55 protein-coding genes and 1 pseudogene (2 of these 56 only partly in view) are annotated in these 55933 nt (G+C 68.6%); 27 read left to right on the forward strand and 29 right to left on the reverse strand.

Annotated features, from left to right (window positions below; genetic code table 11):
* The 4 genes from AB0M14_RS10190 to AB0M14_RS10205 form a co-directional block, all read left to right on the forward strand.
* A protein-coding gene (locus AB0M14_RS10190; protein WP_364991800.1) for a peptidyl-tRNA hydrolase crosses the window boundary here: on the forward strand, positions 1 to 347 show its 3' end. It extends 433 nt beyond the left edge of the window; only the last 347 of its 780 coding nucleotides appear in the window; its start codon lies beyond the left edge, outside the window; it ends in the stop codon at positions 345 to 347.
* Positions 348 to 472: 125 nt separating this feature from the next.
* Positions 473 to 727: a hypothetical protein gene (locus tag AB0M14_RS10195; RefSeq protein WP_364995873.1), complete on the forward strand. Its 255-nt coding sequence runs from the start codon at positions 473 to 475 to the stop codon at positions 725 to 727.
* Positions 687 to 1520 carry an ABC transporter ATP-binding protein gene (locus AB0M14_RS10200; protein ID WP_364991801.1) on the forward strand — a complete coding sequence of 278 codons (834 nt, stop codon included), beginning with the start codon at positions 687 to 689 and terminating at the stop codon, positions 1518 to 1520. The genes AB0M14_RS10195 and AB0M14_RS10200 overlap by 41 nt, the downstream gene beginning before the upstream one ends.
* 110 nt (positions 1521 to 1630) lie before the next feature.
* Entirely contained in the window at positions 1631 to 2401 is a 771-nt protein-coding gene (locus tag AB0M14_RS10205) for an NUDIX hydrolase (RefSeq protein ID WP_364995626.1), read from the forward strand.
* A gap of 272 nt (positions 2402 to 2673) precedes the next feature.
* Here the strand turns inward: AB0M14_RS10205 and AB0M14_RS10210 are convergent, their stop codons facing one another.
* Positions 2674 to 3501, reverse strand: coding sequence for a GNAT family N-acetyltransferase (locus AB0M14_RS10210; RefSeq protein ID WP_364991804.1), 828 nt, complete (start codon positions 3499 to 3501; stop codon positions 2674 to 2676).
* Positions 3502 to 3610: 109 nt separating this feature from the next.
* Here AB0M14_RS10210 and AB0M14_RS10215 point away from each other — a divergent pair, with 109 nt between their 5' ends.
* From AB0M14_RS10215 to AB0M14_RS10225, 3 genes are all read left to right on the forward strand, one after another.
* Positions 3611 to 4402: an enoyl-CoA hydratase-related protein gene (locus tag AB0M14_RS10215; RefSeq protein WP_364991806.1), complete on the forward strand. Its 792-nt coding sequence runs from the start codon at positions 3611 to 3613 to the stop codon at positions 4400 to 4402.
* A 144-nt stretch (positions 4403 to 4546) separates the two neighbouring features.
* On the forward strand, positions 4547 to 5524 hold the full coding sequence (locus tag AB0M14_RS10220) for a class I SAM-dependent methyltransferase (protein WP_364991809.1): 978 nt from the start codon (positions 4547 to 4549) through the stop codon (positions 5522 to 5524).
* A complete protein-coding gene (locus tag AB0M14_RS10225; RefSeq protein WP_364991812.1) occupies positions 5524 to 6687 on the forward strand; it encodes a class I SAM-dependent methyltransferase in 1164 nt (387 codons plus the stop codon). The genes AB0M14_RS10220 and AB0M14_RS10225 overlap by 1 nt, the downstream gene beginning before the upstream one ends.
* A 27-nt stretch (positions 6688 to 6714) precedes the next feature.
* Here AB0M14_RS10225 and AB0M14_RS10230 read toward each other — a convergent pair whose 3' ends face one another.
* On the reverse strand, positions 6715 to 7992 hold the full coding sequence (locus AB0M14_RS10230) for a PQQ-binding-like beta-propeller repeat protein (RefSeq protein WP_364991815.1): 1278 nt from the start codon (positions 7990 to 7992) through the stop codon (positions 6715 to 6717).
* A gap of 166 nt (positions 7993 to 8158) precedes the next feature.
* Here AB0M14_RS10230 and AB0M14_RS10235 point away from each other — a divergent pair, with 166 nt between their 5' ends.
* Positions 8159 to 8914, forward strand: coding sequence for an acyltransferase (locus tag AB0M14_RS10235; protein ID WP_364991818.1), 756 nt, complete (start codon positions 8159 to 8161; stop codon positions 8912 to 8914).
* Positions 8911 to 9462 (forward strand): DUF1697 domain-containing protein, encoded by a 552-nt coding sequence (locus tag AB0M14_RS10240; RefSeq protein WP_364991822.1) that lies wholly within the window; start codon positions 8911 to 8913, stop codon positions 9460 to 9462. The genes AB0M14_RS10235 and AB0M14_RS10240 overlap by 4 nt, the downstream gene beginning before the upstream one ends.
* 13 nt (positions 9463 to 9475) lie before the next feature.
* Here the strand turns inward: AB0M14_RS10240 and AB0M14_RS10245 are convergent, their stop codons facing one another.
* From AB0M14_RS10245 to AB0M14_RS10255, 3 genes are read right to left on the reverse strand one after another with little or no spacing between them, the layout of a single operon-like run.
* Positions 9476 to 10738 (reverse strand): glycosyltransferase family 4 protein, encoded by a 1263-nt coding sequence (locus tag AB0M14_RS10245; protein ID WP_364991825.1) that lies wholly within the window; start codon positions 10736 to 10738, stop codon positions 9476 to 9478.
* Entirely contained in the window at positions 10735 to 12267 is a 1533-nt protein-coding gene (locus AB0M14_RS10250) for a glycoside hydrolase family 57 protein (protein WP_364991828.1), read from the reverse strand. The genes AB0M14_RS10245 and AB0M14_RS10250 overlap by 4 nt, the downstream gene beginning before the upstream one ends.
* On the reverse strand, positions 12264 to 13061 hold the full coding sequence (locus AB0M14_RS10255; protein ID WP_364991831.1) for a class I SAM-dependent methyltransferase: 798 nt from the start codon (positions 13059 to 13061) through the stop codon (positions 12264 to 12266). The genes AB0M14_RS10250 and AB0M14_RS10255 overlap by 4 nt, the downstream gene beginning before the upstream one ends.
* 180 nt (positions 13062 to 13241) lie before the next feature.
* On the opposite strand from AB0M14_RS10255, the gene AB0M14_RS10260 reads away from it, so the two are divergent.
* The 3 genes from AB0M14_RS10260 to AB0M14_RS10270 all read left to right on the forward strand — a co-directional run bounded on the left by AB0M14_RS10260 (position 13242) and on the right by AB0M14_RS10270 (position 16054).
* Positions 13242 to 14027: an electron transfer flavoprotein subunit beta/FixA family protein gene (locus tag AB0M14_RS10260; protein WP_364991834.1), complete on the forward strand. Its 786-nt coding sequence runs from the start codon at positions 13242 to 13244 to the stop codon at positions 14025 to 14027.
* Between the two features lie 35 nt (positions 14028 to 14062).
* The gene (locus tag AB0M14_RS10265; protein ID WP_364991837.1) at positions 14063 to 15019 is read left to right on the forward strand and encodes an electron transfer flavoprotein subunit alpha/FixB family protein; all 957 of its coding nucleotides are present in this window, start codon (positions 14063 to 14065) and stop codon (positions 15017 to 15019) included.
* An 84-nt stretch (positions 15020 to 15103) separates the two neighbouring features.
* A complete protein-coding gene (locus tag AB0M14_RS10270) occupies positions 15104 to 16054 on the forward strand; it encodes an aminoglycoside phosphotransferase family protein (protein ID WP_364991840.1) in 951 nt (316 codons plus the stop codon).
* Here AB0M14_RS10270 and AB0M14_RS10275 read toward each other — a convergent pair.
* On the reverse strand, positions 16035 to 16889 hold the full coding sequence (locus tag AB0M14_RS10275; RefSeq protein WP_364995628.1) for a LysR family transcriptional regulator: 855 nt from the start codon (positions 16887 to 16889) through the stop codon (positions 16035 to 16037). The genes AB0M14_RS10270 and AB0M14_RS10275 overlap by 20 nt on opposite strands.
* A 113-nt stretch (positions 16890 to 17002) precedes the next feature.
* On the opposite strand from AB0M14_RS10275, the gene AB0M14_RS10280 reads away from it, so the two are divergent.
* From AB0M14_RS10280 to AB0M14_RS10290, 3 genes are all read left to right on the forward strand, one after another.
* Entirely contained in the window at positions 17003 to 18277 is a 1275-nt protein-coding gene (locus AB0M14_RS10280; RefSeq protein ID WP_364991843.1) for an NAD(P)/FAD-dependent oxidoreductase, read from the forward strand.
* A gap of 190 nt (positions 18278 to 18467) precedes the next feature.
* Positions 18468 to 19289: a GNAT family N-acyltransferase gene (locus AB0M14_RS10285; RefSeq protein ID WP_364991846.1), complete on the forward strand. Its 822-nt coding sequence runs from the start codon at positions 18468 to 18470 to the stop codon at positions 19287 to 19289.
* A gap of 6 nt (positions 19290 to 19295) precedes the next feature.
* On the forward strand, positions 19296 to 20321 hold the full coding sequence (locus tag AB0M14_RS10290; protein WP_364991849.1) for a lysophospholipid acyltransferase family protein: 1026 nt from the start codon (positions 19296 to 19298) through the stop codon (positions 20319 to 20321).
* Here AB0M14_RS10290 and AB0M14_RS10295 read toward each other — a convergent pair.
* Positions 20305 to 21294 carry a putative sulfate exporter family transporter gene (locus tag AB0M14_RS10295; protein WP_364991852.1) on the reverse strand — a complete coding sequence of 330 codons (990 nt, stop codon included), beginning with the start codon at positions 21292 to 21294 and terminating at the stop codon, positions 20305 to 20307. The two genes, AB0M14_RS10290 and AB0M14_RS10295, sit on opposite strands and share 17 nt — an antisense overlap.
* Positions 21295 to 21532: 238 nt before the next feature.
* Between AB0M14_RS10295 and AB0M14_RS10300 the strand changes: the two genes are divergently transcribed.
* From AB0M14_RS10300 to AB0M14_RS10340, 9 genes and pseudogenes are all read left to right on the forward strand, one after another.
* Positions 21533 to 22324, forward strand: coding sequence for a GntR family transcriptional regulator (locus tag AB0M14_RS10300; protein ID WP_364991855.1), 792 nt, complete (start codon positions 21533 to 21535; stop codon positions 22322 to 22324).
* A 5-nt stretch (positions 22325 to 22329) separates the two neighbouring features.
* A pseudogene (locus AB0M14_RS10305) lies at positions 22330 to 24995 on the forward strand (fumarate reductase/succinate dehydrogenase flavoprotein subunit).
* Positions 24995 to 25222: a ferredoxin family protein gene (locus AB0M14_RS10310; protein WP_330230062.1), complete on the forward strand. Its 228-nt coding sequence runs from the start codon at positions 24995 to 24997 to the stop codon at positions 25220 to 25222. Before AB0M14_RS10305 ends, AB0M14_RS10310 begins: the two are co-directional and overlap by 1 nt.
* A 21-nt stretch (positions 25223 to 25243) precedes the next feature.
* Complete coding sequence (locus AB0M14_RS10315; protein ID WP_364991859.1) at positions 25244 to 26659, forward strand: ABC transporter substrate-binding protein; 1416 nt, start codon at positions 25244 to 25246, stop codon at positions 26657 to 26659.
* Positions 26660 to 26687: 28 nt separating this feature from the next.
* Positions 26688 to 27554 carry an ABC transporter permease gene (locus AB0M14_RS10320; RefSeq protein ID WP_364991861.1) on the forward strand — a complete coding sequence of 289 codons (867 nt, stop codon included), beginning with the start codon at positions 26688 to 26690 and terminating at the stop codon, positions 27552 to 27554.
* Positions 27551 to 28315: an ABC transporter ATP-binding protein gene (locus AB0M14_RS10325; RefSeq protein ID WP_364991864.1), complete on the forward strand. Its 765-nt coding sequence runs from the start codon at positions 27551 to 27553 to the stop codon at positions 28313 to 28315. The genes AB0M14_RS10320 and AB0M14_RS10325 overlap by 4 nt, the downstream gene beginning before the upstream one ends.
* Positions 28312 to 28647: a ferredoxin gene (gene fdxA / locus AB0M14_RS10330; RefSeq protein WP_364991868.1), complete on the forward strand. Its 336-nt coding sequence runs from the start codon at positions 28312 to 28314 to the stop codon at positions 28645 to 28647. The genes AB0M14_RS10325 and fdxA overlap by 4 nt, the downstream gene beginning before the upstream one ends.
* A complete protein-coding gene (locus AB0M14_RS10335; RefSeq protein ID WP_364991871.1) occupies positions 28644 to 30014 on the forward strand; it encodes an FAD-dependent oxidoreductase in 1371 nt (456 codons plus the stop codon). The genes fdxA and AB0M14_RS10335 overlap by 4 nt, the downstream gene beginning before the upstream one ends.
* A gap of 7 nt (positions 30015 to 30021) precedes the next feature.
* On the forward strand, positions 30022 to 31158 hold the full coding sequence (locus tag AB0M14_RS10340; protein WP_364991874.1) for an Mrp/NBP35 family ATP-binding protein: 1137 nt from the start codon (positions 30022 to 30024) through the stop codon (positions 31156 to 31158).
* Between the two features lie 6 nt (positions 31159 to 31164).
* Here the strand turns inward: AB0M14_RS10340 and AB0M14_RS10345 are convergent, their stop codons facing one another.
* The 17 genes from AB0M14_RS10345 to AB0M14_RS10425 are packed head-to-tail and all read right to left on the reverse strand — an operon-like array spanning position 31165 to position 48370.
* Positions 31165 to 31812 (reverse strand): response regulator transcription factor, encoded by a 648-nt coding sequence (locus AB0M14_RS10345; protein ID WP_364991877.1) that lies wholly within the window; start codon positions 31810 to 31812, stop codon positions 31165 to 31167.
* Positions 31809 to 32981, reverse strand: a complete 1173-nt coding sequence (locus AB0M14_RS10350; protein ID WP_364991879.1) for a histidine kinase — start codon at positions 32979 to 32981, stop codon at positions 31809 to 31811. Before AB0M14_RS10350 ends, AB0M14_RS10345 begins: the two co-directional genes overlap by 4 nt.
* A gap of 3 nt (positions 32982 to 32984) precedes the next feature.
* On the reverse strand, positions 32985 to 33824 hold the full coding sequence (locus AB0M14_RS10355; RefSeq protein ID WP_364991882.1) for an ABC transporter permease: 840 nt from the start codon (positions 33822 to 33824) through the stop codon (positions 32985 to 32987).
* Positions 33821 to 34711, reverse strand: coding sequence for an ABC transporter ATP-binding protein (locus AB0M14_RS10360; RefSeq protein WP_364991885.1), 891 nt, complete (start codon positions 34709 to 34711; stop codon positions 33821 to 33823). The genes AB0M14_RS10355 and AB0M14_RS10360 overlap by 4 nt, the downstream gene beginning before the upstream one ends.
* Positions 34711 to 35910: an FAD-dependent monooxygenase gene (locus AB0M14_RS10365; RefSeq protein ID WP_364991888.1), complete on the reverse strand. Its 1200-nt coding sequence runs from the start codon at positions 35908 to 35910 to the stop codon at positions 34711 to 34713. Before AB0M14_RS10365 ends, AB0M14_RS10360 begins: the two co-directional genes overlap by 1 nt.
* Before the next feature lie 26 nt (positions 35911 to 35936).
* Positions 35937 to 37289: an acetyl-CoA carboxylase biotin carboxylase subunit gene (accC, locus tag AB0M14_RS10370; RefSeq protein ID WP_364991891.1), complete on the reverse strand. Its 1353-nt coding sequence runs from the start codon at positions 37287 to 37289 to the stop codon at positions 35937 to 35939.
* Entirely contained in the window at positions 37286 to 37783 is a 498-nt protein-coding gene (locus tag AB0M14_RS10375; RefSeq protein WP_364991894.1) for a biotin/lipoyl-containing protein, read from the reverse strand. The genes accC and AB0M14_RS10375 overlap by 4 nt, the downstream gene beginning before the upstream one ends.
* Positions 37780 to 39447, reverse strand: coding sequence for an acetyl-CoA carboxylase carboxyltransferase subunit alpha (locus AB0M14_RS10380; protein WP_364991896.1), 1668 nt, complete (start codon positions 39445 to 39447; stop codon positions 37780 to 37782). The genes AB0M14_RS10375 and AB0M14_RS10380 overlap by 4 nt, the downstream gene beginning before the upstream one ends.
* Positions 39444 to 40217, reverse strand: a complete 774-nt coding sequence (locus AB0M14_RS10385; protein WP_364991899.1) for an alpha/beta hydrolase — start codon at positions 40215 to 40217, stop codon at positions 39444 to 39446. The genes AB0M14_RS10380 and AB0M14_RS10385 overlap by 4 nt, the downstream gene beginning before the upstream one ends.
* Entirely contained in the window at positions 40214 to 41311 is a 1098-nt protein-coding gene (locus tag AB0M14_RS10390; RefSeq protein WP_364991903.1) for a 3-oxoacyl-[acyl-carrier-protein] synthase III C-terminal domain-containing protein, read from the reverse strand. Before AB0M14_RS10390 ends, AB0M14_RS10385 begins: the two co-directional genes overlap by 4 nt.
* 33 nt (positions 41312 to 41344) lie before the next feature.
* Positions 41345 to 43678, reverse strand: a complete 2334-nt coding sequence (locus AB0M14_RS10395) for a beta-ketoacyl-[acyl-carrier-protein] synthase family protein (RefSeq protein WP_364991906.1) — start codon at positions 43676 to 43678, stop codon at positions 41345 to 41347.
* A 20-nt stretch (positions 43679 to 43698) separates the two neighbouring features.
* Positions 43699 to 44967, reverse strand: coding sequence for a beta-ketoacyl synthase N-terminal-like domain-containing protein (locus AB0M14_RS10400; protein ID WP_364991909.1), 1269 nt, complete (start codon positions 44965 to 44967; stop codon positions 43699 to 43701).
* The gene (locus AB0M14_RS10405; RefSeq protein ID WP_364991913.1) at positions 44964 to 45437 is read right to left on the reverse strand and encodes a hypothetical protein; all 474 of its coding nucleotides are present in this window, start codon (positions 45435 to 45437) and stop codon (positions 44964 to 44966) included. The genes AB0M14_RS10400 and AB0M14_RS10405 overlap by 4 nt, the downstream gene beginning before the upstream one ends.
* Positions 45434 to 46690 carry a beta-ketoacyl-[acyl-carrier-protein] synthase family protein gene (locus AB0M14_RS10410; RefSeq protein ID WP_364991915.1) on the reverse strand — a complete coding sequence of 419 codons (1257 nt, stop codon included), beginning with the start codon at positions 46688 to 46690 and terminating at the stop codon, positions 45434 to 45436. The genes AB0M14_RS10405 and AB0M14_RS10410 overlap by 4 nt, the downstream gene beginning before the upstream one ends.
* Entirely contained in the window at positions 46687 to 47133 is a 447-nt protein-coding gene (locus AB0M14_RS10415; RefSeq protein WP_364991918.1) for a hypothetical protein, read from the reverse strand. Before AB0M14_RS10415 ends, AB0M14_RS10410 begins: the two co-directional genes overlap by 4 nt.
* A 12-nt stretch (positions 47134 to 47145) precedes the next feature.
* A complete protein-coding gene (locus AB0M14_RS10420; RefSeq protein WP_364991921.1) occupies positions 47146 to 47544 on the reverse strand; it encodes an acyl carrier protein in 399 nt (132 codons plus the stop codon).
* Between the two features lie 31 nt (positions 47545 to 47575).
* On the reverse strand, positions 47576 to 48370 hold the full coding sequence (locus AB0M14_RS10425) for a 3-oxoacyl-ACP reductase family protein (protein WP_364991923.1): 795 nt from the start codon (positions 48368 to 48370) through the stop codon (positions 47576 to 47578).
* 541 nt (positions 48371 to 48911) lie between these two features.
* Between AB0M14_RS10425 and fabD the strand changes: the two genes are divergently transcribed.
* Positions 48912 to 49886, forward strand: coding sequence for an ACP S-malonyltransferase (gene fabD / locus AB0M14_RS10430; RefSeq protein ID WP_364991926.1), 975 nt, complete (start codon positions 48912 to 48914; stop codon positions 49884 to 49886).
* Positions 49887 to 49935: 49 nt separating this feature from the next.
* Here fabD and AB0M14_RS10435 read toward each other — a convergent pair whose 3' ends face one another.
* The 4 genes from AB0M14_RS10435 to AB0M14_RS10450 all read right to left on the reverse strand — a co-directional run bounded on the left by AB0M14_RS10435 (position 49936) and on the right by AB0M14_RS10450 (position 53449).
* Positions 49936 to 50475: a PadR family transcriptional regulator gene (locus AB0M14_RS10435; protein ID WP_364991929.1), complete on the reverse strand. Its 540-nt coding sequence runs from the start codon at positions 50473 to 50475 to the stop codon at positions 49936 to 49938.
* 244 nt (positions 50476 to 50719) lie between these two features.
* Complete coding sequence (locus tag AB0M14_RS10440) at positions 50720 to 51673, reverse strand: LLM class F420-dependent oxidoreductase (protein ID WP_364991931.1); 954 nt, start codon at positions 51671 to 51673, stop codon at positions 50720 to 50722.
* 76 nt (positions 51674 to 51749) lie between these two features.
* A complete protein-coding gene (locus AB0M14_RS10445; protein WP_364991933.1) occupies positions 51750 to 52541 on the reverse strand; it encodes an ABC transporter permease in 792 nt (263 codons plus the stop codon).
* On the reverse strand, positions 52538 to 53449 hold the full coding sequence (locus tag AB0M14_RS10450; protein ID WP_364991936.1) for an ATP-binding cassette domain-containing protein: 912 nt from the start codon (positions 53447 to 53449) through the stop codon (positions 52538 to 52540). The genes AB0M14_RS10445 and AB0M14_RS10450 overlap by 4 nt, the downstream gene beginning before the upstream one ends.
* 144 nt (positions 53450 to 53593) lie before the next feature.
* Here AB0M14_RS10450 and AB0M14_RS10455 point away from each other — a divergent pair, with 144 nt between their 5' ends.
* The gene (locus AB0M14_RS10455; protein ID WP_364991939.1) at positions 53594 to 54571 is read left to right on the forward strand and encodes a helix-turn-helix domain-containing protein; all 978 of its coding nucleotides are present in this window, start codon (positions 53594 to 53596) and stop codon (positions 54569 to 54571) included.
* 32 nt (positions 54572 to 54603) lie between these two features.
* On the forward strand, positions 54604 to 55215 hold the full coding sequence (locus AB0M14_RS10460; RefSeq protein ID WP_364991942.1) for a cysteine hydrolase family protein: 612 nt from the start codon (positions 54604 to 54606) through the stop codon (positions 55213 to 55215).
* A 6-nt stretch (positions 55216 to 55221) separates the two neighbouring features.
* Here the strand turns inward: AB0M14_RS10460 and AB0M14_RS10465 are convergent, their stop codons facing one another.
* Positions 55222 to 55933, reverse strand: the 3' portion of a protein-coding gene (locus AB0M14_RS10465) for a MerR family transcriptional regulator (RefSeq protein ID WP_364991944.1). The gene runs 227 nt beyond the window's last position; the window shows 712 of its 939 coding nt (coding positions 228–939); its start codon lies beyond the right edge, outside the window; the stop codon is at positions 55222 to 55224.

Below are 55933 nucleotides of genomic sequence, written 5' to 3' on the forward strand. Positions count from 1 at the left end.
GCTTGCAGATCGGCGGCACGGATCTCGAACACGACGAACCCGGTCCCGCCGATCCGGATCTGCCCGTGCTGTGGGTGAATTCGGAATTGGCGATGACCCTGGGCAAGGCCGCCGCCCAGGTGGGCCACGCCAGCATGTTGCTGGCCGGCGCTCTGCCGGAGGAGTTTGTCAGACGCTGGGCCGACGGCGAGTTCCACTGCACGGTGCGGGAAGCCGGCGCGGAGCAGTGGCGGGAGTTGTCGGCCAGGGTGGCCGCCGGGACGGCGGTAGCGGTGCGCGATGCGGGATTCACCGAAGTCGCTCCGGGTTCGCTGACGGTGATAGCGGTGCCCGCCGAGAGGTGGTGATTCGAGGTTGGTCCGATTTATCCCCGGAACGTCGAGTGTGGCTCGCGAAAATCTGGGTAAATGTGACGGAACAGGGTCGTGCCTATGCTAGTTGCGTCCCAAGCAGGTTCGGAGGATAAGTCATCATGACCATGCTGATGCTGATTCTTGCCGGGTGGGTGGTGTTGTCACTCCCGCTGGCCCTGCTCGTCGCCCGGATGTTCCGGACCACCCCGCCCGCCGATCGTCCACGGCAAGGTCGCCTCAGCCGTGCTCGCATCATCCAGTTGCGCAACCGAATGCCGCGCTCGGCCCGCCCGGTGTGGGTCGGTCAGACATCGCCAACGCATTTGGGCCAAGATGGAGCGCGTGCCGCAACCGGATCCCGATCTGCTCATTGATTTCACCGATGTGACCGTCCGACGCTCAGGCCATACCCTGGTCGGTCCGGTCACCTGGCAGGTCGAGCTCGACGAACGCTGGGTCGTCCTCGGACCCAACGGCGCGGGCAAGACCTCACTGCTCCGCATGGCCGCCGCCGAAGTCCACCCCACTTCGGGTCAGGCCAATCTGCTCGGCGAGATACTCGGCAAAACCGATGTCTCCGAACTTCGTCCACGTATCGGACTCTCCTCCGCGGCCATCGCCAGCCGGGTGCCGAAGGAGGAGAAGGTCAGCGACCTGGTGGTGTCGGCCGGATACGCCGTAGTCGGGCGCTGGCGTGAACGCTACGACGATGTCGACACCGACCGCGCCATCGACATGCTGGAAAGCCTGGGCGCCGAACATCTTTCCGACCGCACCTACGGGACGCTGTCCGAGGGCGAGCGCAAGCGGGTGCTCATCGCGCGGGCGCTGATGACCGACCCGGAACTGCTGCTGCTCGACGAACCGGCGGCGGGCCTGGACCTCGGCGGCCGCGAGGAACTGGTGGAGCGCCTCGGCGATCTCGCCGCCGACCCCGATGCCCCGGCCATGGTGCTGGTCACTCATCACGTGGAGGAGATCCCGCAGGGTTTCACACACGGTCTGCTGCTCAACGAAGGCGAAGTGGTCGCGCAAGGGTTGTTGAGCGATGTGCTCACCGCCGAGAACCTCAGCGACGCGTTCCGGCAGTCGATCGCGCTGGATCGCGTGGACGGCCGCTACTTCGCGCGCCGCGCCCGCCGGGCGGGCAAGCACCGCCACCGCTGAGAGGCGCGTCGGCGACCATGGTCCGCGCAGCCCTCCAACCAAGCGCGCGTTAGGGTGCAGAGGTGAGTGAGACGACTGAGGTTGTGCCGGTCAAGGACGCGTCGACGGTGATGCTGGTCCGCGACAGCGCCGCGGGCCCCGAGGTGTTCCTGCAGCGTCGCGTCGGGGCCATGGCCTTCGCCGCCGGTATGACGGTGTTCCCGGGCGGTGGCGTCGACGTGTCCGACGGTACCGCCGACATTGCCTGGGCCGGTCCCGAACCGGCCTGGTGGGCAGAGCGATTCGCGACCACCGAGGAGCGCGCCAAGGCGCTGGTGTGCGCGGCGGTGCGCGAGACCTTCGAGGAATGCGGTGTGCTGCTGGCCGGGCCGACCGCGGACACCGTGGTCTCCGAGACCGCCGACTACCGCGAAGCGCGGGGCAAGCTGGAACGCCGCGAGCTCTCGCTGGCCGCTTTTCTGGCCGAGTCGAACCTCGTGCTGCGTGCGGATCTGCTGCTCCCGTGGGCGAATTGGATCACCCCGGTCGTCGAACAGCGCCGCTACGACACGCGCTTCTTCGTCGCCGTGCTGCCCGAGGGACAACTCGCCGACGGCGCCACCTCGGAAGCCGACGACGTGCAATGGCGCACTCCGGCCCAGGCCCTGGACCGCTGGCGCGCGGGCGAGGACATCCTGTTGCCGCCCACCTGGTCCCAGCTCGACGCCCTGAGCCGCTTCGACTCCACCGCCGAGATCTTCGCGGCGGATGTGGTCATCGACCCGATCATGCCGGTCCTGACCCAAGTCGACGGCGCACACGTCCTGACCTTCCCGGACAACAAGCGCTATTTCGCCGACCTCCCGGACCAGAGCAAACTCCGCGGTTCCCTGCGCGGCTGAACGCACAGCGAGCGCGGAGTTCGCTTCCTCTCGCGGTGATAAGAGAGGTGCCGCCCACTGGACGTGAATTGCGTCCGGTGGCGGAGTTCGCCTCCGGTTTGCGGTGACTCGGTAGGTACCGCCGCCGGATGCGATTGCGCCAGGAGTGCGATAGCCCCTTCTCCAACTCTGAGCGACAACTCGGCGCAGCATCGCGAATTGTCGCTCAGAGTTGGAATGGTCCGCATATCCCTCCGGAAAGTGCTGGTTGCTGCTGGGGATTAGCCGAGCTCTCAGCTCAGCTGCTTGTACTGGCTGTATTGCGTGACCTGGTAACCCAGCGATTCGTACAGCCGCAGCGCCGGCGTGTTTCCGGCGAAAACGTGCAGACCGAGTGTGGACATGCCGCCGCTCAGCGCGACCCGCTCGGCGATGAGCATCAGGGTACGGCCGTGTCCATGTCCGCGATGTTCCTCGCCGACCTTGACGTCGTAGACGAACGCTCGATCCGCGTCCCGTCGTGCCACCCAGATGTGGCCGACGGCAGTCCCGACGTGTTCGAGGATCCGGAACCAGGTGTCCCGGGTGGCGAGGCCATCCGGGAGGTTGTCCCGGTCGTCGGTCTCCGCTTTGGCGCGAGCCTGCTCCGGGGTGAGACCTCGGTCGATCCAATCCTGGGTGTACTCCTGGATTTCCGCGCGCTGCCAGGGGCCGAACTCGGCGTCGGTCATCGGCCGGGCGTGCGCCCCGGCCGGTAGCGCGGGCGGCTCGGCCGGGAGTTGCTTGACCATGTTCCGGCTGCGCTCGCGGTAGCCCAGGGCCGAGCTCAGGCGCAGCCCGGCGGCGGCGTCGGCGGGCACGGTGACGGTCACCTGGGTGCAGCCCCAGCCTTGGAGCACCTCCTCGGCCGCGAGCACGGCGATCGCCCCGCGCCCCCTGCGTCGTTCGGCCTCATCGATGCGCAGGGCACGGATGGTGCCGACGCCGGGTCCGTAGCGCGGCATGGTGGCGATCCGGATCAGGCCGACGCGCCTGCGGTTCACGCATACGTCGTAGGCGCGGGAACGAGCGCCGTCGGCGTCGTGCTGGAGCGGCTGCGTGGGCCGAATCGTGGTGGTCATCAACGTCGTTGTACCCCGTGCAAGGGCTCTTGTCGCGGGATGTGCGGCTGGGTTGGATAAGTGCGCCGTGATGACAGGGTTGCGGGCGGCGAGCGGTAGCGTGCGTCCCATGGCCGAATTCGTGACCCTCGAGCTGCCCGCCGATGCTGAAGATATTCAGGATGGCGCGCGCGGCATCGCCGTACTACGGATGAACCGCCCGCCCATGAATCGGATCAGCGTGCAGTTGGTGCGCGAGGTGGCGGCCGCCGCGGCGACCGTGGCGGCGGATCCGCGGGTGTCGGCGCTGGTCGTCTACGGCGACGAGCGGGTGTTCTCGGCCGGTGACGAGCTCGCCGAACTGTCCGAGCTGACCCCGGAGCAGGCCACCGCGATGGCCGCCGACGTGCAGGCCGGGCTCGGCTGCCTGGCCAAGGTTCCGCAGCCGACGGTGGCCGCGATCAGCGGCTACTGCCTGGGCGGCGGGCTGGAACTGGCGCTGGGCGCGGATCGCCGCATCATCGGCGACAACGTGAAACTCGGCCTGCCGCAGATCGAGTCCGGCCTCATTCCGCTCGCCGGTATCCGCCGCCTGTCGCTGCTGATCGGTCCCGGACCGGCCAAGGATCTGGTCTACACCGGCCGTTTCGTGGAGCCGGACGAGGCGAAAGAGCTCGGGCTCGTCGACGAGGTGGTCGCCCCGGACGAGGTCTTCAACGCCGCGATGCGCTGGGCGCGGCAGTTCGCCGACGGCCCGACCCGGGCGCTCGCCGCGGCCAAGGCCGTCTTCGAAGCGGGCCCGCACGGGCTGGATCGCGCGCGCACCGAATGGGCCGCCCTGTTCGGCACCGAGGACGCTCGCGCCGGCACGCGCACCGTGCTCGCCGACGGTCCGGGCTCGGCCACTTTCACCGGTCGCTGAAACGGCGAGCGCGCTGGCCTGCGCGGAGTACGGCGGCAGATGCGCAGATAGGAACACGTTTCAATCCGGCCAGTTGACCAGATCGATCTCAATCGGTGGCCCGATTGCTGGCCTCATCTGGGGATTTGGGTAGGCTACCCGACCATGACGGTACGCCCCGACGACCCCGCGCCGAACCCGCACGCCACCGAGGCCGAGGTCGAAGCAGCGCTCAAGGATACGAAGCTCGCCCAGGTCCTCTACCACGACTGGGAAGCCGAGACCTACGACGACAAATGGTCCATTTCCTATGACGAGCGCTGTATCGAATACGCCCGCGGCCGGTTCGACGCCGCGGTCGGCCCGGCTCCGCTGCCCTACGACAAGGCGCTCGAGCTGGGTTGCGGTACCGGTTTCTTCCTGCTGAACCTGATGCAGGGCGGCGTCGCCAAGTCCGGCTCGGTCACCGACCTGTCCCCGGGCATGGTCAAGGTCGCGCTGCGCAACGCCGAGCACCTGGGCCTGGACGTGGACGGCCGGGTCGCCGACGCCGAGACCATCCCGTACGAGGACGACACCTTCGACCTGGTCTGTGGCCACGCCGTGCTGCACCACATCCCCGATGTCGAGCTAGCGCTCAAGGAGTGCCTGCGGGTGCTCAAGCCGGGCGGTCGTTTCGTGTTCGCGGGTGAGCCGACCACCATCGGCAACCTCTACGCGCGCCGCCTCGGCCAGGCCACCTGGAAGGTGACCACCGAGATCACCAAGCTGCCGTTCCTGTCCGGCTGGCGGCGCCCGCAGACCGAGCTCGACGAGTCCTCGCGCGCCGCGGCGCTGGAGGCGGTCGTCGACCTGCACACCTTCGACCCGCGTGAGCTCGAGGCGATGGCGAGTTCGGCCGGCGCCGTCGACGTGAAGGCCACCACCGAGGAGTTCGCCGCCGCGCTGTGGGGCTGGCCGGTGCGCACCTTCGAGGCCGCCGTGCCCGACGAGAAGCTGACCATGCGCTACCGCCTGGCCCAGTACAAGGCCTGGCTGGCGCTGAGCAAGCTGGACGACAAGGTGCTCAAGCACGTCGTGCCGCGCCAGTTCTTCTACAACGCGATGATCACCGGCGTGAAGCCGGGCGCCGCGGCCAAGTAGTGGGATACGGCTTCAGCCGCGACGACGTCGCCTTCCTGACCAGTGCGGCCGGTACCGCCGCGCTGGCGGAGGTGAACCGGCTGGAGCTCACCCCCGCGACGCACCTGCGCGATATCGAACGGGTGCGCCGCCACCACGGGGCCATGACGGCGGCGCTGATCGACACAGTTCGATTGCGCCGCAAGGCAACCGCCAAACTCCTCGGTGCGGGGGAATGGCTGTTCACCGATGACGCGCTGCAGCAGGCGACACCGTCGCTGGTAGCGCGGGCCAGGGCGCAGCGCTTGGCCGGACGCGCCGTGCACGATGTGACCTGTTCCATCGGCGCGGAGCTGGCCGAGCTGGCTCGCGTTTGCCCGTCGGTAATCGGCAGCGACCTCGACGACGTGCGCCTGTCGATGGCCGCCCACAATCTGAGCACACGAAACGTGTTGGTGGCCAAAGCGGATGCACTGGTCCCGGTCAGCCGCGACACCGTGATCATCGCCGATCCGGCCCGCCGTGCCGACGGCCGTCGTACCCATGACCCGGCCAAGCTGCAACCTCCGCTGCCTGATCTCCTCGCCGCCTATGCGGGTCGCGATATCGCCGTAAAATGCGCTCCGGGATTGGATTTCGACAGCCTGGACTGGGCGGGCGAGATCGAAGTTGTATCGCTGGACGGGGCGGTCCGCGAAGCCTGCCTGTGGTCGCCGGGCCTCACCGAATCAGGCGTGACCCGCCGCGCCACCGTTTTGTCCGCGACCGGCGAATCCGTCGTTCTCACCGACGGCGAGCCCGACGACATCCCGGAGCACGAGCCCGGCGAGTGGATCGTAGATCCCGACGGCGCGATCGTCCGCGCGGGCCTGGTCCGCCACTACGCCGCCAAACACGCTCTCTGGCAACTGGATCCGCAGATCGCCTACCTCACCGGCGACCGTGTCCCCGAGGGCTTGCGCGGCTTCCGCATCATCGATCGCCTGGAACTGCGTGAGAAGTCCCTGCGCCAAGAATTGGCCCGCCGCGACTGCGGTTCGCTGGAAATTCTCGTCCGCGGCGTCGACGTCGATCCGGACGCCTTGCGTAAGCGCCTGAAACTCCGTGGCACCCAGCCCTACACGCTGGTGCTCACCCGCATCGGCCGCACCGGCACCGCGTTCCTCTGCACCGCGCACCGCTGACCGCAGCGACGAGTCACCGCTACTCGGTCACTTCTCCGGTTCGAAGGTGAAGACCTCGCCGATGCGGGTGGCCACCACGACCTCGCCCTCGGCGCCGACCGACGTCCCGGTGGTGCTGCCCTTGGCTCCGGGCAGTGGATCCGAGTCTTCGGTGGCGCCGGTCTTGGTGTCGAAGGTGATGAGGTTGAGGCCCTCACCGATGGCCGCGGTGGTGTAGCCGACGCCGCCCGCGGTCTGCACCGGCGTGCCGCGCAGGGCGAGGTCTTTACGTTCCCAGACGATTTCGGCGACTTCGCCCTTGTCCCGCAGGGCCACCAAGTAGCCGTTGTCGCCGGCGGGGATGATCAGGCCGTCGTTGGAGACCGAAATGCCGTAGCGGGGCGCCCATTCCAGGTTCTGCACCCACTTGGTGCGGCCGTCCGCGGTGTCGATCGCGATCAGCCGCTTGCTGTTGTCGCCGACGTAGACGGTCTCGCCGTCCGCCGAGAGGGTGGGGCTGGTGGCGCTGCCCTCCGACAGCATCGCCGCGCTCCACTCCTGCTGAATCCGGTTGTCGTGGTAGCGCATCGCGACCAGGGCGGCGGTCGGCGCGCCCGGCTTCCACAGCGTCAGATAGAAGCGGCCGGTGGCCGCGTCGACGGCGGAGATGTTGGCGACCGGGCAGTACGGGCCGCCGGTGCCGCAGTCCTCGAGGCCCTGGCCGGAGGCCGGGCGGGTCAGGTCGGGGTGGGCGAGGAAATCGGGTTCGCCGAGCAGCTGCAGGGTGGAGACCACGCGCGCGCCGGTCTGGCGGCTGAGGACGTCGACCTGGCCGGACTGGGTCACCGTCAGCACGTTCCCGTCGCCGGTGAACTGCACCGAGACCGGCACACCGGCCACCGGTGTGCGCCAGCGCGGCTGGCCGAGGTAATTCAGCGAGTTCACCGCGCCGTCGTCGCCCGCGTAGACGTTGTCGGCGCCGTCGACCACCGAGGGCGAGCTGATCGCGTTGGGGCCCAGCTGGTTACAGAACCGCTTACGGCCGGTGGGCATCTGCAAGGAAAGCAGCGCGCAGTTGTTCGGGGTGCGGGTGGTCAGGAACATCTGGCCTTTGGGGCCGATGGTGACGGCCTCCTCGATCGGGCCGCCGACGGGGCGAGTCCAGCTCAGCGCCATCTTGCGGGAGCCGACCACGGTGGTGACGCCACCGTTGCGGCCGTCGTGATGCGCGGCGGGCCAGCCGGCTCCCGAGCCGACCTTGATGTCGTCGATGTCGGTGCCGCAACCGGCCATCGTCACCGCGCCGAGGGCCGCGAACACGGCCATCGCATGCATCCGGGATCGCGTACGCACCTGGTTTTCTCCCCTCGGGTCGATGGCCGCACGCAAGAGTAGTCGGTAGCCGACGGGCCCTGACCCGCACCCCATTAAGCTGTCAGCCGATGGACAACCCAGGGCCTGTTGCCCTGCGGAACACGACAGGAGACGGTTCGTGACGAGCATGTGGGGCGCACCGTTGCGCGCGCGGTGGGCGGGTTCGCGCCGCCGGGATCCGCAGCAGGCGAGATTTCTGACGAGGGACTCGCTGCGCTGGGTGCTCGCCAACCGCGCGTACACACCGTGGTACCTGGTGCGGTATTACCGCCTGTTCAAGTTCAAGCTGACCAACCCGCACATCGTGTTGCGCGGCATGGTGTTCCTGGGCAAGCGCGTGGAAATCCACGCCACCCCGGAATTGGGCCGGATGGAGATCGGCCGCTGGGTGCACATCGGTGACGGCAACGCCATCCGCTGCCACGAGGGTTCGCTGCGCATCGGCGACAAGGTGGTGTTCGGCAAGGACAATGTCGTCAACACCTACCTCGACATCGAGATCGGCGAATCCACCCTGGTCGCCGACTGGTGCTACATCTGCGATTTCGACCACCGGATGGACGACATCACCATGCCGATCAAGGATCAGGGCATCGTGAAGAGCCCGGTGCGCATCGGCCCCGACACCTGGATCGCCGCCAAGGTGACGGTGCTGCGCGAGACCCGCGTCGGCCGCGGCTGCGTGCTCGGCGCGCACGCGGTGGTCAAGGGGGATGTCCCGGACTACGGCATCGCTGTCGGCGCCCCCGCCAAGGTGGTGAAGAACCGCAAGGCCGCCTGGGAGGCGGGCGCGGAAGAGCGGGCCAAATACCTTGCCGCGCTGGAGGACATCGAGCGCAAGAAGAACGGGATCACGCAACAGGCGGGCGCGTGACCGGATACGCGGCACTGTTGCGGGGGATCGCCCCCAGCAACCCGAACATGACCAACGACAAGTTGCGGGGCGTCTTCGAGAAGCTCGGCTTCGAGCAGGTGGCGTCGGTCCTCGCCAGCGGCAATATCGTGTTCCACAGCGCCGAGACCGACGTGCCCGCGCTGGAACAGCAGATCCAGCAGGCGCTGATCGCCGAACTGGGGATCGGCGGCGGCACCATCATCCGTAGCCACCAGGAGCTGCGAACCCTGCTGGACAGCGACCCCTTCCCGGGTCTCACCCACGGCCGCGGCACCTACCTCACCGCCACCTTCCTCAAGGACAGCACCAAGGTCCCGGTGAAACTGCCGGACCAGCCCGACCCGCTGGTCCAGGTCGTCGGCTTCGACAAGCCCGCCCGCGTCTTCCTCTCGATCGTCGACAACAGCGATCCCGGGAAGACCCCGGACTTCATGGCCTGGCTGGACAAGACCTACGGCAAGGACATCACCACCCGCACCTGGCTCACCGTCCAGCGGATCGTCAAGAAGCTGGAGAGTCTGGGCTAGCCGCCGAGCCCGCTCAGATCGGGTTGTTCGGATCCCGTTCCGGCAAGGGGCGTTCCACGATGACCGGGCGGCCGAGCGGGTTGCGCACCCGGCGCTTGGCCGAGTGATAGACCTGCGCGGTTTCCGCGGCGACGACGTCCCAGGCGAAGTCCGCGGTGAGACGGTCGCGCGCGGCATAGGCGCGGGACTGCGCCGCGGCGGGGTCGTCCAGGGTGGCGCAGACGGCGTCGACGAGGCCGTTGACGTCGGCGGGTTCGAAGGAGGCGCCGGTGACGCCGTCGATCACCGCTTCACCCAGACCGCCCGCGTTGGAGGTGATCAGCGGGGTGCCGGCGGCGGCGGCCTCGAGCGCGACGATGCCGAAGGGCTCATAGCGGCTGGGCAGCACGATGGCGTCGGCGCCGTGCAGCCAGCCGAGGAGTTCGGAGTGGTCGAGCTGCCCGGCGAAGTTCACCGCGCGCGCGACCCGGTGCACGCGCGCGCGCTCGCGCAGCCACTCGAACTGGGTGCCGACACCGGCGATGGTCAGGGTGGCGCCGGGGTGCGCGCGCCGGATGCGGGGGAGCGCGGCGATCGCGTCCTGGACGCCCTTCTCGTATTCGAGGCGGCCGACATAGAGCAGCCGCGGCGGGCCGCCGCGGGGCGCGCGCGGCCGGAAAGCCCACGCGCCCACGTCGATTCCGTTGCGGATCACCGTCATCGGAATGCGTTCGGGCCCGTAGAGTCGCTGCACCTCGTCCTGCATGGACGTCGAACAGGTGATGAGCGCGTCGGATTCGTTGGTCAGCCACCATTCGACGGAGTGGACCTGCTTGTTGACCTTGCCCGCGACCCAGCCGCTGTGCCGCCCGGCCTCGGTGGCGTGGATGGTCGAGACCAGCGGCACGTCGTAGTACTCGGCCAGCGCGATACCGGGGTGCGCGACCAGCCAGTCGTGGGCGTGCACCACGTCCGGGGTCCAGCCCTCGCCGATGCCTGGCTTGCCGAGCGCGACGCCGGCGCGCACCATGGCGTGGCCCATGGCCAGGGTCCAGGCGAGCATGTCCTCGCCGAAGTCGAAGGACGGCGGGTCCTCCGCCACCGCCACCACCAGCACACCGTCGGCGACGAAGGAATGCGTGGGGTGGGTCGAGGAGTCGGTGCCGGAGGGCCGGCGGGAGAGCACGACCACCTCGTGGCCGGCGGCGGCCAATTCGGTGGCCAGGTGATGCACGTGGCGACCGAGCCCACCGACGACGACCGGCGGGTACTCCCACGACACCATCAAGATTTTCATGTAAGTCCTTCTGAGGGTCTCGCCCCTAGTCTTCTGGCATCGAGTCCCGGGAAGAGCCCGTCGGCCGCACCCCATCCTGCCGCCAACTGGTGTGCTTTGGCGAGTTGGCCCGCCCCGGCCGCGGCCGCGATTTCCCGCACGGCGTGCGCGTGCTGGTGCGCCCGTTCCCGGGCGTAACCGGCGGCGGAGTCCTTGGAAACCATGAACGCCCAGTCGCTCTGCACCGTGAGGATGGCTTCGCGCAGCAGCTGGTCGGCAACCGGGTCGCGCAGCGCCGGACCGGTCTCGGCGGCCCGCATCTTGTCGATGGTGTCCAGCGCCAGCCGGACGATGTCGTCGTTGAGTTCGACCAGGTCACGGACTTGATCTCCGGCCCAGACCCGCCAGTCTTTGCCGGAGCCCCAGGAGGAATCGCCGAGCTGCACCGGTGCGCCCACATAGCCGTTGGCCCGGGCATCGGCCAGCGTGCCGACCGTGACGCCCGCTTCGGGCAGTTTGCGCAGCACCTGGGCCAGCCACTGCGGCCCCTCGTGCCACCAGTGCCCGAACAGTTCGGTGTCGAAAGCGGCCACGACCAGCGCCGGACGCCCGATCCGCGCCGATTCGGCGAGGAGGCGTTCGCGCACGGTCTGCACGAAATCGTCGACGTCGCGGACCACGGCCGCCGCGGCCAGCTCGGGGTCGTACGGCGCCTTGTCCGGACCCGCCACCGTCTTGCCGGTGACCCGGGCCGGTTTGAGTCCGGTCGCGTGGTCATAGTGATGGAAATCACGGTAAGCACCGTGGCCCGGGTAGCCGGATTTCGGCGACCAGACGCGGTAGCTGACGTGCAGATCCCGGCCGAAGGCGACGACCTCCGACTCGCGTACCGGCCGCCCGAGGCTGCTGTCGCCACGCAGCGAGGGGCCGTCGACCATGAAATGCGTCACACCGGCGGCGTCGTATTCGGCCTCCATGCCCGGGGTGAATCCACACTCCGGCGCCCAGATGCCGCTGGGCGTGTGCCCCCACCGATGCCGCGCGTCCGCCAAGCCCTCGGCCAGCTCGAACTCGCGCATCCGGGAATCGAGCAGCGGCTGGAACGGATGCGCCAGCGGCCCGCCGAGCAACTCGATGGTCTCGGCGTCGGCCAGCTGCCGCCAGACCGGCGCCGCGCCGTGCCGCCAGTGCTGCTCGAACTCCGCCAAAGCCGTTGCGGCCAGCCGGTGTTCGTGCCGCCCGAGCGCGACGTTGCCCGCCATCGCGGCCTCGTCGGCGCGCAGCTGCCAGTTGCCCAGCCAGTGGTGCATGCCGGACAGGCAGTGCGGGTCGTCCAGCTGGGCCGCCAGCACCGGCGTGATGCCGAGGCTCAGCAGATGTGAACGACCCTCGGCGGCAAGGGTTCTGAGCACCTCGACGACGGGAAGATAAGTAGCCGCCCAGGATTGGTAGAGCCATTCCTCGCCGACCGGCCAGCGCCCGTGATGGGCCAGCCACGGTAGATGCGAGTGCAGGACCAGCGAGAACTGGCCCGGGACTTGCGCACTCACGCGGGTTTCACCGCGATCGCGAGCAGGTCGAGGCTGGCGTCGATGTCCGGTTCGGCGATCTCGAAGTCGTCGATGGTGACGCCCGCGACGTCGGCGGTCAGCTCGGCCGGCCACGGCTCACCGGCCAGCGCCCGCTCGATCTGCGCGTCGATGAACGACCCACCGTGCTTGGCGTCCAATGCCTTCAGGCTCGGCCCGTGGTGCACGCCGGTCATCACCGAGACCTCGAATCCGGCGTCGACCAGCAGCTCGGTGAGCTCGGCGGCGTTGAGTTCGCGGGTGTGGAACGGATTGAGCGGGGTGTCGCGTCCGGGCGAGAAGGTGATCCGGTTCGGCGTGCTGATCAGCAGCTCGCCGCCCGGCCGCAGCACCCGCAGGCACTCGCGCAGGAACTGGCTCTGATCCCAGAGGTGCTCGATCACTTGGAAATTCACCACGACATCGACCGAGGCGTCGGCCAGCGGCAGGTCGGCGAGGTTGCCCTGGATCATCTCCACGCGCGGGTAGCGCGCCCGCACGTGCTCGACCGCGCTGGTGTCGTAGTCCAGTCCGGTCACCTTGGCGGCGACCCCGGCGATCATGTCCGCGCCGTAGCCTTCGCCGGATCCGGCTTCCAGCACGGTCTTTCCGGCGCAGCGTTCCAGCAGGCGGGCGTAAACGATCTCGTGCCTGCGGAACCAGTAGTTCTCCTCGGCGATACCGGGGACGGTGCGCTCGCCGGTCAGCGGCAGCGGTTCTACAGCAGGGTCCGCAGCATCATCCGATAGTGCGGCAGGGATCACAGCCTCGCTCATTCAACTGACGTTAGCCGAGCCGAAAATGCCCGATACCTGCGGCCGGGCGTTGTGCTCCGGGACACGTGGAGGACAGTTGCGGGAGTGAGGCCGCTAAGTTACCCACGAGTAACTTAACGTAGGGTAATGTCACGCCCGAGCTAACCACACGCCCCCAGAACAGGAGGTCGACGAAGACCGATGCCGAACATCGTCGTACTCATCAAGCAGGTTCCTGACACCTGGTCCGAGCGCAAGCTGACCGATGGTGACTACACCCTCGACCGCGAAGCCGCTGACGCCGTCCTGGACGAGATCAACGAGCGCGCGGTCGAAGAGGCGCTGCTGATCAAGGAGGCGCAGGGCGGCGAGGTCACCGTGCTGGCCGCCGGTCCCGATCGCACCACCGAGGCCATCCGCAAGGCGCTGTCCATGGGCGCCGACAAGGCCATCCACATCAACGACCCGGCGATCCACGGCTCCGACGCCGTGCAGACCGCCTGGGTGCTGGCCAGCGCGCTGGGCCAGGTCGAGGGTGTCGAGCTGGTCATCGCCGGTAACGAGGCCACCGACGGCCGCGCCGGTGCGGTCCCCGCGATCATCGCCGAGTACCTCGGCCTGCCGCAGCTGACCCACCTGCGCAAGCTGACCGTCGACGGCGACAAGATCACCGGCGAGCGCGAGACCGACGAGGGCGTCTTCAAGCTGGAAGCCTCCCTCCCGGCCATCGTCTCGGTCACCGAGAAGATCAACGAGCCGCGCTTCCCCTCCTTCAAGGGCATCATGGCCGCGAAGAAGAAGGAAGTGCAGACCTTCACGCTGGCCGACCTGGGCGTCGACCCGTCGACCGTGGGTGTCGCGAACGCGGGCACCGCGGTGACCGCCGCCACCCCGAAGCCCGCCCGCACCGCCGGCGAGAAGATCGCCGACGAAGGCGACGGCGGCACCAAGATCGCCCAGTACCTCGTCGGCCAGAAGATCATCTGATCCGCCGCCCCGAGACTGCTTAGGAGAGAACACAAATGGCAGAAGTACTTGTGCTCGTCGAGCACGCCGACGGTGCGATCAAGAAGGTCAGCACCGAACTGATCACCGCCGCGGCGGCGCTGGGTGAACCGGCCGCCGTCGTGACCGGCCCCGCCGGTACCGGTGAGAAGCTGGCCGACGCGCTGACCGCCGCCGGCGCCGCCAAGATCTACATCGCCGAGTCCGACGATGTGGACAACTACCTGGTGACCCCGAAGGTCGACGTGCTCGCCGGTCTGGTGGAGTCGGTTTCCCCGGCCGCCGTGATCGTCGCCGCCTCGGCCGAGGGCAAGGAGGTGTCCGGTCGTCTGGCCGCGCGCCTCGGCTCCGGTCTGCTGGTCGACGTCATCGACGTCAAGGCCGACGGCTCCGCCGTGCACTCCATCTTCGGTGGCGCGTTCACCGTGGACGCCAAGGCCACCGGCGACGTGCCGGTGATCTCGGTGCGCCCGGGCGCCGTCGAGGCGAAGCCGGCCGCCGGCGCGGGCGAGAAGGTCACCGTCGAGGTGCCGGCTCAGGAAGACGGCGTCGTCAAGGTGACCGCCCGTGAGCCGATCGTGGGCGGCGACCGTCCCGAGCTCACCGAGGCGACCATCGTCGTCTCCGGTGGCCGCGGCGTCGGTTCCGCCGACAACTTCGCGGTCGTCGAGGCGCTGGCCGACTCGCTGGGTGCCGCCGTCGGCGCCTCGCGTGCCGCCGTCGACTCGGGCTACTACCCGGGCCAGTTCCAGGTCGGTCAGACCGGTAAGACGGTCTCCCCGCAGCTCTACATCGCCCTGGGCATCTCCGGCGCCATCCAGCACCGCGCCGGTATGCAGACCTCGAAGACCATCGTCGCGGTCAACAAGGACGAAGAGGCCCCGATCTTCGAGATCGCGGACTACGGCATCGTGGGCGACCTGTTCAACGTCGCGCCGCAGCTGACCGAAGCGGTCAAGGCCCACAAGGGCTGATCCACAGCGGTATCGAGTGGCCCCGGCTGGAAACAGCCGGGGCCACTTGCGTTTTCCGAATGCCGTGATGAGAAGCTGGGCGGTATGCAGCTGCCAGTGGAGGTCACCGAGAACATTCGCGAAATCTTCGAAGAGCGTGGCGAGCAATGGCTTGCCGACCTGCCGGACGTGATCGAAAGCCGGTGCAAGTCCTGGGATCTGGAGGTGATCGGCGAGACCTTCGGCGGCGGTACGCATTCCTGGGTGGCGCCGGTGCGGCGCGTCGACGGCAGCGTCGCGGTGCTGAAGATCCCGGTGGTCGACGAGGAGAACATCGGCGAGGCCGCCGGGATGTTCTGCTATCAGGGTGACGGCGCGGTCCGGCTCTACGAGTACGACCCGGAAACCGGTGCGCTGCTGCTGGAATGGGCGCGGCCGGGCACCCCGCTGCTGGAACAGCCGGGCTTCCCCAGCCTGGAAGGGCATCCGGAGCACGCGGACAAGATCGAGCTGGCCTGCCGCCTGTACCGCCGCCTGCGCCGCGAGCCGATCGGTATCCCGGCCGGGTATCCCGAGCTGCCCGCGGCCACCGGCATGGTGCGGGAGTGGGGCGAGATGTTCGCCGATCCGGAACCGGAAGTGGCACAGGTACTTCCGGCGACCCTGCGGGACGCCGCCGCCGAGTGGTGCGAGCGTCTGGCCGTGCCGGACGGCCCGCTGCTGGTGGTGAACCGGGACACCCACCTGGGCAATATCGTTGCCGCCGAACGGGAACCGTGGCTGCTCATCGATCCCAAGGCCTACCTGGGCGAGGCCGCGTTCGACGCCGGATTCCTGATCATGATCCAGGTTCAGGGCAATCCGGTCCCGGAACACGCCCGCGCGGTCGTCTCGCGCACCGCGACCGGCCTGGGCGTCGATCTGGAGCGCGCCCGGGGCTGGGCGACCATGCGGGCCATGGAGGAGATCGTCTGGGCCGTCGAGGACGAGGAGCCCGAAGACCTGCGGTTGCACCTGGCGGTCGCGCAGGCCCTGGTCAGCGGTGCAGGTTCGTGAGCAGCGTGGACAGGATCGGCGAGGGCCGGGCGTCGCTGCGGACCACCGCCGACACCGGGATCCGCAGCCGGTGTTCGGTGAGTTGCAGGACGACCAGGCCCTCGGTGGGACTCTCGGCGTAGAGCACGGTCCACGCGTCGGGCCGGTTGAGCAGCTCCATCGTCGCGGTGTGATCGGGCGGGATCGGCGGGCCGTAGGTGGGTCCGGTGGGCAACTCGGCGAAGGCGGCCCGAATGATGTTGTGCAGCAGCACCTGCTCCTGCTCCGGCGGGAGCAGCAGCGGGTAGGGGCTCAGCTCGGCGAGGGTGACGGTGTCGCGGGTGGCCAGGGGGTGGCCGCTGGAGGTGGCGATGACGAGGTCCTCGACCCAGAGCTGCTGCACCGCCAGGCCCGGCTGATCGACGCTGCCACGGATGAGGGCTAGATCACAATCGCCGTCGGCGACCGCCGTAATCCGTTGGCGGAAGGGCTTGATCACATATTCGATCTCGGCGTCGGGGTGCGCCGCGCGGGTGCCCGCGATGGCCGACAGCGAGCGGGTCGCGAAGGACATGTTGGCGGCCAGCCGGATTCGGGGGCCACTGGTGCGCACGGTGGCGCGGATGGCAGACTCCAAGCTCAGCATCTGTTTAGCCAGGGGAAGTAGCCGAGTAGTCGCGTCGGTGGGGATAACGGCCCGGGTGGTGCGCTCGAACAACGGCACCCCGAGGTCGCGTTCGAGCCGGGCGATCTGATGGCTGATGGCCGACTGTGAGATGAAGCAGCGCGTCGCGGCTTTGCTGAAGCTCAGTTCCTCACAGACCGCGACAAAGTATGCCAGTTGGCGCAGCTCCACGGCAAGCTCCCGATTCATGAGTGATCAAGATAAGAGTCATCTCCATTATGCGCCCTAACACCTGAAATATCTGCGCTTCGTATGACGGTTGGTAATGAGAGAAGGAGGCTGTCATGGAACACGCAGATGTGGTCGTTGTCGGATCGGGATTCGGGGGGCTGGCCGCGGCCAAGCAGTTGGCGAAGTCGGGAATCAACTTCGTGCTCATCTCGAGCACACCGGAGCATCTTTTCCAGCCGTTGCTGTATCAGGTCGCGACAGGTGTGCTGGCCTCCGATGAGATTGCGCCGCCGATCAAGTCGGTGCTGCGCCGGCACCGCGAAGCCGACGTCCGGCTGGGCAAGGTGATCGACCTCGATCCCAATACCGCGGTGCTCACCTACGAGGCGCAGGGGGAGCAGCGCCAGATCCGCTACGGCTCGCTGATCGCGGCCACCGGCGCGAGCCAGTCCTATTTCGGCCGTGACGATTTCGCGGCCAAGACGTTCGCGCTGAAGACCATCGAGGACGCGAAGGCGCTGCGCGCGCAGATCGAGCGCGTCTTCACCCAGGCCAAGGGCGCCGACGAGGCGACGCGCGAGCGACTATTGAGCTTCGTGGTCGTCGGTGCGGGCGCGACCGGCGTCGAGGTCGCGGGCCAGCTCAAGGAACTCGCGAAAAGGCACTACCACCAAGAGGTTTCGGTAACCCTGGTGGAAGGCGCCGGCGCGGTGCTGCCGCCCTTCGGCGGCGGGCTCTCGGAATACGCGAAGCGCTCGCTGGCCGGCAGCGGTGTGGAGGTGCTGCTCGGTACCTTCGTCACCGATATCGAAGGCGGCAAGGTGACGGTCAAGGACGGCGAGGGCGTGGAACGCCGCATCGCCGCCGAGACCGTGGTGTGGTCGGCCGGCGTGCAGGCGGGCGGGTTCGCCAAGATCCTGGCCGAGCGCACCGGCGTCGACACCGACCGGGCCGGTCGGCTGCTGATCAATCCCGACCTGACCGTGGGCGGCCACGCCGATATCTACGCCATCGGCGACATGACCTCGCTCAACGGCTACCCCGGCCAGTCGCCGGTGGCCATGCAGGAGGGCCGGCACGCCGCCGACATCATCCGCCGCAAGAAGGCGCCCGGCACCCCGTTCAAGTACTGGGACAAGGGCAGCATGGCGGTGATCAGCCGGTTCAGCGCGGTGGTGAAGCTGAACGAGCGCATCACCTTCCGCGGCTTCCTGGCCTGGATCATCTGGCTGGCGGTGCACCTGATGTACCTGGTCGGGTTCCGCAACCGGTTCGCCGCGGTGGGTTCGTGGCTGATCGCGTTCATCGGCACCGGGCGGCCCGGGTTCGACGAGGTCGACCCCGCCGCCAATGCGGAGACTCAGGAATTGCCGCGCTTGGCGGCTTGATCTCCTGATCGACATCGCGCTCTCGGCCGTGGCTGGGAGCGCGATTCTTGCTGGTGAGGCACTATTTCGCGAACCCGGCGCGACAGCGGGGTAAACAACTGGTGTGACCGGCGTCTCGTTCACCTGACTGCCCTCGGCGCGACACTTCGGGGTTCCTTCGACGCAGTTTCGGACTGGCTTCATCGAAGCTATGACTATTTCGTCCGTGTTGACCGCTCCGGCTCCGACGGACTCGGGGGTGGAAAAGTCTACCTATTCGCTCGTCGTCTCCTCCGACGCCGATCACCGCCGCGCGGCCCAGCGCCTGCGCTATGACGTGTTCGCCAACGAGCCCGGCTTCCAGATCCCCGACAACGGGACCGGCCTGGACGCCGACCGCTTCGACGACCACTGCGATCACCTGCTGGTCCGGGAGGATCGCACCGGCGAATTCGTCGGCTGCTACCGCATGCTGCCGCCGGACAAGGTGAACGCCGCGGGCGGCTACTACACGGCCACCGAATTCGATGTGGCGCAACTGGATCCGGCCGGACGCCGGATCGTCGAGATGGGCCGCGCCTGCGTGGTGCCCGACCATCGCAACGGCTCGGTGCTGACCCTGATGTGGGCGGGCATCCTGCACTACATCCAGCTCACCGGCTACGAGTGGGTGATGGGTTGCGTTTCGGTGCCGATGCAGGACGGCCCCACCGACCCGATCGGCGTCAACGTCCGCGGCGTGCGCGACATGCTGCTCGGCCGGCACGCCTCCGACCCTGAATGGCGGGTGCACCCGCTGAACCCGGTGGTCGTCGACGGCAAATCCCTCGACGAGCTGGCCCCGCCCGCGCGCCCGAAGCTGCCGCCGCTGCTGCGCGGCTATCTGCGGCTCGGCGCCGAGATCTGCGGCGAACCCGCCCACGACCCGGATTTCGCGGTGGCCGACTTCGTCGCGCTGCTCGGCATGGACACGATCAACACCCGTTACCTGGAACGGCTGCAAAGCGCCGCGGCCTCGCTCGACGGACGGTGAATCCCCATGGTTTTCGACGCCCCGCCCGCGCAAGCGGTGCACGCGTGGATGCCGTCGAGCCCCTGCGGGCCCGGCTGCGTCGAGGCGACCGCTGAGGTCGGTACCGCCCGAGTGCTCGCCCGCCTGCTGGGCGTCACCGGTCTGCTGATCAGCTACCCGCTGCTGAACGCCGCCGCGCCGCGGCGGCATCGCGAGGGCTTGCAGCGCCGCTACGCCCATGCCGTACTCGGCTGTCTCGGAATCGAATTGCGCGTCGTCGACCAGCGGCCCGGCGCGGAGTCGGCCCGCTACGCCGGACCGGGCGACGGCGTCATGATCGTCACCGGCCATATCGGCTGGTCCGATGTGGTGGTCCTGGCGGCGGTCCAGCCGCTCGGCTTCGTGGCCCGCGCGGACATGCTCGACTGGCCGGTGCTCGGCGGACTCGCCAAGCGATTGCGCGTCATCCCCCTCGAACGCGAACGCCTGCGCGAACTCCCCGGCGCGGTAACCGAACTCGGCAACCGGCTGGCCGCCGGTGACCGGGTGGCCGTGTTCCCCGAGGGCACCACTTGGTGCGGCCGCGCCTACGGCCGCATGCGCCCGGCGCTGTTCCAAGCCGCCGTCGACACCGGCACGTTCGTCCAGCCGGTGCGTCTGCGCTACCTCGACCGCCACGGCGCGCAATGCACGATCCCCGGCTTCGTCGGCGACGACACCTTCGCCGACTCCGCGAAACGCATCCTGCGCTCGCGCGGCCTGGTCGCCGAAGTCGTGCTGCGACCGCAGGAATACCCCGGCCTGGACCGCCGCGACCTGGCCCGCCGCTGCGAGCGCGCGGTGCGCGGCACCGAACTCTCGCTGCACGGCAGCACCACCGAGTGGATCGAGGCGAGCGCCACCCGGGTGCAGGACCCCGCCCCACTCCCCGCCCCACCGGCGGTCGCGGCCGCCGCGATCCATCACGGCGTAGACCGTCGTGGATTGCGCGGCCGTGCGGTCGCGGTGCTGCGGCGTCGCACGCGCGACAGCCGAATCACCTCCAGCCGGTAGCCGTTTGCAGCGCGAGGCTGCCCACGGCCAAGATCAGGCCGAGCGCGCCGCCGAACACCAGGGGGCGCGCGCCGTTGGCGCGCAGTTGCCGCCAGGTGAGGGACGAGCCGATGGCGGCGAGGACCGCCGCGATCAGCCAGGCGCTGAGCCGGCCGAGCGGCGCGACCCAGGTGGGCGGCACGATGCCGGTCCCGGCGATCACCGATGCCACTAGAAACAGGACGACGAACAGCGGAAGGCTCTGGCGTAGCGACAGTTTCGCCCCGGCACGCCGGCTGAAATGCAGTCCGAGGCACAGCGGAACGATCATCAGGCTGCGGACCAGTTTGACGATCACCGCGAAATGGGCTGCGGCAGGACCGAATATCACTCCGGCCGCCAGCACCGAGGAGGTGTCGTTGATAGCGGTGCCCGCCCACAGCCCGAACGCCTGCTCGGACAATCCGAGTAGCCGTCCGATAGGCGGAAAAGCAAGTACCGCAACGATATTGAAGACAAAGATGGTACCGAGCGCATAGGCGACCCGTTCCTTCTCCGGCTTGATCACCGCCGTCGCCGCGGCGATCGCGGACGCGCCGCAGATCGTCGTCCCGACCGCGACCAGAGTGGCCGAATCCCGGTCCAGCGCCAGCATTCTCCCGATCACCACCGCGGCGACCGCGCCCAGGGCGAGCGTTCCGAACAGAACCACGGCGGTCTGCCGTCCGACCTCCAGCACCGAGCCGACCGGCAGCCCCAACCCGAGCAGCACGATCGCCGCGCCGAGGATCCGCTGCCGCGTCAGCGCGAGTCCTTCGGCGAAGACGCCTGTCTCCGTGACTGATCGGCGACCCAGGACACCGATCAGGACGCCGCCGCACAGCGCGAGGATCGGGGCGCCGACAACCGGCGCCGCCTTACCCGCAACCGTCGCCACGCTTGCGACCGCGGCGGCGAGCAGGAGGCCTGGAAGATTTCGGCGTAGCCACATCATCTTTCACACGATCACGACTCGCTCGAACGGCCGGTAGCTGGTGAAATAGCAGTACCCCATAAGCGGCGCTGATGTGACTGCCCTTTTTCTGGTTCGCAAGCCCGATCTGCTGGTGATACTCCGAAAGGCGGCGTCGTTCGCGCAGGTCAGGGCCTTGTCAAGAATTCGATAACTGGCGTAACCGTGTGGTAATTGCGCGAAACGTCGCACGTAATCATTGGTTCCGAGCATTTGCGGCATGACAGGCAGAACGTATTCGGAACCGAGCATCAGCCGGCGTTCGGCCCCCGCCCGCCGGATTCGAGATATTTTGCGGGCGCGTATTCGCAGCGGGGTCTACGGAAATCGGCCGTTGCCGCCGGAAACCCAGCTGGCGGCGGACTTCGGCACCAGCCGCAATATCGTGCGAGACGCGCTGGCGCTGCTCCGGGACGAGGGCCTGGTCGACCGGGTGCCCGGCGCCGGGACCTTCGTGGTCTCGGAGAAGGCGGTGCAGGGTCTGGACCGGCTGCGCGGGCTGGCCGAAACCTTCGAGACCGGCAGCGATCGGGTTGTCAACCGGGTGCTGCTCGCCGAGATCGTGCCCGCGACGCCGATCGTCGCCGAACGGCTGGAGCTGGACACCGGAACGCCGGTGGTCGTGCTGGAACGCATCCGCTACCTCGACGGCACTCCGCTGTCGCTGGACGCCAGCTATCTGACCGCCGATATCGGAGCGCCGCTGCTGTCGCTCGACCTGACCGGGCACGACGTGTTCGGCCTGCTGGAGGCCGAACTCGGATTGCCACTCGGCTCCGCGGCCGTCTCCATCGAGGCGGTGGCCGCCGACCCGACCGTCGCCGGACTGCTCGAGGTCCGGCCGGGCGCGCCGCTGCTGTTCCTGGAACGGCTCACCTACACCGATTCCGGCCGGCCGGTCGACCTCGAGTACGTCCGCTACCGCGGCGACCGCTTCTCGCTGTCCGGCCGCTTGCACCGCACCCCGGTCACACCGAACCGCGGTGTCACCGAACCGAATGAAAGGGGCTGATTCCCATGGATATCCCACCGGTCGCGACGCGCCGCGAGCTGAGCTGCGACGTACTGGTCGTCGGCGGCGGCACCGCGGGCACGATGGCGGCCCTGACCGCCGCGAAACACGGCGCCCAGGTGCTGCTGCTGGAGAAGGCGCACGTACGGCATTCCGGGGCGCTTGCCATGGGTATGGACGGGGTGAACAACGCGGTCGTCCCCGGCAAGGCCAGCCCCGAGGATTACGTCGCCGACATCACCGTCGCCAACGACGGAATCGTCAACCAGCGCACCGTCTATCAGACCGCGACCCGCGGCTTCGAGATGGTGCAGCGGCTGGAGAGCTACGGCGTCAAGTTCGAGAAGGACGAGCACGGCGAATACGCGGTGCGCAAGGTGCACCGTTCCGGCAGCTACGTACTGCCGATGCCCGAGGGCCGGGATGTGAAGAAGGTGCTCTACCGCACCCTGCGGGCCCGGGATGTGCGCGCCAAGGTGACCATCAACAACCGGGTCATGCCGGTCCGGGTGCTCACGGTCGCGGGTCGCGCGGTCGGCGCGGTCGGATTCGACACCCGCAGCGGAGAATTCGTGACCATCTCGGCGGGCGCGGTCATCCTGGCTACGGGGGCGTGCGGGCGGCTCGGCTTACCCGCGAGCGGCTATCTCTATGGGACCTACGAGAATCCGACCAATGCCGGTGACGGCTACGCGATGGCCTACCACGCTGGGGCCGAACTGTCCGGCATCGAGTGCTTCCAGATCAACCCGCTGATCAAGGATTACAACGGCCCGGCTTGCGCGTACGTCGCCAATCCCTTCGGCGGCTATCAGGTCAACGCCGAGGGCAATCGCTTCGTGGACTGCGACTACTGGTCCGGGCAGATGATGGCCGAGGTCAAGCGCGAACTCGACAGTGCGCGTGGCCCGATTTATCTGAAACTCAGTCATCTGCCGGACGCGACGATCCAGGAGATCGAAGGGATCCTGCACACCACCGAGCGGCCCACCCGCGGCACCTTCCACGCCGGTCGCGGCACCGACTACCGGACCAGCGATATCGAGATGCACATCTCCGAGATCGGTTTGTGTAGTGGGCATTCCGCCTCCGGCGTATGGGTCGACGAGCACGCGGCGACCACCGTGCCGGGGCTCTACGCGGCCGGTGACATGGCCCTGGTCCCGCACAACTACATGATCGGGGCCTTCGTCTACGGCGACATCGCGGGGGAGAGCGCGACCGAGTACGCCCGCGGCGCGGCACATCCGGCCCTGCCCGAGGACCAGATCGAGGCCGCGCACGAACTCATCTACCGGCCGCTGCGCAATCCGGACGGTCCGCCGCAGCAGCAGGTCGAATACAAGCTGCGGCGCTTCGTGAACGACTACCTGCAACCGCCCAAGGCGCAGCGGTATCTGACGCTGGGGCTGGAGTCGTTCGAACGGATGCACGCCGATATCGCGCAGATGGGCGCGCACACCCCGCATGAGCTGATGCGGTGCGCGGAGGTGAGTTTCATCCGGGACTGCGCCGAGATGGCCGCCCGCGCCTCGCTGCGGCGCACCGAAAGCCGGTGGGGGCTCTACCATCAGCGCGCGGACTGGCCGGCCAGCAACGACGCCGACTGGTTCTGTCATCTCAACCTGTTCCGGGGCGAGTCGGGCGCGATGGAGTTCACCACCCGGCCGGTCGCGCCGTACATCGTGCCGGTGCCCGGGTTCGTCCGGCCCGACGGCGTCGCCGATGTCGCCGCGCCGGAGTTGGTCGGGGCGTGGAGCGCCCGATGAGCACGAGACTGCTGCGGCTCATGGAGCTGGCCGAGGAGTGGCCGGACCTCGACGAGCTGAATCCTTTTCTCGCCGATCAGGATCCGGAGGTCCGGCGGACGGCGCTGTCGGTGCTCAGTGAGACCACCGAGGAGTGGGCGGCGGCCTCGCCGCTCATCGCCGCCGGGCTGGCCGACACCGACGCGACTGTCCGCGAAGCCGCGGTCGGGCTGTTGACCGAGCTGCTCGAAGTGCTGGTCCCCGGCCCGGAATTCGATGGTGCACTGCGTGCTTGCGTCGAAGCGCCGGACCCGGCGGTGCGTTCGGCGGCGATCGAGGCGCTGTGGCGGCACCGCCGTACCAGCGCGGCCGAATTGTCCGGCTGGCTGGCCGATCCCGAAATCGAGGTGCGCCGCACCGTAGTCGGCGGGTTCACCTCGGTGGACGCCTTGGCCGAGCTGGCCGTGGCGGCCGCCGACCCGGCGCCGCTGGTCCGCATCGCGGTCGCCAAAGGTGTGGCGGCGGTCGGCGATCCACGCGGGGCCGCGACGCTGATCGAGCTGGCTCGCGACCCGGACCCGCTGGTGCGGGCGGCCGCGCTCGCCGCGCTCGCGCAGACCGGCTGCGGCGACGAGGCGACGGCCGTCGCGGCCGCGGCCGTCGTCGATCCGGCGTGGCAGGTGCGGCAGGGCGCGGCCATCGCGCTCGCGGTCGCTGATCCGGAAGTCGCCGCGCCCCACCTGATCTCGGCTGTCACCGACGACAACCTCGACGTCCGCAAGGCCGCCGTGCGCGCGCTCGCCGAACGGATCGCCACCCTCCCGGAGGTCGCCGCCGCCCTCCAATCCGCTCTCGAGGACCCGGACGCCGACGTCCGCGCCTTCGCTCGCATCGGCATTGCCAACTCTCGAAAGGAAAGCTGATGGCTCAGGTCAACACTCGCATCGACGTACCGGTCACGGTCGACGAACAGAAGTGCATCGACGGCTGCACGCTGTGCGTCGACATGTGCCCGTTGGATTCGCTGGCGATCCATCCCGACTCCGGCAAGGCGTACATGCACGTCGACGAATGCTGGTACTGCGGCCCGTGCGCCGCGCGCTGCCCGGTCGGGGCCGTGACCGTCGACATCCCGTATCTGCTGCGCTGATCGCAGGCGAAGGACAGCACGATGAGTACACCACGCACCACCCTGGCCCTGCTCCTGGGCATCGCGACCGCCGCGACCGTCGTCGCGGGCTGCGGCTCGGGTGACGGCAAGACCATCACCGTCAATATCGGATACCAATCCAAGACGATCAACACCGTCACCGCGGGCACGCTGCTGCGCGATCGCGGCACCTTCGAGGCCGAGCTGGCCGAGCTCGGAAAAGCCAAAGGCGTGACCTACAAGGTCGAGTGGAAGGACTTCGCCGCCGGTCCGCCGTTGACCGCCCAGATGCTGGCCGGACAGGTGGATATCGGCTCAATGGGTGACGCGCCCGTCCTGGTCAACGGTTCCAAGACTCGCGACCACGCCGACGTCAAGACCGAGCTGATCGCGGTCACCGGCTACAACTTGCGCGGCTCGCTCAATCAGGTTGTGGTGCCGATGAATTCGCCTGCGGTCACGCTGTCCGATCTGCGCGGCGAGATCGTCTCGACCAGTGTCGGCTCGGCCGCGCACGGCATGCTCAGCACCGGACTGTCCGGCTCGGGGCTCACCCTCGACGACGTCAAACTGCTCGGGCAGGATCCGGCGGTCGGGGCCTCGGCGTTGCAGGGCGATCAGGTGGCGGCGCTGGCGCAGTTCGTGCCCTGGCCGCAGAAGCTGGTTTTCGACGGCAAGGCCCGGCTGCTCTATGACGGGGGCAGCGCGAAGATTCCGACCTTCCACGCCGTCGTCGCGAACAAGCGTTTCGACGCCGCCAACCCGGATATCGTCGGCGCGTTCCTGGCCGCCCAGAAGGCCACCTCCGACTACATCAATCGCAACCCGCTGGCCGCGGCGCTGCGCGTCGCCGAAATCACCGGGCTGCCACCGGAAGTCGTCTACCTCTACAACGGGCCCAACGGCTTGGTGAGCTTCGACCCGACGATCAAACCGCAACAGGTCGAGGCGCTGGGCACCTTGCTGCCGTTCTTGAAAGGGCTCGGTGCGCTCGCGGATCTGGACCTTGGCGAGTTCGTCAACGACAGCTACGTCCGGTCGCTGTATGGCGCGGAGTACGAGAAGCAGCGCGCTTCGACAGCCGCGCCGAGCCCGCTGACCGGAACCGATCCGGTGTGCGGCGGGGCCGTCGACGGTGTGGCGACCGCTTCGGAGGCCTGGTTCAAAGGCACGGACACCACGTCGGTGGCGCGGACGCCGACCTGTCTGCTGCGTGTCATCGCTCAGCAGGGCGGGGAGCCGCGGGCCGCCTATGTTCCCGACGCCGCGTCGGGGACACGGATCTTCGCGAATACCGCGACCTGGGTGACTGATCCCGCAGCGGGTCCCGACGAGCGGATGTTGCCGTTCGCGGTGCGTGCCGACGCCCTGTCCTACGCGGGCAGTCATCCGGGCAGCACCGTCATCGATTACCAGGCCGCATTGCTCGCCCGGTAGCGCAACACACGAGAGAAGGAGGTTCGACATGACGGTATCCGCGGAACCGATCACCCTGGTCCCGGCGCCACCCGCCGCCGTCGCGGCGGCGAAACAAGCACGGCGAGTGCGTATGTCACTGCCGGGTCGAGTGAGCGAGGTACTGCTGACCGCTGTCCCGCTGGTGACGCTGCTGCTGCTGTGGTATCTGCTCACCGCGAATCAGGTGGTCTTCTGGCTGCGCTTCGACAAGATTCCCGCGCCCGCGGAGGTTTACGAATCCTTCCGCGCCCAGCTCGGCACCCAGTCCTACTACAGCAACATCATCTCGAGCATGCGCCGGATCCTGATCGGGTTCGGGCTCGCCACCCTGGCCGGCGTGCTGATCGGCATGGCGATCGGGCGCTCCCGGCTGGTCGGCACGCTGGTCCGGCCGGTGCTGGAAGTGTTCCGGCCGATCCCGGCTATCGCCTTGGTGCCCTTGGCGATTCTGCTGTTTCCCACCGGGGAGCAGGGCATCGTGTTCATCACCTTTTTCGCGGCCTTCTTCCCGGTGGCGGTCAGCACCATTCACGCCATGCACGCGTTGCCCAAGGTATGGGAGGAGGCCGCGCGCACGCTCGGGGCCAAGCGCTGGGAGATCCTGTTCCAGATCGCCCTACCCGGCGCGCTGCCCGGAATCTTCTCCGGACTCTCGGTCGCGATGGGTGTCGCCTGGATCTGCGTCATCAGCGCCGAGATGATCTCCGGCCAGTTCGGCATCGGGTACTTCACCTGGCAGTCCTACGGATTGCTGGACTACCCGGGCGTCGTGGTCGGCATGCTGTCCATCGGCGTACTCGGCTGGGCCACGGCCTGGCTGGTCGAACGGGCCGGGCGGCGGGTCAACCGCTGGCTGCCACGGGCCGTGCGATGAGCGCGGGCGCCGCCGTCGCGATGCGGGAGCTACGCATCGCCTACGGCGAGATCCTCACGGCCGAAGTCGATCTCGATGTGACACCGGGGGAGATCGTGGTGCTGCTCGGACCTTCCGGCTGCGGCAAGTCCACAATCCTGCGGGCGATGGCCGGACTGCTGACTCCGATCGGCGGCAGCGCCGAGGTCGACGGCGGCAGCGGTGAGCAATGCGCCATGGTCTTCCAGGAAGACGCGCTGCTGCCCTGGCGAACGGCGCGCAAGAACGTCGAATTCGCCTTGAAACTGCGCAAGGTGCCGCGCGGGCAACGGCGGACCGAGGCACTGGAACTGCTGGATCAGGTGGGGCTCACCGGTTTCGGCGAGCATCTGCCGGGCGCGCTGTCGGGCGGGATGCGCCAGCGCGTGCAGCTGGCCCGGACCCTGGCCACCCGGCCCCGGGTGCTGCTGATGGACGAGCCGTTCGGCGCGCTGGACGCCCAGACTCGCGCGGACATGCAGCGGCTGCTGATCTCGGTCTGGCAGCGGTATCAGACGACGGTCCTGTTCGTCACGCACGATGTCGACGAGGCGCTGCTGCTGGCCGACCGGATCGTGCTGCTGACACCGCGGCCGGCGCGGATCCAGCGGGTGATCACCATCGAACATCCGCGCGCGCCCGGCGCCCGCTTCGAACCCGAATTCGCCCGTAGGCGATACGAAATCCTGGCCGCGCTCGGCGAAGACGCCGAACCGGCCGCGACTACCGAGGAGGCATCATGACCTTCGTTATCGGCGCCGCGTGCGTCGACGTGATGGATCGGGCGTGTGTGGAGGAATGCCCGGTCGACTGCATCTACACCGGTGACCGGATGGCCTACATCCAGCCGGCCGAATGCGTGGACTGCGGTGCGTGCGAACCGGTCTGCCCGGTCGAGGCGATCTACCTCGATGCCGATATCCCGGCCGATCAGCAGCAGTTCGTGGCGGAGAACGCCCGATTCTTCGACGAGCCGCTGCCCGGGCGTGCGACGGCGCTCGGTTCACCGGGGAGCGCGGCGAAAATCGGTGCGGTGGGCGCCGATACGGCCTTCATCCGGGCGTATCGGCCATGACACCGCGGGTAGGGATCGTGGGTTCGGGTCCGGCGGGCATCTATGCCGCCGACGCGCTGCTGAAAGCGCTGCCGGAGGTATCGATCGACCTGTTCGAGCGGATGCCCGCTCCGTTCGGGTTGATTCGCTACGGCGTCGCGCCGGATCACCCGCGGATCAAAGGCATCATCACCGCCCTGCACCAGGTCCTCGACAAGCCGCAGGTGCGGTTGCTCGGCAATGTCGACTACGGCACCGACATCCACCTGGACGACCTGCGAACCTTTTATGACGCGGTCATCTTCGCCACCGGTGCGGAGGCCGATCGAGCCCTGGATATTCCAGGCATCGAGCTCGCCGGGTCCTATGGCGCGGCGGACTTCGTGTCCTGGTATGACGGCCATCCGGATGTCCCGCGTGCCTGGCCGCTGCACGCGGAGCGGGTCGCGGTGCTGGGCGTCGGCAATGTCGCGCTCGACGTGGCGCGTGTGCTCGCCAAGACCGCCGATGAGTTGCTGCCCACCGAGATTCCGCCGAACGTCTACCAGGGCCTCGCGAACAACAAGGCCGTCGAGGTGCACGTGTTCGGCCGCCGCGGCCCGGCGCAGGCCAAGTTCACGCCGCTGGAGCTGCGCGAGCTCGACCACTCGCCCAGCATCGAGGTCATTGTCGACCCCGCGGACATCGACTACGACGCGGGCTCGGAAGCGGCGCGGCGGCAGTCGAAACAAGTGGACATGGTCGCGAACACGCTGGAGCAGTGGGCGATTCGAGATCCAGGTACGCGTCCGCACAAGCTGTTCCTGCATTTCTTCGAATCCCCGGTCGAGGTGCTCGGGGCCGACGGCCGAGTCGTCGCCCTGCGGACTGAGCGCACGCGGCTCGACGGCAGCGGAAATGTCCAGGGCACCGGTGTATTCCGGGACTGGCCGGTCGGCGCGGTATACCGGGCTGTCGGATACCTCTCGCGAAACCTGGCCAAGCTGCCGTTCGACGACCGGGCGGGCGTGGTGCCGAACGAGGCGGGCCGGGTGCTGATCGACGAGGACGCACACGGCGCCGCGCGGCATCTGCCGGGCGTGTATGTCACCGGCTGGATCAAACGCGGGCCGATCGGCTTGATCGGCCACACCAAGGGCGACGCCAATGAGACCGTCGCCTGCTTGCTCGCGGATCGCGAGCGGCTCACGGGCGCAAGCGAACCCGATCCCGGCGCGGTGCTCGAGTTCCTGGCCGCGAAAGGCGTCGGGTACACCACCTGGCCGGGTTGGCGCCGGCTGGACGAGTACGAACGCGGCCTCGGCGCGCTCGCGGGCCGCGAGCGCGTGAAAGTCGTCGAACGTGCCGAGATGGTGCGTGTCAGCCTCGGACCGGATCACGAAAGTTGAGTTCGCCATGCCGATCACCTCTGCACCAGCACCGACCGCCGAACGCGTCCTACAAGCGCTGAGCGGGGTCGAGGATCCTGAAATCCACCGTCCCATCACCGAGCTCGACATGGTCGGCGACGTCGTTATCGGCGACGGCGGCCAGGTCCTCGTGCGGATACGGCTGACCGTCGCCGGTTGCCCGATGCGGGAGCGGATTACCCGCGAGGTCCGCGCGGCCGTGCTCGAGGTGCCGGGAACAGTTGCCGCCGCGGTCGAGTTCGAAGTCATGACCGACGAGCAGCGGACCGCTTTGCGTAAGAAGGTGCGCGGTGACGAACCGTCCATTCCGTTCGCCCAACCCGGCTCGCTGACCCGGGTCTACTGTGTCGTCTCCGGCAAGGGCGGGGTCGGAAAGTCCAGTGTCACCGTCAATCTGGCGACCGCCCTGGCGGAGCAGGGCCTGCGCGTCGGCATTCTCGACGCCGACATCCACGGCCACTCCATCCCCGCACTGCTGGGCTTGACCGCACGGCCCGTCCAGGTGGAGCGAATGATGCTGCCGCCCAGCGCGGGCGGGGTGAAGGTCATCTCCGTCGGGATGTTCGCCGAGGGGAACGAACCGGTGATCTGGCGCGGCCCGATGCTGCATCGGGCGTTGCAGCAGTTCCTCGTCGACGTGCACTGGGGCGATCTGGACGTCCTGCTGGTCGACCTGCCGCCCGGCACCGGCGATATCGCGATCTCCCTCGCCCAGCTGCTGCCGACCGCCGAGCTGTTGGTCGTCACCACACCCCAGCAGACCGCGGCCCGCATCGCCGAGCGCGCGGGCGCTGTGGCGGCGCAGACCAAGCAGCGGGTGGCCGGCGTCGTGGAGAACATGTCGTGGTTCGACGCGCCCGACGGCACCAGACAGGAACTGTTCGGCGCGGGCGGTGGGACGACGGTCGCGGCCCGGCTCAGCGAGCTGCTCGGCGCGGAATGCGCACTGCTGGGCCAGGTCCCGTTCGATCCGGCGGTGTGCGCGACCGGCGACAGCGGCACCCCGATCGTGCGCGCCGCGCCGGAGTCGCCCGCGGCGAACGCCTTTCGGGCAGTCGCGGGCACACTGGCGCTGCGGCCACGCGGTCTCGCGGGCTTGCGCCTCGCGGTGTCGCCCGGCTGACAACCTTCAGCTGGGCTTGATGAGCAGGGTTTCGTAGGCGTAGATCGCGGCCTGGGTGCGGTCGCGTAGCTGGAGCTTCTCCAAGACCCGGCGGACGTGGGTTTTCACGGTCTGCTCGGAAATCACCAGTTCCTCGGCGATTTCGGCGTTGGACAGGCCACGGGCGATGAGGACGAGGACTTCGGTTTCGCGGGCGGTGAGGTCGGCCGGTTTCGCGGTGGCGCGGGGTTGGCTGCGGCGGGCGAATTCGGACAGCAGGCGTTTGGTGACGGAGGGGGCCAGCAGGGCTTCGCCGGCGGCGACGATGCGGACCGCTTCGCCGAGGGAGTGGGCGGAGGATTCCTTCAGCAGGAATCCGGCGGCGCCCGCGCGCAGTGCGGCGTAGACGTATTCGTCGAGGTCGAAGGTGGTCAGGACGATCACCTTGGCGGGGCCGGTGGCGGTGATCTCGCGGGTGGCCTCGATGCCGTCGCAGACCGGCATCCGCACGTCCATCAGGATGACGTCGGGCTGTAGCCGTTCGGCTTCGCGGATCGCCTGGCGGCCGTCGGCGACCTGCCCGACCACGTCGATATCGGGCTGGGTGTCCAGCAGGACGGCCAGGCCCTCGCGGATCAGTTCCTGGTCGTCGGCGATCAAAACGCTGATGCTCATCGGTCTCCGTTCTGGGTCGGAAGTGCCGCGGCGACACGGTATTTGCCGTTTCCGGTGGGTCCGACATCGAGGGTGCCGCCGAGCATCGCGACACGTTCCCGCATGCCGAGGATGCCATGGCCGGAGCCTGTGGTCGGCGGCACCGGCGGCATGTGCTGATTCTCGACGCTGATCCGGATCTCCGCGGGGGTGGTCTCGATTTCGATCCGGACCGGTGCGCCCGGTGCGTGCCGGATGGCGTTGCTCACCGCTTCCTGCACGATGCGAAACGCGGAGAGTTCCACGCTCGCGGGGACTTTCGAGGTGTCGCCGAGCAGCTCGAGGGCAACGTGCGCGCCGGTGGCGCGCACCGAGGCGACGAGATCGGGAAGGTCGGCCAGCGTCGGCTGCGGCATCACCCCGGTGTCCCCGGAACGCAGCACGTCGAGGATGCGCCGCATTTCGCCGAGCGCGGCGGTGGCGCTGGACCGGATGGTGACCAGGCTGGCGGCGGTCTGCGGCGCGATCCCGGGGTCGCGGTACTGGGCCGCCTCGGCCTGGATCGCGATGACCGACATGTGGTGTGCCACCACGTCGTGCAGTTCCCGGGCGATGCGGGCCCGCTCCTCCAACCGCACCGTGCGCTGATGCTGTGCTTCGGCGGCCGCGCGCTGGCTGCGCAGGCTCTGACTGGTCGAGATCAGCGCCCGTACCGCCACCACCGTGGTCAGCAGCAACCCGGAAACGAAGGCGGCCGCGATCAACCCGATCGGCCAGTCGACCGGCCGCAAGTACAGGGCGAGGGCGGCGCCGGTGGCGATCGTCGCACCCCACGACACCGCCGCGGCCCGGGCGCTGGTCCGGAAAGCGGCCAGGCCGAGCACGACGAAATGGCTGTTGAGCGTGGGGTCGACCCACAGCTCGGCGTCCGCCCAGAGCGACCCCAGGGCGACCCCGGCGAGCGAAAGGAGCCACGCCGCGGACGGCCACCGCTGCACCAGCAGCAGCGCCGTGCCGGAGATCAGCGCGAGTCCGATCGCCTGGGCCTCCGGCATCCGGAATGCGGCGATCAGGGTGATCAGCACCACCGTGAACGCCGCTAGCGCGGCAACGATCGTCACCGTTCGCTTCGGCAGTCGCTCGAGGCGGCCGGGCCAGGTGTCCAGCACATGTGCCGCGATGTCGCGCATGCGCTACACCAAGTCCCGGCGGCGCATCAGCCACAGCGCGCCGGCGACACAGGCGGTCAGGTAAACCGCGAGGGCGGCAATCGATTCCGCGCGCGAGATGGTGGTCAGCACGCCGGGTGTCGTCTCACCCTGCAAGGTGCGCAGCGCCCCGGCCAGCGATCCGGCGGCCGTGCCGGGCAGATAGTCCATCACCACACCGGCGCTGCCGAGCATCTCCCCGAAGAAGCGCAGCACGTTCTCCAGGACCAGCACCCACAGCAAACCGAGTCCCACGGCGAGCGCGGGCCCGCGCGCGAGCACCCCGATGAGCACGCCGAGCATCGACCACATCCCCAGAATCGCTATGCCACTGCCGATTCCGGCCAGCGCGCGACCGAGCGAGGGCAGGACGATCGGCTGCGACTCGGCCCACGCGATGGCCGTCGCGACGCCCAGATCGGCCAGGAACGCCCCGAGGACCACGCCCACGACGACGGCGAAGACCGCCACCATGGTTCCGGCCAGGGCCGTGACCCGCCCGGGGCCCTGCGTCAGCACGGTTTTCCAAGTGCCCCAGCCATACCCGCTGCCGGTGGCCAGCGCGCCGAGGATCAGCACCAGCGCACCGCCGAAGACCACGGTGCCACCGGCGAACTCCTCCGGCACGGCCGCGGGCATCATCTGCGCGAGCAGTTGCTCGCGCGTCTGCCCTTCGGTCGCGCCGCTGGAATCGTCGGAGACATAACCGATGTAGTTGAGCGCGTACATGAAGGTCAGATTCAGGGCGAACCAGACCCCGATCAGAACCCAGAGGGTGGGCCAGCGCCGCAGGCGCAGCGCCTCGGCCCGGATGCTCGCCGTCATTTCCCCGCCTCCGTCAGCTCGAAGAACACTTCTTCCAAAGAACGTTCGTCGGTGCGTAATTCGTGCAGATCGGCGCCGGCCTGCACGATCGCGCGGGCGACCAGCGGCGCGACCTCGGCGCCCGCGTCGATGCGGATGCCGCCCGGGGCCGTCACCGCCGTACCGACCGCCGCGCGCACCGCCTCGAGCGCGACGGCCGCCGGTTCGGCCCGCACGAAAAGTGTGGCATTGCCGCGCAGTTCGGCCACTGTGGACTCGGCGAGCAATTTTCCGCCGTTGATCACCCCGACCCGATCGCAGATCTCCTGTACCTCGGCGAGCAGGTGGCTGGAGAGCAGGATGGTGTGGCCGCGGGCGGCGAGATCGGTGATCAGTTGCCGCATTTCGGCCATGCCCGCCGGGTCGAAGCCGTTGGTGGGTTCGTCCAGGATCAAGAGTTCCGGGTTGCCGAGCAGCGCGCAGGCGACGCCGAGCCGCTGTTTCATACCGTGCGAGTAGGTGCGGAACTTGTCGTCGCCGCGCGCGCTGAGCGCCACCCGGTCGAGTGCTTCCTCGGCGGCCGTATCGGGTAGCCGCCGATAGCGGGCCATGACCCGCAGATTGTCGCGGCCGGACAGGAACGGATAGAACCCCGGGCTCTCGATGAGAACCCCGAGCCGTGCGAGCGCCTCGGGATCGCCTGGCGGGCGGCCGAATACCCGCGCGGTACCACTCGACGGCTCGATCAGCCCGACCAGCATGCGCAGCGTCGTGGTCTTGCCGGCACCGTTCGGGCCGAGGAAACCGTAGATCTCCCCGGCCCGGACGGTGAGCGCGACATCAGCTACGGCGAGGTGCTCGCCGTAGCTCTTGGTCAGCGCGTCCGTGCGCACGATGTCGGTAGCCATCACACGGCCGCGGGCAGCAGCGCCGGAACTTCGACCTGGAACTCGCCCTCGATCTTGGCGACCTGCTTCTGCCCGACGATCGTCTTCATCATCAGGTCCCGGGCCTTGGTCGCCGCGTAGCCCCGCCACGAGGAAACCGTGCCGATGCGCCACGACTCCTGCTGGAGCGCGGTGCTTTCCGGACGCCGGACCGCTTCATAGTCGGTCAGGGCGGTGGCCAAGGCGGCGCGATCACCCAGATCGATCGGCACGATCCTGCGGGCGAGCACGATCGCGTCGACGATGGCCTCGCTCGCGCCCCGGCCCAGGTTGGGCGTGACGGCGTGCGCGGCGTCGCCGAGGAACACCACCCGCCCCTGGCTCCAGGAGGGCATGGGCCCGAGGGCCCGGACATCGTGGTGCAGCATCGCCGCCGGCGGCGTCGCGGCGATGAGCGCCTGCACCGGCTCCGGGAAGACGCTGAAGCGGTCCCGCAGATCGTGCTTGACGAGCTCGTTCGGCTCGTCGATGCCGACCTTCGGATTGCGCAGCGCCGCGGCCCAGAAGATGTGGTTGCTGCCGCAGTCCTTGACCGCGACGCGGGTGCCCCGCCCAAAGAACAACGTGAAGTTATTCGCCCCGCACGGCGGCTCGTGCTCGGCCACCGCGTGCACGATCCGGTAGTTGGCGGTGAGGATCTCGACCTCGGGGAAGATCGCCTGCCGGGTGCGGGAATTGATGCCGTCGGCCGCGACGAGCAGATCGGCGCGCTCCTCCCGGCCGTTCTCGAAAGTCACCGTGACACCGGCCGCGTCCTGTTCGACCTTCGTCGCCCGATGATTGAACTCGACCGGTCCGAGGTCGGGGGACCCGGCCAGCGTCTCGATCACCTCCGAGCGCCGGATCATCACCGGCATCGGCGCGTTGTGCTTGCGGGCGAACTCCGCGAGCTGCGCGTGGTAGAGCGGGGTCCCGTTCTGATTGAAGAACTGCTGCCGGTGCACTTCCGCGCCGCGGCGGCGGATCTCGTCGCCCAGGCCCAGTTCGGCGAAGGCCTTCATGCCCTTGACCCACACCTGGAGGGAGGCGCCGACGGTGCCGAAGGCGGGTGCTTGTTCGTAGACGGTGGCGTCGATGCCGACTTTCCGGAAGGCGATGCTGGCGCAGAGCCCGCCGATCCCGCCGCCGAGGATGATGACGCGTCCATTCGATGTCGTCATGGGGAACTCCCGAAATTGATAGTGGCTCAGTGGATGGTGTGCACGAGGTCGAGATCGAAGTTCCCCGAACGGAATTCGGGGTTCGCGAGGATCGCGTCGCGATGGAAGGCCGCGCAGGTGGTCAGTCCCGGGCCCTCGAGCACGAGCTCGTCGAGGGCGCGGCGCATGCGCTCGATCGCGCCGAGCCGATCGTCGGCCCAGACGATCACCTTGGCCAGCAGCGCGTCGTAGTACGGCGAGACCGACATGCCTTCTTCCAGGTGGCTGTCGACCCGCACCCACGGACCCGCGGGCGGCCGGAAGCGCTCGATCCGCCCGGTGGACGGCGCGAAATCGCGTTCCGGATTCTCGGCATTGATCCGGCACTCGATGGCATGGCCCCGTAAGACGATGTCGGACTGCCGGATTCGCAGCGGTTCGCCCTGGGCGATCCGCAGCTGCTCGGCGACCAGGTCCACCCCCGACACCATTTCGGTTACCGGATGCTCGACTTGCAGGCGCGCGTTCATCTCCATGAACCAGAACCCGCCGTCGCGGTCGAGCAGGAACTCCATCGTCCCGGCGCCCTCGTAGCCGACCGAGCGGGCGCCGGCCACCGCGGCCGCGCCGATCGCGGCCCGCTGCTCGTCGTTCAGCGCCGGTGACGGCGATTCCTCGAGCAGCTTCTGATGGCGGCGCTGCACCGAGCAGTCCCGTTCCCCGAGGTGCACGACATTGCCGAAGCGGTCGGCGAGGATCTGCACCTCGATGTGGCGCGCGCCCTCGAGATAGCGCTCCAGATACAGCCCGCCGTCCCCGAAGGCCAGGCTGGCCTCGGCCTGGGTCCGGCTGTAGGCGTCGGCGAGTTCGGCGGGTTCGCGCACCACGCGCATGCCCCGGCCGCCACCGCCCGCCACCGCTTTGAGGATCACCGGATAACCGACTTCACCGGCGATCCGCTCGGCCTCCTCGGCGTTGCGCAGCGCCGCCTGGGTGCCGGGCAGCAGCGGCAAACCGGCCGCGCTCATGAGCGCCCGGGTCACGGCCTTGTCGGCCAGGCTCGACATCACCTCCGAGGAGGGCCCGACGAAAACCAGGCCCTCCTCGGCGCACACCGCGGCGAAATCGGGGTTCTCCGAAAGGAACCCGTAGCCCGGATGAATCGCGTCCGCGCCGGTGCGCAGCGCCGCGCCGATGACGTTCGGAATGTTCAGATAGCTGCGGCCGGGTTCCGGCGGTCCGATGCACACCGCGTCGTCGGCCATCCGCACCGGGAGCGAGTCGGCGTCGGCGGTGGAATACACCACCACGCTGCGCAATCCGAGTTCCCGGCAGGCCCGGACCACGCGCAACGCGATCTCGCCGCGATTGGCGACGAGCACGGTCTTGATCTCGGTCACGACGCCATCTCCATCGTGGTCTCGGCCGGTTCGAACACGATCAGCCGCTGACCGAATTCGACCACCGAGCCGTCGGCGGGCAGCACGTCCACGATCCGGCCCGCGCTGGGCGCGGTGATCTGGTTCATCAGCTTCATGGCCTCGACGATCGCGACCACCTGGCCCTCCTCGACGTAGTCGCCGGGCGCGACGAACGGGTCGGCGCCGGGCTCGATCGCCCGATAGAAATGCCCGACCAGCGGCGATTCGATCGCGAAGGCCGTGGCCGCCGCCTCCTCCTCGGCCGGTGCGGCCGCCAAGGTGAGCTGCTCGGGACGGGTGACGATCTCGACGCTCTCGGCCCATTCGATGTCGACGTTGTAGTCCCCGGCCTGCACCCGCAGCCTGCGCGGCTGCCGATCGAGGTCGGCGACGATGGCCCGCACCTCCCGCATCATGTGCGTGAGCGAGGTGTCGAGATGGGCGTTGTGCTCGGTCTGGCGGAAGGCGGTCATGCGGGTTCTCCGATCATCGGGGTGGTTGATCCGAATTGGCGAAACTTGCGATACCGCGCCTCGACCAGATCGTGGCCGGGTAGCGCGGACAGTTCGGTGAGCGCGTGCGCCACCGCGCCGCGCAGGCCGGCGGCCGCGGAGATGACGTCGGCGGGCACCGACTCCGGGATGACGCCGTCGACGACGCCGAGCCGGAGTAGTTCCGGGGCAGTCAGTTTCAGCGCTTGCGCGGCCGCGCCCGCCGCACTGCGGTCGCCCCACAGGATCGCCGCGCAGCCCTCGGGGCTGATCACCGAGTAGTAGGCGTGCTCGAACATCAGCACGCGGTCGGCCACGCCCAGCGCGAGCGCGCCGCCGCTGCCGCCCTCGCCGGTGACCACCGCGACGATCGGCACCGGCAACCGGCTGGATTCCATGATCGCCCGGGCGATCGCCCCGGCCTGCCCGCGCTGCTCGGCGCCGACGCCGGGATACGCGCCGGGCGTATCGATCAGGGTCACGATCGGCATGCCGAACTTCGCCGCATGGTGCATGAGCCGCAGCGCTTTGCGATAGCCCTCCGGCTCCGGCATGCCGAAGTTGCGGGCGATGGATTCCTTGGTGTCGCTGCCTTTTTCGTGGCCGATCAGCATGACCGGCCGCCCGGCGAGCACGGCGGGCCCGCCCACCAGGGCGGTGCTGTCGCCGAACAGGCGATCACCGCGCAGTTCCAGGAAGGAGTCGAAGGCGACCGCGGCGAAGCTCAATGTCGTCGGACGTTCCCGGGCGCGCGCGAGTTTGACGATCGCCTCCGCGGGCCGGGCCGCGATCGCCTCCGGGTCGGTGATCGTCGTGGGGTCGGGCGTCGAGCGAACCGGCGCGCCGGTGCTATGCGCCGCAAGCACTTTCGTGAAGAACGAGCGCAGCTGTCCGCGCGGCACGACGGCGTCGAGCATGCCGCACTCCAGCAGGAATTCGGCGGTCTGGAAGCGCGGCGGCAGATCCTCGTTGATGGTCTCGCGGATGACGTTGGGCCCGGCGAACCCGATCAGCGCGCCCGGCTCGGCGACCAGCACGTCGCCGAGCATGGCGTAGGAGGCGGTGACGCCGCCGAAGGTCGGGTCGGTCAGCAGGCAGAGCACCAGCAGGCCCTCTTCGTGCATTCGCGCGATGGCCTGACTGGTCTTGGCCATCTGCATCAGCGAGAGCGCGCCCTCCTGCATCCGCGCGCCGCCGGAGGCGCACACCAGCAGGAGCGGAAGTCGCTGGGCCAGTGCGTGTTCGGCGGCCCGGGTGATCACCTCACCGACCGCGCTGCCCATCGAGCCGCCCATGAAACCGAACTCCATGGCCGCCACCACCAACCGATGGCCGCCGAGACTGCCGACGCCGAAGAGCGCGGCGTCCGGCCCGCCGGTGCGTTCGCGCGCTTCGTCCAGCCGTTTCAGGTAGCTCTTGCGGTCCCGGAACGCGAGCATGTCCCGGGTCTCGATGTCGTCGTATTCGCCTGGGGTCCAGGAACCTTCGTCGAGCAACCCAGCCAGCCGCTCGGCGGCGGCGAGGCGCAGATGATGGCCGCAGGCGGTGCAGACCTGGAGGTTGCGTTCCAATCGGCGCTTGTATTGGTATTCCGAGCAGGACGGGCATTTCACCCAGGTGGTTTCCTGGGCGAGCACTTGGGTCATCCGATCTCTCCATTCACCGGTGTCTTCTCGACCTGGGCGGCCAGAAATTCCCGCAGCGCGACGGCGACGGCGGCTGGGTCGTCCGCGTGCACCGCGTGTCCGGCGCCGGGGACGTAGACGTGAGTTCCGTTGTCGAGCAACGACATCGCGCGCTCCACGTGCTCCGGGGCCATCAGCGCGCCCGCGGCCGCGTCGCCCTGCACCAGCAGCACCGGGCAGCGCAGCCGCGCGAGCATCTGGTCGGGGTCCTGCTCGCGCTGGTTGCGGCCCTCGACCCAGCGCTGCTTCAGCTCCGGGTCCGCCAGCCGCAACGAGACCGCGATCGAGCGCATCGCGAAGCTGGGATTCGCGTAGAAGGTCATGGCGTCGCGCTGTTCCTGACGTAGCTGATACAGCGCCGAGTCCACGATGACCACCGCGCGCACCGAGTCCGGGAGAGTCGCGGCTACCATCGACGCCACCCAGCCGCCGAGGGAATGCCCGACCAGCACCACCGGTTCCGCGACCACCTCGGTGAGGAACTCGGTGATGTCGGCCGCGAAGTCGGTGAGCGCGTACTGCCCACTGGCCCAATCGGATCGGCCGTGCCCGCGCAGGTCGGGCGCGTAGACGTTCCAGCCCGGGCCCAGGCTGCGCACGAACGGCCGGAACGTCTGCCAGCGCGCGCCGAGACCGTGCAGCAGGCACAGCGCCGGACCGTCGCCGCCGATATGGGCGTAGTTGAGCATGGCCCCGCCGGCCCGGAAACTCCGCGACTCGATGAGCATCATTGCCCGCTGCCCCAGACCAGCGTCATGCCGGCGTACTTCCATTTGCTGGTCTCGATGGCCAGCAGCATGACGTTGTCGCCCGCGCTGACTCGCCCGGTCGTCGCGGCCTCGTCCAGCGCCAGCGGCACCGCGGCCGACCCGGTCGCGCCGACCCGCGCGATGTTCTCATAGACCTTGTCCCGCAACGCGAGCCATTCGTCGGTGAGCAGGCCGGCCGCCTCGAGTTCGCTGGTCATGTACCCCGCGTTGCCCTCGGGAACCACCCAGAGCGCGATGTCCTCGGCCGCCAGCTCACTGGCCGCCAGCAGGGTCTTCAGCGATCGGGTGATCATGTGCGGGATGAACTTTCCGGATTCGACGACGTCGACCTTGAGCTCGACCAGGCGCTTGGCCAGCGCCTGCTGGTGCAGCGGTGCGTGGGTCGCGCCGCCGATCACCTGCATGCCCGGCTTCTTCAGGCCGCCCATGGTCTCCAGGACCGAACCGAGCACGCCGGAGCGGGTTCCCGGCTCGGCCTCCTCGGCGCGCAATACCAGCGCGCCCGCGCCGTCGCCGAAGGTGTAGGCCACCAGCCGATCCCGCATCCGCACCCGCTCCGGGTCGATGCCGCGATACAGCGGCACCAGCAGCGGCGAGATGGCCTCACAGCCGACCACGAGCGCGTTGCGGAACGCGCCGCGCGCCAGGTAGCCGTAGGCGATATCGGCGGCCTCGACGAAACCCGCGCAGCCGGAACGGATTTCGAGGGTGGCGCACTCGGCGATGCCGAGATGCTGCTGGACGAAGGTGACCGCGGGCGGCAGCTGGTATTCCGGGCTCGCCGTCGACATCACGATGAGGTCGATGTCGGCGGGGCGCAGGCCGGCCCGTTCGATGGCCTGCGCGGCGGCGCGGGCCGCCATCTCGGAGTTGGTGATCAGGTGCTCGCCGGTCTGCGGGTCGATCATCCAATGCCGGTGCTGGACTTGGATGCCCTCCAGAATGTCGTCGGGCACCGGCCCGACCAGCGCCTCGACCTGCTTGTTGTCGATGGGCTCGCCGTGCAGGTAGCTGCCGGTGCCGACCAGGTGAACCGACAATCCGTTCGTAGCCATGCGGTGGTGTCCTCGGTCTCTCGTAGATGTCGATCAGTTCGGCGCCAGCACGATGCTGAAATGGGTGCCGCCGAGCGAAGAGCTGTTCACCAGCACCGCACCGTCGCGGGGCCGATCGGGTTGGCAGGCGGCCAGCGCCGCCGACAGCAGGCCGCCGACGCCGATCTGCTCGCCGAGGGACCGCTTCGCCGAAACGCGAACCGGCCCGGTGTCGCCGAAGATCCGTTCCAGCGCCAGCTGTTCCGGCGCGTCGATCGCCGGCCAGCCGACTTCGTTCGTCCACACCTGCGCGATGTCGGAGATCGCGAGTCCGGCGCTTTCGATCGCCGCCCGCATGGCGCGCTCGCTGCCCGCGCCCTTCGGATCGGTCCGGCCGACCCCGAGCGCGTCGGCGGCCGAGGCATGGCCGAGCACCTCGGCGTACACGGTGGCGCCCCGGCGGCGCGCGTTCTCGGCGCTTTCCAGCACAACGGCTGCCGCGCCCTCGGCGAGCGTGAACGCGTCCCGCGGTCCCATCGGGACGCCGAGCCGGCGGTAGCCCAGCGCGACCAGGTCGGTGAGCGTGTCCGCCGCGGTGGCCAGGATCGCGGTGGCGCGGCCGACCGACACCAGGTCGTAGCCGTAGCAGAGCGCGTTCGCCCCGGCGGCGTGGCCGGCGGTGACGGTCGAGGTCGGTCCGAGCGCGCCGAGCAGGGTGGCGACGCTGCCCGCCGCCGCGTTGTACACGGTGTTGGGGAAGACCGCGGGATTAGCCGCGGCCGCGCCCTCTTCGCGCAGCGGCCGGACGAACTGCTCCATCGCTTGCATGGGTCCGAGCCCGGTGCCGAAGACCACGCCGACCAGGTTCGGATCGTCGGCGATCAGGTCGGCGCCGGCGGCCTGCACGGCCTGGCTCGCGGCGAAGGTCGACAGCAGACCCAGCCGGTCCATCCGGCGGGCCTCGCGCCGGGTCAGGTGCTCGGCGGGATCGACCTCGATCCGCCCCAGCCGCATGCCGTCCTCGATCCGGCCACAATCCCGGCCCTCGGCCAGTGCCCGCAGTGCCGCCTCGATGCCGACACCGGCGGATCCGACGGCGCCCGCACCGGTCAGCACTACCCGAGTCGTCTGCGCCGCCGGCCGGACGACACCGGTCGGGCGGTCGGCGAAGGCGACACTGGCGTTCGCGCCGGCGAAGGCGAAGTTGTTCGAGATCGCGTTGCGCGGGCGCGCCACGCGGGGCTCGACGGCGACATGGTCGAGCCGGCATTCGGGATCGGGGACCAGCAGATTCGCGGTCGGCGGGAGGACGCCGTTGCGCAGTGCGCCGACCGTGATGATGGCTTCCACCGCCCCGGCCGCGCCGAGCAGATGCCCGATCATCGACTTGGAGCTGCTCACCGGGACCGCGTCGGCCGCTTCGCGCAGGGCCAGGCGGGTCGCTTTGGCCTCGGCGCTGTCGTTGCGCGGCGTGCCGGTGCCGTGGCTGTTGATGTAGCCGATCTCGGCGTCGTCCAGGCCCGACCACTCCATCGCCGCGCGCATCGCGCGCGCCGCGCCGGTGCCGTCGGGGCGGGGCGCGGTCGGGTGGTAACCGTCCGCCGAGAGCCCGTATCCCTTGACCTCGCAGAGCGGTTCGATATCGGCGGCCGCCACCAGGTCGGCGCGGGCCAGCACGAGCATGCCGCTGCCCTCGCCGAGCGAGAGCCCGGTCCGCTTGTCCTGATAGGGCGCGGCGGGGGTCGGGGACAGCGAGCCCAGCGAATTGAAGCCGGCGTAGGCCACGTCGGAGAGGGCGTCGGTGCCGCCCGCCAGCACGATGTCGGCGCGGCCGAAGGCGATCAGGTCGGCGGCGTAGCCGATCGCGTTGGCACCCGCCGCGCACGCCGTATTCACCGTCAAGGTCGGTCCCTTGCACTGGAATTCGGCAGCCAGCGACTCGGCGATCGCCTGCGGCGGGCCGTACATCGCCAGCTCGGCGGCGCCGTTGCCGGTCCCGTCGCCGAACCACTCCATGGTGCTGAGCAGTCCGGCGTTGCAGGTGCCCAGGACCACTGCCCGGCGCTCCGGGGCGACCCCGGAGACGAGCGTGTTCGCCGCGTCCATCGCCTCCTGCGCGGCGGCGAAGGCGAAATCGAAAGCGCGATCGCGGAATCCGCCGACCGCGGCCGCGACCGGCGAGGGCGGCACGGGGGAGCGCACCTCGCCGCCGATCCGGGTCCGGTACTCGGCCATCGGCAGGTGCTCGACCGGGCGGATCGCGACGTGGCCGGTGCTGACCCCGTCCCACAGCGCCTTCGCGGTGTCACCCTGGGAGGTGACGGCGCCGACGGCGACCACGACCACGGTCTGCATCGGTGTGGTGTCGAATTCTTCTCGTTCCTTCACGACGGACTCCTGTTCGGATTTCAGATGCGCTTGAGGGCCAGCGCCGCGGACTGGCCGGACAGGCCCCGGCCGATCGCGAGGCTGTAGTCGGATTTCAGATCGCGCGCGGTGCCGGGCACCCAGTCCAGGTCACAGTCCGCCGCGGCGTGCTCGAGGTTGAGGGTCGGTGCGACCGCGCCCTCGCGCAGTGCCGCCGCCGCCAGCGCCACATTCAATGCGCCCGCGGTGGAGAGCAACTGGCCGACCGCGGGTTGCACGCTGCTTGCCAGCACCGAATCCGCGCCCACGCCGAGCGCCGCTCGAAGCCCGCGCGCCTCGGCGGCATCCGCCCGCGGCACGGCAGCGCCGTCCGCCGCCACATATCCGACGGCGGTTCCGTCGATCGACGCCTCGCGTAGCGCGGAGCGGACGGAGTTGGCCAAGCCGGACCCGTCGCCCCAGATCTGGCCCGGCGCGACCGGTTCCCAGCCGCCGCCGAAGCCGACGATCTCCGCGTACGGCTGAATGCCGCGCCGCAGCGCGGCGTCGTAGTTCTCCAGCACCAGGATGCAGGACCCTTCGCCCAGGACGGTGCCGGAGGCGGCCTGGTCGTAGGGCCGGACCGCACCGGGACCGGTTGCCGCGGTGAGCAATCCGAGCCGGTCCAGCTTCGAGGCGCACCACCAGGAGACGGCGTCGTCGAACGCGCCCGCCACCGCGACCGCGGTGTCGCCACGCGCGATGGCGCGATACGCGTTGCCGATCGCGCTGATTCCCGCGTCACCCGCCCCGGACTGGAAGGCGCTCGGGCCGGCGAACCCGAATTCGTCCGAGAGGAAGAACATTTCGGCCGACGGCAGCCCCTCGACGAAGAACAGCGGGTACATGTTCGCCGCGGCTTTGCCGAGCCGTTCCATGTCGATCGATCCGTCGTCGTCGCGGGCCTCGACCGTCGCGTCCAGCACATGACGGGGATCGGCGATCTGGTTCTCGCTGGCCAGGTACACCCCGACGGTGTCGTTGCCGGGCGTCGCCGGATCGATCCGCGCCTCGTCGGCCGCGAGCCGGACCGCGGTATGCGCCAGCTGATTCGCGCGGGTCATCAGCCGCAGCGACTTCCGGTTGCGCACATAGGGTTTGGCGTCGAAGTCGGTGATCTCGGCGCCGAGCTGCGTGCGCAGCGAGGACGGGTCGTAGTGCTGCACGCGGCGGACCGCACTGTGCCCGGCGAGCAGCGCCTTCCAGGTCTGGGTGAAGCCGATTCCCAGGGGCGACACCACACCGATGCCGCTGATCACAACGCGATTCATGGGACTTCCTTAGGTGGGGCCGAATTGTTGATCATGGCCAGCTCCCGGGCGAGCACGACCACGGTGTCGCCGATGGTGATCCGGCCGGACAGCACCGCGTGCGCGCGGTCGTGTTCGCGGATGTCCACCGCCAGCCGGAGCTGGTCGCCCGGGCGCACGTAGTGCCGGAACTGCACCCGGCGCACCACCGTCAGCTGCCACTGGCCGCCCACCGTCGCGGCGAGCAGGGTGTCGGCCAGATTCGAGATCCCGTGCAGCAGCAGTACTCCCGGCAGCACCGGGAAGCGCTGGAAGTGGGTGTCGAACACCGTCAGCGTGTTCGGCACGTTCGCCAGCGCGACCGCCCGGGCGCCGACATGCAGCTCGACGATCCGGTCCAGGCAGAGCCCGCCCGCCAGCGCGAGTTCGTCCGGCGGGACCCGCAGCTCGCCGTCCCAGCGCGGGGCGGACAGGATGCTGTCGATGGTCATGACGCCTCCAGCAGCAGCGAGGCATTGGTGCCGCCGAAGGCGAACGAGTTGACCACCGCGACCGAAACATCCTTGGCGCGAGCCTGATTCGGGACGTAGTCCAGATCGAGTTTGGGATCGGGTTCGGTGTAGTTGATCGTCGGCGTCACCAGCCCCTCGGCGAAACCACGCAGTGCCGCAAGCACATTGAGCGCACCGGCGCCCGCCGTGAGATGCCCGGTCATCGATTTGGGCGAGGTGACCAGCAGCTCGTGGGCGTGTGCGCCGAAGACCTGCTTGATCGCCGCGGTCTCGGAGGTGTCGTTGCCCGGAGTGCTGGTGCCGTGTGCGTAGACGCAGTCGACGGCGTCCGGGTCGACCCCGGCGTCGGCGATCGCGTTGGCCATCGCGGTGATGGAACCGCCGCCGTCCGGCGGGGAGTCGGTGATCCGGTAGGCGTTCATCGTCGCCGCGTAACCGCCGACCCGCCCGAGGATGCGCGCCCCGCGCGCCCGGGCGATCTGCTCGTCTTCGAGCACCATCAGCACCGAGCCCTCGCCGAGCACGAACCCGTCCCGGTTCGCGTCGAACGGTTTGGAGGCCCGGGTGGGATCGTCGTTGTATCCGGTGGTCAGCGCGCCCAGCAAGGAGAAACCGGAGACGTCGAGCCATGTCGTCAGCGCGTCCTGACCACCCGCGATCGCCATGGTGATCTCCCCGGCCTGGATGCGCCGGAACGCCTCCCCGATCGCGTGCGTGGCCGAGGCGCACGCCGTGCTGATCCCGCTGATGGGCCCCCGGCAACCACCCACCTCGGCGATGGCGGCGAGATCGACGCCCTGATCGCAGCGCAGGGTGCTGTCCGGGTCGCGCCGATAGATCTCGGCCCCGTCGCTGCGCCGGCGGGTCAGCCCGATCTCGGCCAGCTCGGCGGCTTCGGGCCGGCCGACATGGCCGCCCACGAAGACGCCCCGGAGTTCCGGGGCGTGATGCCCGGCCAGGTCACCCGCGTCCGCGACCGCCTCTGCGGCCGCGACCACACCGAAAGCGCCTGCGCGAGTGAGCAATTCCCAGCGCTGGGTGTGCAGCAGCTCGGGCGCGGGTGCGAAATCGCGCACCATCCCGGCGATCTGCACCGAGAACGAGCCGGGATCGAAGGTGGCGATCCGCCCGACCCCGCTGCGGCCCGCGGCCAGCGCGGACCAGGTTTCCGGCGCGGTATTGCCGACCGGAGTCACCGCGCCGATGCCGGTGATGACGACCTTGTTGTTCATGAGCGGTCCCCACTTCGCAGGATTTCTTCGCGACCGCGCACCGACTCGGCATCCTCGAGCACGTCGGCGTCGATCAGTGCGCACATCAGGTCCTCGACTTCGAGGACGGTCCGGTCGCCGACCGACAGCCGGCCCGAGACCACGATGGTGTCCCCGGCCGACTGGATGTCGGCCGCCGCGACGACGTCGTCGCCGGGACCCACCTTCGACTGGGCCAGGACCGCGCCCACCGACAGCAGCACCGCGCGGTGCTTGCGTTCGGTACTCAGATAGACCAGCCAGGCCGCGCTCTGCGCGAGCACCTCGAGCTGGATCGGCAGCGGCATGTAGCGGCCGGAATCATCGGTGGCCCAATAGGTTTCACTAGAACTGGTGCGCTTGACCGCCTCGATGCGGGTCCACGGTTCCAGGGTGTCGATGCGATCGACCAGATGGAATCTCATGGCCGCACCGCGTCAGCTCGCCGCGCCGACGTGCGGGGAGACCAGGTCCGCCAGGTTGCGCACCGTGAAGAGGTTCATCACGTCCTCGGCGGGCAGCTTGCCGCTGAGCTCCGCCGTATCGATCTGCGGCATCACCTTTTCCAGCTGCGCCAGGCCGACATCGGAGACGAGGCCGTCGTCGGTGCCGAACTGCTCGTCCGGAATGCCGCCCTGAATCCGCTCGCTCAGCTCGTTGGTCGTGATCTTGACGCCGAGCCGGCGCTCGATCCGGAAGAGGATGTCGAGCAGGTCGATCGACTCCGCGCCGACCTCCCCGAAAAGCGTTGCGTCGGCCTCGACTTCGTCGATGTCGAGGGCGACCGCCTCGGCCACGATCTCACGGACGGCATCGATGACACTGGTTTCGGACATGGTTGTTCCCTCTATCTGTGGTGAGAGCCCGTCAGCGACGGGTGGTTTTCTTCAGTGGTTTGCCCAGAAGCAAAGTGCCGCCGCCCATTCCGTCGATCGGGATGAGCGCGCCGCTGAGGTGCCTGGTGTGCGCCGCGGCCAGGAAGGACACCACCTCGGCGACCTCCTCGACGGAGGTGGCGCCGGGTACCGGGACCTGCCCGATGATGCCGTCGCCGTTGCCGCCGCTGAGCACGTCGGCGATCATCTCGGTCTCCACGAAACCGGGCAGCACGGCGTTGACCCGGATGCCGAACCTGGCGAACTCGAGTGCCGAAGCCTTGGTGAAGGAGTTGATCGCGGCTTTGGACGCGGCGTAGCCGGAGGCGCCGAGCCAGGCCCGCTGGCCCATGACGGAGGAGACGTTGACGATGGCTGCCCCGTCCTGCTGGGTGAGCGCGGCGGAAGCCGCTCGGGTGCAGTTGAAGACGCCGCCGAAATTGACTCGCATCACGTCGAGCCAGTCGGCCTCGTCCATCTGCATGATCAGCCGGTTGCGGGTGATACCGCAGTTGTTGACCAGGATGTCGAGCCGGCCGGCCTGGGCCAGGGTCTCCTGCACGACCGCCTCGGCCTCGGCCAGCTGTGACACGTCACCCTGGACTGCGATGGCACGGCCGCCGTCGTTCTCGATTTCCGCGACGACTTCTTTGGCGGCCTGGTCACCGCGAAAGTAGTTCACTGCTACGAATGCGCCTTCGGCGGCGAGGCGACGGCATATTGCTCGTCCGATTCCGCCCGATCCGCCTGTTACCAATGCGGCGCGGCCGGTGTGAATTGATGACATACAGCCCTCCCCGGAGCACTGCTCTCGGAAGTGCGGCACCGTTCGGATCGAACGATCGGATCCACACTTTCCGAAACCGATGATCCAGCTCGAACTAACACTGTGCAACTGACCAAACCGTGACGCTCGTCACAGCCCTCTCGGCGCTCGAAAAGTCGCCGGAAGCGTGAATTGGAACCGATTACACACGGTTAAATTCGAGATGTTCCCAGGCCATCGGCATTGTCGCGGTTAACGGCCGGACCCGTCCCCAGAGTTTGCCGGATACCATTTTCCGGGTGTGTGTCGCGGGATTGCGACACCTGATGTTCACGATTTCGTATCAAGCTCCAAGTTCGCGGTAACCCAAAAAAGCAAACTGGGCGGGTGACTATTTGGGTATGAGGGTGATACAGGCCACTCTTGCGCGTAAATTCCGTCCGCCTGCGCGCATAATCGCAACCGGGGGTGGCCCCGATGCCGCGACGTACGAAGCGGTCAGTCGTGGCCTGGATTCTTTCGGGTTCTTTGGTATGCCCGTCTTTCTCGATGGAGTTTCGAAATGCAAACCTCGTACTTGTTTCCCGGTCAAGGTTCTCAGCGGGTCGGGATGGGCCGCGACTTGCGCGCCGCCTATCCGGATCTGATAGCTCCGGTATTCGATACCGCCGATGAGATTCTCGGTTTCGAACTGTCCCGGCTGTGCTGGGAGGGGCCCGAGGAACGGCTGGAGCGGACCGACATCACGCAGCCGGCGATCTTCGTCGCCAGTTATGCCGCGTACCGGGTGCTGGCCGAGATATTGCCGCCGCCCGCGGTGGTCGCCGGGCACAGCCTCGGCGAGTACACCGCGCTGGTTGCCGCCGGAGTGCTGGAGTGGACGGACGCGCTCGCGCTGGTGCGGCGGCGCGGGATGCTGATGGCCGGGGTGAACGAGTCGACGCCCGGCGCGATGGCCGCGGCGCTCGGGTTGCCCGCCGCCGAAGTCGAGCGGATCTGCGCCGACGTGCGCGCCGAGACCGCCGCGGTCGTCGAGGTCGCGAACTACAACAGCGCTGATCAGACTGTGGTTTCCGGCAGTGTGGACGGTGTGGCCGCGTTCAGCGCCCGGGTGCTGGCGCTCGGTCGCGCGGAGGTGAAGGTCAAGCGCATCAAGGTCGGTGCGCCGTTCCATAGCTCGATGATGGCGGCGGTGGAAGCCGAGTTCGCCGCCGATCTGGCCCGGGTGCGTTTCGCCGATCCGGTGCTGCCGATCATCGCGAACGTCACCGCCCGGCCGGTGCGGACGGGGGAGCAGGCGCGAGACGCGTTGCGTACTCAGCTCGCGGGATCGGTGCGGTGGAGCGACACCCTGACGACCGTGCTCGGATACGGCATCGACACTTTCGTGGAGGTCGGGCCGGGTCGCGTACTGAGCGGTCTTTGTAAACGGGCATATCCCGAGGTCGCCTGCTATTCCGCGGGGGAGGCCCGGCGTATCGAAACCATTGTCGGCGCGGCCGGCTTCGGTGTGGACGCTGGATTGCGCGCATCCTGAGGAACCCGAGCCGAGGAGGATCCCCGCGGTGGCGCCGCGCTGCCGCGGGCTAAATCGGGCGTTCGGCGACCGTGTCCCAGAATTCCACGGCGAGGGATTCGTAGCGGATGCCGAATTCCAGGACCAGTAGTTCGTTAGCATCACTTTCTGGCGTTCCCGACAGTGAGGTGTGTGCGGTGCGGTAGCGGTCGAGCCGTTGCTGGTGCGCGGACTTCTCGGCTTCGGCTACTTTGGCGATGTCCGCCGGCGCGGACAGGCTACCGAAATAGAGTTTCAGCAAGCCGCTGTCCCGCAGTTCGTGGGTGGGTGCGTCCGCGCTGTGCGAGAGCCATTCTTCGAGTCGTGCCCGCCCGAGATCGGTGATACTATAAATTCGCCGGCGGCGGCCTGTCGGCTCCTGATATCCGGAGAGCAACTGCTTCTCGGCAAGGCGCTCGGGTTCAGCGTATATTTGAGAATGTGGAAAGGACCAGAAGAATCCGATAGAACGGTCCACATGCTTTTTGATGTCGAATGGCGTACAAGGGCCGGTGCGTGCCACCAGGCTCAGTACCAAATATGACGTCGGGCTTAGTTTGAAGTCGGACAAGCGGCTCACTCCTCTCGTGTCGAGGGCAGCCGCGAATAGAAGCGACGGACCCTTTCTCGGTTGTTTGTGGATTCGCGCATTTCGTAATTCACACAGTTCCACTGTCTGGGACTCAACCTGTGGGCCGGACTATACATTTCGGACTGTTGGCGAGTCAACCGGTGTGGGCGTCGCGCGCTATGCGCCGCAATACTTTTCGGATCGAATGTCCCGGCGCCCGAGCGGCGCCGGGACATTCGTGGTCTCACACCGTTGTGACCAAGGGGCCCAACGTTTTTCCGGCGAGTTCGACCACGCCGGGCTGATGTCCGTTGGCTACCATGTTGATGATCAGACCGTCGACGCCGAGATCGAGCACCTGCTGCTGGATCTGGTCGGCGACCTCGTCCGGACTGCCGATGAACAACCGGCCGGCCATGCCCGCGCGGACCCGATCGACCTTGTCCGGATCGCCGACCCGGCGCGCGAACATCTCGTCGACCGCGCGGTGCGCGCGTTCGGAGGACTCGTCCATCGCGACGAACGCGAGATAACTGACATCGAGAGTCGAGCGATCGCGCCCGATCTCGTCGCAGCGGCGCTGCAACGCTTCCAGCTTGCCGGGCAGCTCGACGGCGTCGCAGCCGATGCTGAGATGGTCGGCATAGCGCGCGGCCAGGGCGAATGTCTTCTTCTCGCCCGCACCGCCGAGCATGATGGGCAGGTCGTCGCGGATGCGCGGTTCGTTGATCGCGTTGGCGACTTGATACCACTTGCCCTCGAAGGTGGGCCGGGCCCCGCGCAGCATCGATCGGATGATCTGCAAGGCCTCGTCGAGTTTCTCGAAACGCTCGGTGAACGACCCGAACTCGTAGCCGAAGGACTTGTGTTCGAGCTCGAACCAGCCGGCGCCGATGCCGAGCATGGCCCGGCCCTGGCTGACCACGTCCAGCGTGGTCACGATCTTGGCCAGCAACGCCGGGTTGCGGTAGGTGTTGCCGGTCACCAAGGTGGACAGCTGAATTCGATCGGTCGTCGTCGCGAGGCCGGCCAGCGCGGTGTAGGCCTCGAGCGTCGGCCCGTGCGGCGGGCCGAAGCGCTGGTAGAAGTGGTCGGTCAGGAACACGGTGTCGAATCCGGCGCGCTCGGCCTCCTGGGCCTGCGCGATAACCGTGGGGAAGAGTTTGTCGACCGGCCCGCCGAAATTGAAGTCGGGCATCTGGTATCCGAGGCGAACAACCGCTCGCCCAGCTGTATTCGTCATCTGCTTACTCCGGGGGTGAGGTGCGGATTTCTCACACGTCTTTGCGGATCAGGGCGCGGCGTCCGCCGAACAGGACACCGAGAGTGACCAGGATGACCAGGCCCAATCGTGGCCAGCCGCCCAGCGAGCCGATCAGATGGTCGGCGGCGTCGGCGCTTTGGGACAGCTTGCCGACCACGGCGGTCGGCGCCACCAGCGTCATCAATTTGTGCAATTCGCCAAAAGCGGTGGCTGAGGCAGCTTCCGGGAGCACCACGTGTGCGCTCACCGCGGCCACCGCGCCGGCCGAGCTGCGCAGCATCAGGCCGATGGCCAGGCCGAACAGCGCGACGGCGGGGAACACCACATAGATGCCGAGCAGAGCGGGAAACGGCTGGCCCGCGGCATATTTCGAGGCATCGATGGTAGCGATGCCGACCAGGTAGGCTAAGGTCGTCGACAGCAATCCGACGACGGTGGAAACGGCCGCGGTGGTGATCAACTTGGCCACGAACACGGTGTCGCGCTGTGGTGTCGCCGCGAGCACCGGCCGGATGGTGCCGGAGGAGTACTCGGTGGTGATCATGAGCGCACCCCAGGCTCCGATCACCGCCACGGGCAAGGTGAGTGCGGTCAGCGATCCGCCGAGCACCGTGTCATTGGATTCGAGGCTGTCGGAGATACCGACCAGCAGTGCGCTGGCCGGGCCGATGATCACCGCGAGGACCGGCAGGAACCACAGCGATCGTGCGGACCGCGCTTTGACCAGCTCGGACTGCACTTGAAAGCGCAGCGGAGACCAGGGGCGGACGGGAGTGACGGCGGGGGCGGTGGTGCTGGTCATGCGGACTCCTGCATTACTTCATGAGGTTCGAAAGTGTGCTGGCCAGTGACCAATTGGGTGTAGACGTCCTCGACCGAGGCCTGCATCGGGGTCAGCTCGTCGAGCACGATGCCGCGCACGGCGGCGATCTGCCCGATCTCGCGCGCGCGGGTCCCGCGCACGGTGCCGATGTCACCGCGGATCGACATGCGATCGCCCAGGGCTTCGGCCAGCTCGGCCAGGCCCTCGCTGCGCACCCGGACCGTAGGTTCGGCGACGCGTTCGACGAAGGACGTGGTCGGCTCGTCGGCGATGAGCAGGCCCTTGCTCATGACCAGCAGATGGTCGGCGACCAGTTCGGTCTCGCTCATCATGTGGCTGGACAGCAGCACGGTGCGGCCCTCGTCGGCCATCGCGCGCAGGGTCTGCCGGATCCAGCGAATGCCCTCGGTGTCCAAACCGTTGACCGGTTCGTCGAGGATCAGGACCGACGGATCGCCGAGCAGCGCCGCGGCGATGCCGAGCCGCTGCCGCATCCCGAGGGAGAAGCCCTTCACGCGCTTGCCCGCCACGTCGGCGAGACCGACCCGATCGAGCACCTCGTCGACGCGCCGGCGCGGAATGCCGTTGCTCGCCGCGAGGAAAGCCAGGTGCTGTGCGGCGGACCGCGATCCCAGCACGTCGCCGGCATCGAGCAGCGCGCCGACGGTGTGCAGTGGATGGATGAGGTCACTGTATTTGCGGCCGACGACCGAGACGTTTCCGGAGGTCGGAGTATCCAGGCCCAGGATCAACCGCATCGTGGTCGACTTGCCCGAGCCGTTCGGTCCGAGGAACCCGGTGACGCGGCCGGGCTCGACGGTGAAGGTGAGGTCTTGGATGGCCCGAGTCTTGCCATAGTGCTTGGTCAAGCTACGTGCTTCGATCATGCTTCGAGCCTATGGACGCAGGCAGCGAGGCACATCCCTCCTCCGAGCGAACTTCGGCAGTCACTCTCGAGAGTGACTCTGGTGGCAGAATCTGACAGGTATACGTCATTGCGGCCATGATCATCGAGCGCCGATGATGGGTGCATGCCACTGATCCATCGCGTTCTGATCGCGGTCTTCCCGGATGTCGACCTGCTCGACGTCACCGGGCCGGCCGAGGTCTTCGCGTTGGCGAACCGGGAGGGCGGGGTGCGCTACGAGGTGCGGCTCGCCAGTCCGGCGGGCGGCGCGGTGACTACCTCGGCCGGGGTACGGCTGCTGACCGATGTGGCGTTCGACGAGGTCGACGGCGGTATCGATACGCTGATCGTGCCCGGCGCGGTGGCGTCCGCCCCGGCCGGACCGGTGGCGTTGATCGACCAGGATGTGGTCGCCTGGGTCGAGCGGATCGCGCCGCGGGTAGGTCGCATCGCCTCGGTCTGCGTCGGCGCGCATCTGCTGGCGGCCGCCGGTCTGCTCGACGGCAAGGTGGCGACCACGCACTGGTCCACCGCCGATCAACTGGCGGCCGAGTATCCGCGGATCACCGTCGACCCCGACCCGATCTTCGTCCGCTCCGGGCGGGTGTGGACCGGCGCCGGGATCAGTGCCTGCCTGGATCTCGCGTTGGCGCTGGTCACCGAGGATCACGGCGAGGAGCTGGCGCTCGCGGTGGCCCGGCAGCTGGTCGTCTACCTGAAACGGCAAGGCGGGCAGAGCCAGTTCAGCGTGCCGCTGAGTCGTCCGGCGGCCGCGCGCCGCGACATCGACGACTTGCAACTGTACATCACCGAACACCTCGGCGACGATCTGTCCGTGGCCGCGCTCGCCGCTCGAATGTCTTTGAGCGAACGGCATTTCGCGCGGGTCTTCCGGCAGGAGACCGGCACCGGCGTCGCCGCCTACGTCGAGGCGGCGCGCGTCGAAGCCGCCCGCCGCCTGCTCGAGACCACCGACGACCCGCTGGCCGCGATCGGCGCGGCCGTCGGCCTCGGCTCGGTGGAGACCCTGCACCGCGCCTTCCGCAAACTGCTCGGCACCAGTCCCGGCGCCTACCGCCGCCGCTTCCGCACCATCGCCTGATTTCCTATCCCACCCCATCGAAAGGCATTGTTGTGTCTACTTTTTCGCCTTCTGTCACGCTGCGCGACGTGATCGGCCTGGACAACCAGCTACCCCGCCTGGCCGACGCCGCAGTCATCATGATCGATTTCCAGAACACCTACCGCACCGGCGTCATGGCCCTCACCGGTGCCGAAGAAGCTCTCGACGCGGGCGCACGCCTGCTGTCCGCCGCCCGGGCCCTGGGCCGCCCGATCATCCACATCATCAACGACGGCGGCGCGGGCACCCCCTACGACATCCGCGCCGAAATCGGCTCGATCAGCGCCGAGGTGGCCCCTTTGCCCACCGAAACGGTCGTCGTCAAGCAGGTCCCCAACGCCTTCTTCGGCACCGAACTGGAACAGACGCTGAAAGACCTCGGCGCCGGCCCCGACCTCATCCTCGCCGGTTTCATGACCCACATGTGCGTAACCTTCACCGCCCAAGGCGCTTTCAACCTCGGCTACCGCCCCACTGTCGTCGCCGAAGCCACCGCCACCCGCCCGCTCCCGGGCCAGGACGGCCCCGCCCTCTCCGCCGCCGCCCTGCAATCCGCCGCCCTCACCACCATCTCCGACCTGTTCGGCCTCGTCGCACCCACCGTCGACGACTTGACCAGCTGAGCAAGTTCAGCCGACCACTCCGATGCGGCGCTGAGGCCGAACGGACCGGGCCAGGGCTTGGTGTAGCCAGAGTTGGGCGGCGCCACTGCTGGGTGGGGTGATGAGTTCGCCGGTCAGGGACCAGTAGCGGCGTAGCCAGGGGTTGGTTTCGGTGGCGGCGGTCAGCAGGGTGCTGCGGAAGGCGGGGGTGTCCTTCAGGTCTCTGGCGGTGGCGTGGGTGGCGACGAAGTAGTCGAGCTCGGGGCCCGGTCGCGGTGGGGTGCCGATGGTGAGCAGCGGAGCGACCTGCTCGCCGGCTTCCGCGAGGCCGATCAGGAAGCTGCGACGGTTCTTGATGTCGGCGGGTTTGGCGCACCAGATGCTGTGGGACATAGTGGCTTTGGCTTGGGAATCGGAAAGGTGTGCGATCAGTTCGGCGAAGGTGAGGAGCTGATCGGGGGTGGGGTCGGCGGGGAGGGCCGGGATGTTCATTACGGCGAACCCGTCGAACATCGGCGCCGGGAGCGGGGTGAGGAGGCGGCGCCAGAAGTCCAGGAGGCGATTCTCGGCCGCGCTTCGATTCTGCACGGCGGCAAGGAGTTCGAGGCGAGTGTGCGCCTGGGCAGGAGAGCTGTGCTCGAGCGCGCGCAGGGCGGATCGGCGCCAAGCCAACGCGGCGAGTTCGCTGTCGAGGGCGGCGCGCTCGGCGGCGATCGCTTCGGCCACGGGGAGGCTGCCG

This window comes from Nocardia sp. NPDC051832, from assembly GCF_040681285.1.
GTDB lineage: Bacteria > Actinomycetota > Actinomycetes > Mycobacteriales > Mycobacteriaceae > Nocardia.

Coding starts and splice junctions, on each gene's coding strand:
- AB0M14_RS10195 (WP_364995873.1), top strand. CDS start 473: ATGACCATGCTGATGCTGATTCTTGCCGGGTGGGTGGTGTTGTCACTC.
- AB0M14_RS10200 (WP_364991801.1), top strand. CDS start 687: ATGGAGCGCGTGCCGCAACCGGATCCCGATCTGCTCATTGATTTCACC.
- AB0M14_RS10205 (WP_364995626.1), top strand. CDS start 1,631: ATGCTGGTCCGCGACAGCGCCGCGGGCCCCGAGGTGTTCCTGCAGCGT.
- AB0M14_RS10210 (WP_364991804.1), bottom strand. CDS start 3,501: ATGACCACCACGATTCGGCCCACGCAGCCGCTCCAGCACGACGCCGAC.
- AB0M14_RS10215 (WP_364991806.1), top strand. CDS start 3,611: ATGGCCGAATTCGTGACCCTCGAGCTGCCCGCCGATGCTGAAGATATT.
- AB0M14_RS10220 (WP_364991809.1), top strand. CDS start 4,547: ATGACGGTACGCCCCGACGACCCCGCGCCGAACCCGCACGCCACCGAG.
- AB0M14_RS10230 (WP_364991815.1), bottom strand. CDS start 7,992: ATGGCCGTGTTCGCGGCCCTCGGCGCGGTGACGATGGCCGGTTGCGGC.
- AB0M14_RS10245 (WP_364991825.1), bottom strand. CDS start 10,738: ATGAAAATCTTGATGGTGTCGTGGGAGTACCCGCCGGTCGTCGTCGGT.
- AB0M14_RS10255 (WP_364991831.1), bottom strand. CDS start 13,061: ATGAGCGAGGCTGTGATCCCTGCCGCACTATCGGATGATGCTGCGGAC.
- AB0M14_RS10260 (WP_364991834.1), top strand. CDS start 13,242: ATGCCGAACATCGTCGTACTCATCAAGCAGGTTCCTGACACCTGGTCC.
- AB0M14_RS10265 (WP_364991837.1), top strand. CDS start 14,063: ATGGCAGAAGTACTTGTGCTCGTCGAGCACGCCGACGGTGCGATCAAG.
- AB0M14_RS10270 (WP_364991840.1), top strand. CDS start 15,104: ATGCAGCTGCCAGTGGAGGTCACCGAGAACATTCGCGAAATCTTCGAA.
- AB0M14_RS10280 (WP_364991843.1), top strand. CDS start 17,003: ATGGAACACGCAGATGTGGTCGTTGTCGGATCGGGATTCGGGGGGCTG.
- AB0M14_RS10285 (WP_364991846.1), top strand. CDS start 18,468: ATGACTATTTCGTCCGTGTTGACCGCTCCGGCTCCGACGGACTCGGGG.
- AB0M14_RS10290 (WP_364991849.1), top strand. CDS start 19,296: ATGGTTTTCGACGCCCCGCCCGCGCAAGCGGTGCACGCGTGGATGCCG.
- AB0M14_RS10295 (WP_364991852.1), bottom strand. CDS start 21,294: ATGATGTGGCTACGCCGAAATCTTCCAGGCCTCCTGCTCGCCGCCGCG.
- AB0M14_RS10300 (WP_364991855.1), top strand. CDS start 21,533: ATGACAGGCAGAACGTATTCGGAACCGAGCATCAGCCGGCGTTCGGCC.
- AB0M14_RS10310 (WP_330230062.1), top strand. CDS start 24,995: ATGGCTCAGGTCAACACTCGCATCGACGTACCGGTCACGGTCGACGAA.
- AB0M14_RS10315 (WP_364991859.1), top strand. CDS start 25,244: ATGAGTACACCACGCACCACCCTGGCCCTGCTCCTGGGCATCGCGACC.
- AB0M14_RS10320 (WP_364991861.1), top strand. CDS start 26,688: ATGACGGTATCCGCGGAACCGATCACCCTGGTCCCGGCGCCACCCGCC.
- AB0M14_RS10325 (WP_364991864.1), top strand. CDS start 27,551: ATGAGCGCGGGCGCCGCCGTCGCGATGCGGGAGCTACGCATCGCCTAC.
- fdxA (WP_364991868.1), top strand. CDS start 28,312: ATGACCTTCGTTATCGGCGCCGCGTGCGTCGACGTGATGGATCGGGCG.
- AB0M14_RS10335 (WP_364991871.1), top strand. CDS start 28,644: ATGACACCGCGGGTAGGGATCGTGGGTTCGGGTCCGGCGGGCATCTAT.
- AB0M14_RS10340 (WP_364991874.1), top strand. CDS start 30,022: ATGCCGATCACCTCTGCACCAGCACCGACCGCCGAACGCGTCCTACAA.
- AB0M14_RS10345 (WP_364991877.1), bottom strand. CDS start 31,812: ATGAGCATCAGCGTTTTGATCGCCGACGACCAGGAACTGATCCGCGAG.
- AB0M14_RS10350 (WP_364991879.1), bottom strand. CDS start 32,981: ATGCGCGACATCGCGGCACATGTGCTGGACACCTGGCCCGGCCGCCTC.
- AB0M14_RS10355 (WP_364991882.1), bottom strand. CDS start 33,824: ATGACGGCGAGCATCCGGGCCGAGGCGCTGCGCCTGCGGCGCTGGCCC.
- AB0M14_RS10360 (WP_364991885.1), bottom strand. CDS start 34,711: ATGGCTACCGACATCGTGCGCACGGACGCGCTGACCAAGAGCTACGGC.
- AB0M14_RS10365 (WP_364991888.1), bottom strand. CDS start 35,910: ATGACGACATCGAATGGACGCGTCATCATCCTCGGCGGCGGGATCGGC.
- AB0M14_RS10375 (WP_364991894.1), bottom strand. CDS start 37,783: ATGACCGCCTTCCGCCAGACCGAGCACAACGCCCATCTCGACACCTCG.
- AB0M14_RS10380 (WP_364991896.1), bottom strand. CDS start 39,447: ATGACCCAAGTGCTCGCCCAGGAAACCACCTGGGTGAAATGCCCGTCC.
- AB0M14_RS10385 (WP_364991899.1), bottom strand. CDS start 40,217: ATGATGCTCATCGAGTCGCGGAGTTTCCGGGCCGGCGGGGCCATGCTC.
- AB0M14_RS10390 (WP_364991903.1), bottom strand. CDS start 41,311: ATGGCTACGAACGGATTGTCGGTTCACCTGGTCGGCACCGGCAGCTAC.
- AB0M14_RS10400 (WP_364991909.1), bottom strand. CDS start 44,967: ATGAATCGCGTTGTGATCAGCGGCATCGGTGTGGTGTCGCCCCTGGGA.
- AB0M14_RS10405 (WP_364991913.1), bottom strand. CDS start 45,437: ATGACCATCGACAGCATCCTGTCCGCCCCGCGCTGGGACGGCGAGCTG.
- AB0M14_RS10410 (WP_364991915.1), bottom strand. CDS start 46,690: ATGAACAACAAGGTCGTCATCACCGGCATCGGCGCGGTGACTCCGGTC.
- AB0M14_RS10415 (WP_364991918.1), bottom strand. CDS start 47,133: ATGAGATTCCATCTGGTCGATCGCATCGACACCCTGGAACCGTGGACC.
- AB0M14_RS10420 (WP_364991921.1), bottom strand. CDS start 47,544: ATGTCCGAAACCAGTGTCATCGATGCCGTCCGTGAGATCGTGGCCGAG.
- AB0M14_RS10425 (WP_364991923.1), bottom strand. CDS start 48,370: ATGTCATCAATTCACACCGGCCGCGCCGCATTGGTAACAGGCGGATCG.
- fabD (WP_364991926.1), top strand. CDS start 48,912: ATGCAAACCTCGTACTTGTTTCCCGGTCAAGGTTCTCAGCGGGTCGGG.
- AB0M14_RS10440 (WP_364991931.1), bottom strand. CDS start 51,673: ATGCCCGACTTCAATTTCGGCGGGCCGGTCGACAAACTCTTCCCCACG.
- AB0M14_RS10445 (WP_364991933.1), bottom strand. CDS start 52,541: ATGACCAGCACCACCGCCCCCGCCGTCACTCCCGTCCGCCCCTGGTCT.
- AB0M14_RS10450 (WP_364991936.1), bottom strand. CDS start 53,449: ATGATCGAAGCACGTAGCTTGACCAAGCACTATGGCAAGACTCGGGCC.
- AB0M14_RS10455 (WP_364991939.1), top strand. CDS start 53,594: ATGCCACTGATCCATCGCGTTCTGATCGCGGTCTTCCCGGATGTCGAC.